Origin of the sequence: Alkalibacterium putridalgicola, assembly GCF_040959045.1 — a bacterium.
GTDB classification, from domain to species: domain Bacteria; phylum Bacillota; class Bacilli; order Lactobacillales; family Carnobacteriaceae_A; genus Alkalibacterium; species Alkalibacterium putridalgicola.
Genome location: NZ_CP162615.1, coordinates 1,845,078 through 1,902,748, shown reverse-complemented (window position 1 = coordinate 1,902,748; position 57,671 = coordinate 1,845,078). Strand labels below are relative to the sequence as shown.

At 41.0% G+C, this 57,671-nt stretch carries 55 protein-coding genes, 1 pseudogene and 1 other annotated feature (1 of these 57 only partly in view); of the genes and pseudogenes, 48 read left to right on the top strand and 8 right to left on the bottom strand.

The features are described from left to right. From AB4027_RS09100 to AB4027_RS09075, 6 genes are all read left to right on the top strand, one after another. On the top strand, positions 1-780 hold the 3' portion of the coding sequence (locus AB4027_RS09100; protein WP_368645090.1) for a tRNA dihydrouridine synthase. Its footprint begins 231 nt before the window's first position; only the last 780 of its 1,011 coding nucleotides appear in the window; the start codon falls outside the window, past its left edge; its stop codon occupies positions 778-780. 190 nt (positions 781-970) lie between these two features. Continuing rightward, a complete protein-coding gene (locus tag AB4027_RS09095; RefSeq protein WP_368645089.1) occupies positions 971-2,215 on the top strand; it encodes a hypothetical protein in 1,245 nt (414 codons plus the stop codon). Between the two features lie 149 nt (positions 2,216-2,364). Then, positions 2,365-2,787, top strand: coding sequence for a MarR family winged helix-turn-helix transcriptional regulator (locus tag AB4027_RS09090; protein ID WP_368645088.1), 423 nt, complete (start codon positions 2,365-2,367; stop codon positions 2,785-2,787). Between the two features lies 1 nt (position 2,788). Then, entirely contained in the window at positions 2,789-3,643 is an 855-nt protein-coding gene (locus AB4027_RS09085; protein WP_368645087.1) for an SDR family oxidoreductase, read from the top strand. Positions 3,644-3,772: 129 nt separating this feature from the next. After that, the gene (locus AB4027_RS09080) at positions 3,773-4,294 is read left to right on the top strand and encodes a GNAT family N-acetyltransferase (protein WP_368645086.1); all 522 of its coding nucleotides are present in this window, start codon (positions 3,773-3,775) and stop codon (positions 4,292-4,294) included. Positions 4,295-4,351: 57 nt separating this feature from the next. Further along, a complete protein-coding gene (locus tag AB4027_RS09075; protein ID WP_368645085.1) occupies positions 4,352-4,531 on the top strand; it encodes a hypothetical protein in 180 nt (59 codons plus the stop codon). A gap of 797 nt (positions 4,532-5,328) precedes the next feature. On the opposite strand, the gene AB4027_RS09070 is transcribed toward AB4027_RS09075, so the two are convergent. Further along, positions 5,329-6,435 carry an IS4 family transposase gene (locus AB4027_RS09070; protein ID WP_368645084.1) on the bottom strand — a complete coding sequence of 369 codons (1,107 nt, stop codon included), beginning with the start codon at positions 6,433-6,435 and terminating at the stop codon, positions 5,329-5,331. Positions 6,436-6,574: 139 nt separating this feature from the next. On the opposite strand from AB4027_RS09070, the gene AB4027_RS09065 reads away from it, so the two are divergent. The 5 genes from AB4027_RS09065 (at position 6,575) to lpdA (ending at position 12,610) form a co-directional block, all read left to right on the top strand. Next, complete coding sequence (locus tag AB4027_RS09065; RefSeq protein ID WP_368645083.1) at positions 6,575-7,072, top strand: GNAT family N-acetyltransferase; 498 nt, start codon at positions 6,575-6,577, stop codon at positions 7,070-7,072. Positions 7,073-7,107: 35 nt separating this feature from the next. Next, positions 7,108-9,297, top strand: a complete 2,190-nt coding sequence (recQ, locus tag AB4027_RS09060) for a DNA helicase RecQ (RefSeq protein ID WP_368645082.1) — start codon at positions 7,108-7,110, stop codon at positions 9,295-9,297. Between the two features lie 224 nt (positions 9,298-9,521). Beyond that, entirely contained in the window at positions 9,522-10,373 is an 852-nt protein-coding gene (locus AB4027_RS09055; RefSeq protein WP_091487948.1) for an aldo/keto reductase, read from the top strand. Positions 10,374-10,688: 315 nt separating this feature from the next. Further along, the gene (locus AB4027_RS09050; protein ID WP_368645081.1) at positions 10,689-10,889 is read left to right on the top strand and encodes a cold-shock protein; all 201 of its coding nucleotides are present in this window, start codon (positions 10,689-10,691) and stop codon (positions 10,887-10,889) included. Between the two features lie 326 nt (positions 10,890-11,215). After that, a complete protein-coding gene (lpdA, locus tag AB4027_RS09045; RefSeq protein ID WP_368645080.1) occupies positions 11,216-12,610 on the top strand; it encodes a dihydrolipoyl dehydrogenase in 1,395 nt (464 codons plus the stop codon). 1,233 nt (positions 12,611-13,843) lie between these two features. Here the strand turns inward: lpdA and AB4027_RS09040 are convergent. The 3 genes from AB4027_RS09040 to AB4027_RS09030 all read right to left on the bottom strand — a co-directional run bounded on the left by AB4027_RS09040 (position 13,844) and on the right by AB4027_RS09030 (position 18,659). Next, a complete protein-coding gene (locus AB4027_RS09040; protein WP_368645079.1) occupies positions 13,844-15,667 on the bottom strand; it encodes an ABC transporter substrate-binding protein in 1,824 nt (607 codons plus the stop codon). A gap of 67 nt (positions 15,668-15,734) precedes the next feature. Then, positions 15,735-17,198 carry an ABC transporter permease gene (locus tag AB4027_RS09035; protein WP_368645078.1) on the bottom strand — a complete coding sequence of 488 codons (1,464 nt, stop codon included), beginning with the start codon at positions 17,196-17,198 and terminating at the stop codon, positions 15,735-15,737. A gap of 15 nt (positions 17,199-17,213) precedes the next feature. Continuing rightward, positions 17,214-18,659 carry an ABC transporter permease gene (locus tag AB4027_RS09030; protein WP_368645077.1) on the bottom strand — a complete coding sequence of 482 codons (1,446 nt, stop codon included), beginning with the start codon at positions 18,657-18,659 and terminating at the stop codon, positions 17,214-17,216. Positions 18,660-18,776: 117 nt separating this feature from the next. After that, positions 18,777-19,057 (bottom strand) — a binding site (T-box leader). A 258-nt stretch (positions 19,058-19,315) separates the two neighbouring features. Between AB4027_RS09030 and AB4027_RS09025 the strand changes: the two are divergent. From AB4027_RS09025 to thpR, 7 genes and pseudogenes are all read left to right on the top strand, one after another. Further along, positions 19,316-20,125 (top strand): annotated as a pseudogene (locus tag AB4027_RS09025) (ABC transporter ATP-binding protein); the annotation flags it as partial. Between the two features lie 18 nt (positions 20,126-20,143). Next, positions 20,144-21,046, top strand: coding sequence for an ABC transporter ATP-binding protein (locus AB4027_RS09020; RefSeq protein WP_368646422.1), 903 nt, complete (start codon positions 20,144-20,146; stop codon positions 21,044-21,046). Positions 21,047-21,273: 227 nt separating this feature from the next. Then, the gene (locus AB4027_RS09015) at positions 21,274-22,128 is read left to right on the top strand and encodes an ADP-ribosylglycohydrolase family protein (protein ID WP_368645076.1); all 855 of its coding nucleotides are present in this window, start codon (positions 21,274-21,276) and stop codon (positions 22,126-22,128) included. 136 nt (positions 22,129-22,264) lie between these two features. After that, positions 22,265-23,620, top strand: coding sequence for a YjiH family protein (locus AB4027_RS09010; protein ID WP_368645075.1), 1,356 nt, complete (start codon positions 22,265-22,267; stop codon positions 23,618-23,620). A 146-nt stretch (positions 23,621-23,766) separates the two neighbouring features. Then, positions 23,767-24,144 carry a hypothetical protein gene (locus AB4027_RS09005; RefSeq protein ID WP_368645074.1) on the top strand — a complete coding sequence of 126 codons (378 nt, stop codon included), beginning with the start codon at positions 23,767-23,769 and terminating at the stop codon, positions 24,142-24,144. Beyond that, positions 24,071-24,520 (top strand): CPBP family glutamic-type intramembrane protease, encoded by a 450-nt coding sequence (locus AB4027_RS09000; protein WP_368645073.1) that lies wholly within the window; start codon positions 24,071-24,073, stop codon positions 24,518-24,520. The genes AB4027_RS09005 and AB4027_RS09000 overlap by 74 nt, the downstream gene beginning before the upstream one ends. A gap of 264 nt (positions 24,521-24,784) precedes the next feature. Then, a complete protein-coding gene (thpR, locus tag AB4027_RS08995) occupies positions 24,785-25,330 on the top strand; it encodes an RNA 2',3'-cyclic phosphodiesterase (protein WP_368645072.1) in 546 nt (181 codons plus the stop codon). An 81-nt stretch (positions 25,331-25,411) separates the two neighbouring features. Here thpR and heR read toward each other — a convergent pair whose 3' ends face one another. Then, the gene (gene heR, locus AB4027_RS08990; protein WP_368645071.1) at positions 25,412-26,197 is read right to left on the bottom strand and encodes a heliorhodopsin HeR; all 786 of its coding nucleotides are present in this window, start codon (positions 26,195-26,197) and stop codon (positions 25,412-25,414) included. Positions 26,198-26,412: 215 nt separating this feature from the next. On the opposite strand from heR, the gene AB4027_RS08985 reads away from it, so the two are divergent. The 25 genes from AB4027_RS08985 to AB4027_RS08865 all read left to right on the top strand — a co-directional run bounded on the left by AB4027_RS08985 (position 26,413) and on the right by AB4027_RS08865 (position 48,938). Then, positions 26,413-27,636, top strand: coding sequence for an NADH:flavin oxidoreductase/NADH oxidase family protein (locus AB4027_RS08985; protein ID WP_368645070.1), 1,224 nt, complete (start codon positions 26,413-26,415; stop codon positions 27,634-27,636). Positions 27,637-27,764: 128 nt separating this feature from the next. Next, the gene (locus AB4027_RS08980; RefSeq protein WP_368645069.1) at positions 27,765-29,114 is read left to right on the top strand and encodes a hemolysin family protein; all 1,350 of its coding nucleotides are present in this window, start codon (positions 27,765-27,767) and stop codon (positions 29,112-29,114) included. A 151-nt stretch (positions 29,115-29,265) separates the two neighbouring features. After that, a complete protein-coding gene (locus AB4027_RS08975; RefSeq protein ID WP_368645068.1) occupies positions 29,266-29,499 on the top strand; it encodes a hypothetical protein in 234 nt (77 codons plus the stop codon). A gap of 21 nt (positions 29,500-29,520) precedes the next feature. Next, the gene (locus AB4027_RS08970) at positions 29,521-30,372 is read left to right on the top strand and encodes a DUF6544 family protein (protein WP_368645067.1); all 852 of its coding nucleotides are present in this window, start codon (positions 29,521-29,523) and stop codon (positions 30,370-30,372) included. A 150-nt stretch (positions 30,373-30,522) separates the two neighbouring features. Continuing rightward, complete coding sequence (locus AB4027_RS08965; protein WP_368645066.1) at positions 30,523-30,717, top strand: YwbE family protein; 195 nt, start codon at positions 30,523-30,525, stop codon at positions 30,715-30,717. Between the two features lie 145 nt (positions 30,718-30,862). Next, positions 30,863-31,825 (top strand): hypothetical protein, encoded by a 963-nt coding sequence (locus AB4027_RS08960; protein WP_368645065.1) that lies wholly within the window; start codon positions 30,863-30,865, stop codon positions 31,823-31,825. Positions 31,826-31,868: 43 nt separating this feature from the next. Further along, complete coding sequence (locus AB4027_RS08955; protein WP_368645064.1) at positions 31,869-32,372, top strand: YcxB family protein; 504 nt, start codon at positions 31,869-31,871, stop codon at positions 32,370-32,372. Between the two features lie 69 nt (positions 32,373-32,441). Continuing rightward, positions 32,442-33,194, top strand: coding sequence for an alpha/beta hydrolase (locus AB4027_RS08950; RefSeq protein ID WP_368645063.1), 753 nt, complete (start codon positions 32,442-32,444; stop codon positions 33,192-33,194). A 342-nt stretch (positions 33,195-33,536) separates the two neighbouring features. Further along, positions 33,537-33,848, top strand: a complete 312-nt coding sequence (locus tag AB4027_RS08945) for a hypothetical protein (protein ID WP_368645062.1) — start codon at positions 33,537-33,539, stop codon at positions 33,846-33,848. 1 nt (position 33,849) lies between these two features. Beyond that, a complete protein-coding gene (locus tag AB4027_RS08940) occupies positions 33,850-34,902 on the top strand; it encodes a V-type ATPase subunit (RefSeq protein ID WP_368645061.1) in 1,053 nt (350 codons plus the stop codon). A 33-nt stretch (positions 34,903-34,935) separates the two neighbouring features. Next, positions 34,936-36,876 carry a V-type ATP synthase subunit I gene (locus AB4027_RS08935; protein WP_368645060.1) on the top strand — a complete coding sequence of 647 codons (1,941 nt, stop codon included), beginning with the start codon at positions 34,936-34,938 and terminating at the stop codon, positions 36,874-36,876. 56 nt (positions 36,877-36,932) lie between these two features. Next, positions 36,933-37,391, top strand: a complete 459-nt coding sequence (locus tag AB4027_RS08930) for an ATP synthase subunit C (protein ID WP_368645059.1) — start codon at positions 36,933-36,935, stop codon at positions 37,389-37,391. A gap of 1 nt (position 37,392) precedes the next feature. After that, the gene (locus tag AB4027_RS08925; RefSeq protein WP_091487995.1) at positions 37,393-37,701 is read left to right on the top strand and encodes a V-type ATP synthase subunit F; all 309 of its coding nucleotides are present in this window, start codon (positions 37,393-37,395) and stop codon (positions 37,699-37,701) included. Positions 37,702-37,718: 17 nt separating this feature from the next. After that, positions 37,719-38,312, top strand: coding sequence for a hypothetical protein (locus AB4027_RS08920; RefSeq protein ID WP_368645058.1), 594 nt, complete (start codon positions 37,719-37,721; stop codon positions 38,310-38,312). After that, positions 38,309-40,075, top strand: a complete 1,767-nt coding sequence (locus AB4027_RS08915; RefSeq protein WP_368645057.1) for a V-type ATP synthase subunit A — start codon at positions 38,309-38,311, stop codon at positions 40,073-40,075. The genes AB4027_RS08920 and AB4027_RS08915 overlap by 4 nt, the downstream gene beginning before the upstream one ends. An 11-nt stretch (positions 40,076-40,086) precedes the next feature. Next, positions 40,087-41,466 carry a V-type ATP synthase subunit B gene (locus AB4027_RS08910; protein WP_091487998.1) on the top strand — a complete coding sequence of 460 codons (1,380 nt, stop codon included), beginning with the start codon at positions 40,087-40,089 and terminating at the stop codon, positions 41,464-41,466. Between the two features lie 5 nt (positions 41,467-41,471). Beyond that, entirely contained in the window at positions 41,472-42,089 is a 618-nt protein-coding gene (locus AB4027_RS08905; protein WP_091487999.1) for a V-type ATP synthase subunit D, read from the top strand. 149 nt (positions 42,090-42,238) lie between these two features. Then, positions 42,239-42,835, top strand: a complete 597-nt coding sequence (locus AB4027_RS08900; RefSeq protein WP_091488000.1) for a nitroreductase family protein — start codon at positions 42,239-42,241, stop codon at positions 42,833-42,835. A gap of 307 nt (positions 42,836-43,142) precedes the next feature. Continuing rightward, complete coding sequence (locus AB4027_RS08895; RefSeq protein ID WP_368645056.1) at positions 43,143-43,718, top strand: DUF4256 domain-containing protein; 576 nt, start codon at positions 43,143-43,145, stop codon at positions 43,716-43,718. Between the two features lie 114 nt (positions 43,719-43,832). Beyond that, a complete protein-coding gene (locus AB4027_RS08890) occupies positions 43,833-44,768 on the top strand; it encodes a D-alanyl-D-alanine carboxypeptidase family protein (protein ID WP_368645055.1) in 936 nt (311 codons plus the stop codon). Continuing rightward, the gene (locus tag AB4027_RS08885; protein WP_368645054.1) at positions 44,755-46,077 is read left to right on the top strand and encodes a CapA family protein; all 1,323 of its coding nucleotides are present in this window, start codon (positions 44,755-44,757) and stop codon (positions 46,075-46,077) included. The genes AB4027_RS08890 and AB4027_RS08885 overlap by 14 nt, the downstream gene beginning before the upstream one ends. A gap of 248 nt (positions 46,078-46,325) precedes the next feature. Further along, positions 46,326-46,805 carry a DUF2975 domain-containing protein gene (locus AB4027_RS08880; protein ID WP_368645053.1) on the top strand — a complete coding sequence of 160 codons (480 nt, stop codon included), beginning with the start codon at positions 46,326-46,328 and terminating at the stop codon, positions 46,803-46,805. 10 nt (positions 46,806-46,815) lie between these two features. Further along, positions 46,816-47,031: a helix-turn-helix transcriptional regulator gene (locus AB4027_RS08875; protein ID WP_091488004.1), complete on the top strand. Its 216-nt coding sequence runs from the start codon at positions 46,816-46,818 to the stop codon at positions 47,029-47,031. Positions 47,032-47,185: 154 nt separating this feature from the next. Beyond that, on the top strand, positions 47,186-48,634 hold the full coding sequence (locus tag AB4027_RS08870) for a bifunctional UDP-sugar hydrolase/5'-nucleotidase (RefSeq protein ID WP_368645052.1): 1,449 nt from the start codon (positions 47,186-47,188) through the stop codon (positions 48,632-48,634). Between the two features lie 70 nt (positions 48,635-48,704). Further along, positions 48,705-48,938 (top strand): DUF1294 domain-containing protein, encoded by a 234-nt coding sequence (locus tag AB4027_RS08865; RefSeq protein WP_368645051.1) that lies wholly within the window; start codon positions 48,705-48,707, stop codon positions 48,936-48,938. A 153-nt stretch (positions 48,939-49,091) separates the two neighbouring features. Here the strand turns inward: AB4027_RS08865 and AB4027_RS08860 are convergent, their stop codons facing one another. Continuing rightward, a complete protein-coding gene (locus AB4027_RS08860; RefSeq protein WP_368645050.1) occupies positions 49,092-50,096 on the bottom strand; it encodes an EAL domain-containing protein in 1,005 nt (334 codons plus the stop codon). Positions 50,097-50,219: 123 nt separating this feature from the next. Continuing rightward, on the bottom strand, positions 50,220-50,366 hold the full coding sequence (locus AB4027_RS08855) for a lmo0937 family membrane protein (RefSeq protein ID WP_143058675.1): 147 nt from the start codon (positions 50,364-50,366) through the stop codon (positions 50,220-50,222). A 154-nt stretch (positions 50,367-50,520) separates the two neighbouring features. Between AB4027_RS08855 and uvsE the strand changes: the two genes are divergently transcribed. From uvsE to AB4027_RS08830, 5 genes are all read left to right on the top strand, one after another. Next, positions 50,521-51,780 (top strand): UV DNA damage repair endonuclease UvsE, encoded by a 1,260-nt coding sequence (uvsE, locus tag AB4027_RS08850; RefSeq protein ID WP_368645049.1) that lies wholly within the window; start codon positions 50,521-50,523, stop codon positions 51,778-51,780. Positions 51,781-51,802: 22 nt separating this feature from the next. Next, positions 51,803-52,528 carry a tryptophan-rich sensory protein gene (locus tag AB4027_RS08845; RefSeq protein ID WP_368645048.1) on the top strand — a complete coding sequence of 242 codons (726 nt, stop codon included), beginning with the start codon at positions 51,803-51,805 and terminating at the stop codon, positions 52,526-52,528. Positions 52,529-52,683: 155 nt separating this feature from the next. Next, positions 52,684-53,682 carry a YeiH family protein gene (locus tag AB4027_RS08840; RefSeq protein WP_368646421.1) on the top strand — a complete coding sequence of 333 codons (999 nt, stop codon included), beginning with the start codon at positions 52,684-52,686 and terminating at the stop codon, positions 53,680-53,682. 27 nt (positions 53,683-53,709) lie between these two features. Further along, the gene (locus tag AB4027_RS08835) at positions 53,710-54,609 is read left to right on the top strand and encodes a glycerophosphodiester phosphodiesterase (protein ID WP_368645047.1); all 900 of its coding nucleotides are present in this window, start codon (positions 53,710-53,712) and stop codon (positions 54,607-54,609) included. A gap of 41 nt (positions 54,610-54,650) precedes the next feature. Then, positions 54,651-56,210 carry a bifunctional UDP-sugar hydrolase/5'-nucleotidase gene (locus AB4027_RS08830; protein ID WP_368645046.1) on the top strand — a complete coding sequence of 520 codons (1,560 nt, stop codon included), beginning with the start codon at positions 54,651-54,653 and terminating at the stop codon, positions 56,208-56,210. Between the two features lie 535 nt (positions 56,211-56,745). Here the strand turns inward: AB4027_RS08830 and AB4027_RS08825 are convergent. After that, a complete protein-coding gene (locus tag AB4027_RS08825; protein ID WP_368645045.1) occupies positions 56,746-57,645 on the bottom strand; it encodes a cation diffusion facilitator family transporter in 900 nt (299 codons plus the stop codon). Between the last annotated feature and the right edge of the window lie 26 nt (positions 57,646-57,671).

Sequence of the window (57,671 nt, the reverse complement as noted above, 5' to 3'; positions counted from 1 at the left end):
GGAGACCAGCCGGAATACTTCCGTGAGATGAGTACCGATATGGCTAAAGCCGGATTTGCCGGTATCGACATCAATATGGGCTGCCCGGTTCCCAACGTCGCCGGAAAAGGGAAGGGATCCGGTCTGATCCGTCGTCCGGAAGTCGCAGCTGAACTGATCGAAGCAGCTAAAGCTGGCGGCTTACCGGTCAGTGTGAAAACGAGACTGGGTTATACGAAACTGGATGAATGGCGTGACTGGATCACGCACTTGCTGAAGCAGGATATCGTGAACCTGTCGATCCATCTGCGTACGAGAAAAGAAATGAGCAAGTACGACGCACACTGGGAAATGATCCCGGATATCGTCAAAGTAAGAGACGAAGTGGCACCTGATACCTTGATCACCATTAATGGCGATATCCCAGACCGTCAAACAGGACTGGAACTCGTTGAAAAATATGGTGTTGACGGTGTTATGATCGGTCGCGGTGTCTTTACGAACCCCTTTGCTTTCGAAACAGAAGCAAGAGAACACAGTGCCGAGGAAATGCTGGGACTGTTAAGACTGCATCTCGATCTGTTTGACGAATATGAATTCTCGTCAGAAATGCAGCAGTCATTCAAGCCGCTGCGTCGCTTCTTTAAGATCTATGTCCGCGGGATCCGTGGGGCAAGTGGCTTAAGAAGTGCCTTGATGGAAACGAAAACAACAAATCAGGTACGTGCGTTGCTGGATGATTTTGAGAAAAATCTGGATGAAGAGACAGACGAGATCGTCAGTGTTTCTGTAGAAAACTAACTGAATAATCAATAGAGGCGTCGCTCATTTAGGAGCGGCGCCTCTTTTTATAAGTTTTCATTAAATTATTAATTATCATCAGTTATTTATTGTTTATCAATAAATATCCTGCTACTATTAGGGTATCAAAATACTCCGTGAATGGTACATATATTTATCAGAACGGATAATAACAGGAGGAGGTTCAATTATGAGTAATAGGAATCTGGTCATTTCCAATATCGATGACCCGCATGAACTGGAGAAGCTTTTTCGGGAAGATCCGGATGCGTTTAAACGATCATTCGAGGAAGCTTGGGAAAGGAATGCGCAATCCCAGGTCCTTGCGGTATGGCACGAACGGTTGAATTATCAGGAAGAAACTGGATCAGAAAAGTCCGGGTTCATGAACAAGGATTTTCTTTTCATGGGATTCATGGCATTACTTGCCGGGCTGACTTCACGCGGGTTGTTTCACCTTGCGCTGGAAGAAGTGATCACACCGATCAACCTGATCTTTGGAGTCGTGCCTTTTATTGCCGGGTACTTTATCTTTAGGGATCCTCCAAAGAAACCAATTCTTTATACAGTCATCGGCGCTTTTTTTGTATCGCTTATCTATCTTAATTTATTGCCGATGGAAGAAACCGACAGCATCATCCTGGTGTATCTGCATCTGCCTATATTCTTGTGGGTGGTCACGGGACTGGCATTTACAGGGAACGCTTATAACGAAGGACGAGAACGACTGACTTATCTTAAGTTTAACGGAGAATTTGCCGTGATCTATGCCAGCATGGCGATCAGCGGCGTGATACTCACAGGCTTGACGATGCAGCTGTTTTACTTTGCCGGTCTGGACATCGCGGACTTTTACTTTAGGAACGTCGTCTTGTTCGGTGCAACGGGACTTACGGTCGTTGCTTCTTACCTTGCCATCAAGAATATAGAGATCGGTAAGCTTATTGCTTCATATTTGGCTAAAATTTTCAGTCCGCTCGTTCTCGTCACTTTGCTCGCCTATTTGATCATGGTCGTGTCGATTGGAGAAAATCCATTTTTGGATCGCGATTTCTTATTATCCTTTAATGGGGTGCTGTTGCTTGTCCTGGCTCTCACTATTTTTACCATTACGGGAAGTGCTTCAGATGAAAAACGAACCGTTTCGGATGTTGTGAACAGCGCTCTGATTTTTCTTGCACTGATCATCGACACAGTGGCTTTATCCGCGATAGTATTCAGACTGACATCTTATGGTATCACACCAAATAGACTGGCTGTTTTAGGTGTGAACGTTCTGATCTGGGCCAATCTTATCTGGATAGGGATAGCGTATAGCCGGTTCCTGGCCAATAAAACTGGTTTGACGCCTGTTCAGAATGCTGTGACTAAGTACTTACCGGTTTACGGCTTATGGGCAGCCATTGTCGCCTTTACCTTTCCTTGGATATTTTAAAGCACTTTACTAAAACAAGCGCTGGTGAATGATGTATACGCTCATTCATCAGCGCTTTTTCTATTAATGAGAAGCCGCAGATTGACATTCAAGTAGTGGGGATTTTAAATATAGTTAGCCAAGCTAACTAAAATGCTAAGGAGTATATTATGAATGATGAGTTGCTTTACAGCGCAGACATCATCGGGATGTTTTGCCGATTGAAAATGAATACAAAATCAGATAGTTCTATAAGAGCAAGTGAAATGGGGGTGTTGATCTTCATTCAAAAACAGAATGCTTCTGTCACACCATCTATGGTCAGCGATTTTTTTAAGATCGCCAAACCTTCTGTCACGTCGATGGTCAATGTTTTAGTCGACAAAGGATACCTTGAGAAAAGAAAGTCAGAAGCAGACAAGCGCAGTTACATTCTCGAAGTAACTGAAGCTGGTCAAAAACTTCTGGACACAACCTTCGATGATTACATAAAAACAGTAGAAACACTTAAAAATGAAATGGGTGCGGATGATTTCTGTACATTTATTGGTTTGATGGAAAAAGCAAACACGATATTAGAAGAGGCGGATTAATATGAAAACACTTGTCACAGGAGCATCTGGAACCGTAGGAAAATATGCTGCAAATGAATTGCTGAAAATGAACGCCCCAGTTGTGGTTGCAGGCACTGATACACAGAAGCTCCTTAAGATATATGGAAAAGATGTTGAGCGAGTCAAACTGGATTTCACGAAAGAGGAAACTTTTGATGCTGCACTGAAGGATATAGATAGAGTATTTCTGATGAGACCGCCTCATATGGGTAAAGCAGAAGGTCTCTATCCGTTTATAGATAGTATGAAGGACCATGACATAAAGCTTGTATCTTTTCTATCCTTAATGGGCGTTGAAAAGAATCCTTTTCCTCCGCATCATAAAATCGAAAAATATATCGCTGAACTGGGTATTCCCTTTGCCCATATCCGACCGGGCTTTTTCATGCAGAACTTATCAGGGATACATGCTGAAGAGATAAAAAATAACAACGAGATCCTTGTGCCGGCCGGTAAAAGTAAAACCAGCTTTATCGATGCCGCAGACATTGGACTGGCTGTAGCAACAGTACTTAAAGATCCGGAAAAATTTAAAAATACGGCACATACATTAACGGGTCCCGAGTCACTGGACTACCTTGAAGTGGCAGAGATATTGAGTCAGGTGACAAAGAAGAACATATCCTATGCAGACCCGGGATTCCTGGCATACCGCAGACACTATGTAAATAACCGAGGCTTTGACAAGAAATATGTCAACGTGACCATGGCACTCTATTTAATGACCCGATTAGGGACAGCAGAAAAAGTGACAGATGAATTTGAAAAAATGACTGGTAAAAAGCCAAACAATTTCCGGGATTTTGTTGAAAGGAACATAGACTGTTTTATGTAGAGTTTTGGGTAACAGGAAGAAGCGGTGTTTATATTTAGAGTCGTGTCTTATATAATGAATGAGAAGCAGCTTGAACCACCTATTTTATATAGGTGGATAAGCATGTATAAAGCAACTGGAGGGGTTATAATGAGTGACCTGATAATCAAAGAGGTTGATCTGGATTATATAGACAAAATCAAAGCCATCAGTGAAAAAACATTTGTTGAAACATTCGGCTCTGATAACACAGCAGAAGATATTGAAAATTACCTTATGGAAAATATCAATACTGAGCAAGTAAGCCAGGAGCTTGCCAACCCTGCTTCACTCTTTTATGCTGTTGAAGTGGATGGAAATCTTGCAGCTTATATGAAACTGAATCTTGATGATGCTCAGACAGAACAAGGGTACAGTAATTCTCTGGAGATTCAGCGGCTCTACGTATTGAAAGAGTATAAAAAGCAGGGCATCGGCCGCCAGCTGATGGATAAGGCTATCGAAGAGGCGGAAAGCAGGCAGATGGACTTTGTCTGGCTGGGAGTCTGGGAAAAGAATACGAAAGCTATAAACTTTTACGAAAAAAGCGGATTTGTCATATTCGATAAACATGTCTTTAAACTAGGCGATGATGAACAAACTGATTATTTGATGAAATATGAGTTAGTTTGATCTATGGATTGATTATAAGGAAGACGTCGGAAACAGGTTCAAAGAGGAGGAATGCAATTGGGTATTTTTATAGGCCTTGTTTTTATATTAGTTGTAATGGTCACCGCCTATGAGCGTATGACCGCAGGCAAAGACGTCAATAAGCATGAGAGAAAAGTAAACTGGACAGTATGGATCGTGATCGGCGCAATAGTCATTGGGTTGATTGGCTGGTATTTATTGGGCTGGCGATTTTGATCAGGAATCAAAATAATATGTTGATCTGTGGTCAGTATTATAATGACCTGAAAAGCATTTTCAAAGTATTCACCTTAATAGTCGGCTTTTAAAATGTGGAAGTGACAAGTTATACTGAGATCTATGAAAAACCTGTTCCAAAACAGATACTGGAACAAGTTTTTGAGGTAAGTAGATGAAAAACCTGTCCTAAAACGGATATTGGAACAAGTTTTTGAGGTAAGTAGATGAAAAACCTGTCCCAAAACAGATATTGGAACAAGTTTCTGAGGTAAGTAGATGAAAAACCTGTTCCAAAACAGATATTGGAACAAGTTTTGAGACATGCAGATGAAAAAGCTGTCCCTAAACGGATATTGGAACAAGTTTCTGGGACAAGTAGTGGAGGAAATAGTCTTATTAACAATTAGGCCCTCGTTTATCTAAGAATATGCCCATAGTTAGTTCAGATTTCATGGAAGACTGATTCAGCAATTGAAAATATAATTTATCTCGCATTTCTTTTGGTGTTATGTGCCCATTAAGCTTTAGGAAGCTGTGTGTTCATGCATAAAACGTGTTTTTCTATTAAAATGTACGTCAAGATATTCATACGAAATAAAAGCCATTAAGAATATTAATAATCACTAGTGTTGCATAAAACTATATTCTTAACGAATTGCACCATTGTTAAATAAATCACAAGTGGTTTTCATTAAAATTTCCAAAAAAGTCAATTGCTGGCGCAAGGGATGACTTTTTCCAGAAATTTTTAGGGTTATTCAGTTGTCGCTTAGTCTATTTGCACTTTCTTTCACTTAACCAGGTGCGAACGATGCTTTGAAACACTCAAACGGTTCATACTGTAACGCTCTGATTTGTCTCAAAATTGTGAAGAGGCTTGATTTCAACCTTAATTCAAGTTTCATCAGTAACGTCAATAAGTAGACTATCATCGCAAGAATCACCTGATTCTCTACACCTTGTTCAGACTGTGAATAGTACGTTTTAATGGTCAAATGTTGTTTGATATGCTTGAAAAACAACTCGATCTGCCATCTTGATTGATACATTTTTCCGATGTCCTCTGCTGAAAGATCCATTCGGTTCGTCAGGATACGCAGATTCGATCGATGCTTACGTTCAATCGTTATTAAACGAAACAACCCCGTCAGGTAGGTCGATTTGCCCAGCTGAACCAATTGGTCACTGATAATCCCTGATTCATGAGACACTTCCAAGTGCGCTTGAACATGAACGGCTGTATTCTTTTTAATGCGGGAGACGAAAAAGTAGCCCTCCCAGTTCATTTGATCAAACTGAGTGAAATCCAGATACCCGCGGTCAAAAATATAGGTCGCCCGTTTCTCATTAATAAAGACGTTCAAGTGATCATGGTCGTGTTCAGATGCATTGGACAGTTCGAATTGTTCAGGGTGCACCCATCCTTCTTTCATATGACAGACCTTTAAGTGCAGTTTGATTCCCGACTTAGTCGGGCGAAACGTGCCCCAGGGATACCGCGTTTTATTCAGTGAAAAAGTGGACGAATCAATTAGAAACACTCTTTCTTTTGATTGCACCGCTGTTTTTTCATGAAGCAGTGTAAGTAATTGCGTGAAAATATCCATCAATACAGAGGGTTCAATCTTTCGCAGGGCACGTGACAATTGAGAATAGCTAATAGACTCAATACCCATCACTTTTTTTAATTTTGGGTTGACCAACTGTTGATCCAAATGCCGTAGGCTATCGGTTTCATCATTAATTGCATAAAGAAAGAGTTTCAGCACTTTCTTAAACGTTAATTTTTTTGAATAGCGATCAAACTGACTGATAACCTTTCGAGATGTTTCGCTTAATTTTTCTAAAGAAATATACGAAAGCCATTTATTTATGGTCATTTTTGTTTTATACTTATCCATGCTATAAGTCCTTTGTTTTGGTCTTGGATAAGTCATCCAACCCCATTATAAAGGACTTTTTTATGTGTTGAAACAGTTAAATTATTTAATGCAACACTAGTGATTAATAATGTAAGATAATAAAGGAGAGAACCGCTATATGGTCGATGATAATTTTTCCATTCGTTTTGCAGCATCTGAAGATGTTTCATTGATTTTAGACTTGATCAAAGAGCTGGCCGTCTATGAAAAGATGTTGGATGAAGTGGTTGCGACAGAAGAGAGCTTAAGAGAGTATGTGTTTGAGAAAAAAATGGTCGAAGTGATCATTGGCGAATATCAGGGTGAACCTGTGGCCTTTGCTTTGTTCTTTCCAAACTTTTCTACGTTTCTCGGGAAACCAGGTCTTTACTTAGAGGACTTGTACATAAAACCAGAGATGCGAGGCAAAGGCTTCGGACGGAAGATCTTTACCTTTCTGGCTAATCTGACGAAAGAGAGAGGTTACGGGCGTCTTGAATGGGTCTGTCTGGACTGGAATGAACCGTCGATCTGTTTCTATAAGAAAATGGGGGCTGTCCCAATGGAAGACTGGACGACTTATCGGATGCAGGGCACAGCGCTGGAAGATTTGGCCGATAAGTATAAAGAGACATAAACCGTTCGTTGCAATAAACGATAGATGGAGGAAGTATGAAAAATATTTTTGAGACACTGAAACATTATTACGGCTATGACGCCTTCAGACCCGGTCAGCAGGAACTTATCGAAGCCATATTGAAAGGTGAAGATGTTCTCGGGGTCATGCCGACAGGCGGGGGTAAATCCCTGTGTTACCAGATTCCTGCCATAGCTATGGACGGTCTGACACTGGTCATTTCTCCGCTTATTTCATTGATGAAGGATCAGGTGGATGGCCTGCAGACAATGGGGGTAAGAGCAGCTTACATAAACAGCCAGCTATCTTATATGGAACAGCAGATGACCATGGAAGAGGCGTCAAGAGGAGAGCTGGACCTGCTTTATGTTTCTCCCGAGCGCCTCGGGAATCATCAGTTCATGTCTTACGCCAGCGGGTGGAATCTCGACTTGATCGCTGTGGATGAAGCCCACTGTGTGTCGCAGTGGGGGCACGATTTCAGACCGAGTTACCAGCGGATACCGGAATTGATGGCTGTTTTGCCTTCCCGTCCGGTCTTTGCGGCTTTCACGGCTACGGCGACGAAAATCGTTCAGGAAGATATGATCGACCAGTTGAGACTGAATGATCCGTTTAGGCATATAGCAAGCTTTGACCGGCCGAATTTATACTTTTCAGTAGTCAAACCGAAAAAGAAAGCAGCCGAGTTACTAAAAATCATCGATAAAAAAGAATCGAGCATCATTTACTGCAACACACGGAAAAACGTGGATAAAGTTTACAGCACGTTATTGAAAAAAGATTATCCCGTAACCTACTATCATGCCGGGATCAGTTCAGACGAGAGGACCCGCCACCAGGAAGAATTCCTCTATGACCGGAAGCCGATCATGGTCGCCACGAATGCCTTTGGGATGGGTATCGACAAATCAAACGTCCGAAACGTTATACATTATAACATGCCGCTTGATATGGAAAGCTATTATCAGGAAGCAGGGCGTGCCGGAAGAGACGGGGCTCCGTCAGAAGCCATCCTGTTCTATTCAGCTCAGGATATCATCACCAACACCATGCTGATCGAACAGGGAAACTCCCCTCATGCACGGCAGAATCTGAATGCCATGATCACCTACTGCAAAACCGGCAATTGTCTGAGGAAGAGTATACTGAAGTACTTTGATCAGGAAGTGGAGTGGCAGGCGTGTGATTACTGTTCGAATTGTGACGGAGAATCGGTCATAACAGATATCACAGTCGAGAGCCAGAAGATACTGTCCTGCATTTACCGGATGAAACAGGCTTACGGAACGGGACTGATCACAGATGTCCTTCGAGGAAAGAATACCAAACGCATACAGCAGTTAGGGTTCGATGAATTAAGCACGCATGGACTCATGTCAGAGTATACCGATGGTGACATAAAGGATATGATATCCATCATGCTGAGTGAAGGATATCTGCAGTTAAGCGGAGACAGTTACCCAATCATCAAGTTTACCCAGCAGACGAACGATCTGCTTCAGGCAAAAGTGACGTTGTCTATACGAAAACAGTTGAAGCAGGAATCTGCGCCTAAACAAAAAACTGTTGAGAATATCGAACATTATGATGAAGACCTGTACGAAGAACTTAGAACGCTTCGTAAAGAAATCGCCCAGGAAGCCGGAAAGCCGCCGTTTATCGTCTTCACGGACCGAAGCCTGATCGACATGTCAGCGAAGTATCCTTTAACTGAAGCAGCCTTTCTAGATATTAACGGCGTTGGAGATGTGAAGCTACAGGCATACGGAGAAGCGTTTCTGGCGCAGATCAATGAGTATGTAGAGAGTCATGCCCTAGATGTTGAAGCATTGAAGCAGAAAAATGTAAAAACTGAAGAGGTGGTCGAACCGGTAAAAACATCTTCCTCAAGAAATTTTAACAATACAGTGGAGGAAACGGTCACTTACTTCAACGAAGGCCAGTCGATCGATGAGATAGCTGACATGAGAAATCTATCTCCGATGACCATAGTGAATCATATCTGTAAGTGGATCGAAAACGGCAAGGACATCGATCTGGAACGCTTAGTTTCTCCAGAAGCAGAACGTGAAGTAAGAAACGCCATATCAGAAGTCGGCCGTGACTTCTTAAAACCTATCAAAGAAGCGGTGGATGATGCCGTAACTTATGATGAAATCAAAGTCGTCCTGGCTAAAATAAAGGCAGAAGAAAAATCACAGGAAAAACTAATGAAACACTAAGAGTATAATTAAATGGAAAAAACCAGAGTCTCTATTACTCTGGTTTTTTCCATTTAAAGTTGTTTCTGTAAATGTGCATTGGAAATGGGAAGCAAAGTATCAGAATGTCTTTTTTAGAAGTTTTTAATCACTTTAAATCAAATCGTTTATTTTCAAATCTAGTTTCCGTTATACTAAAAGAGGAAACGTTTTCTTTAAAACTATATAAACAGGGGGAAATAAACATGGTAAGTTTACAAGATACATACACCTTATCAAATGGTGTGAAAATCCCTATTCTGGGATACGGAACATGGCAGGTCACTGACCCGCAGGAAGCCGTTGATGGCGTGGTAAATGCAGTCAAAGAAGGCTACCGTCATATCGATACGGCTCAAATGTACGGAAATGAAGAGTATGTAGGAAAAGGCATCAAAGAGTGTGGTGTGCCTCGTGAAGAATTGTTTGTGACAAGTAAACTGAACAATAATAATCACGGCTACGACAGAGCTAAAAAGACCATTGAAGAGTCACTGAAGAGACTGGATTTGGATTATCTTGATTTGTTTCTGATTCACTGGCCAGTCGTGAAAGACAATGGTGGAGACTGGAAACAGGATAATATCGATACTTGGCGTGCGCTTGAAGATTTATATGACGAAGGTAAGCTGAAAGCAATAGGCCTGAGTAATTTTGCTGTGCCGCATCTGGAAAACATTGAGGAAAACTGCCGGATCAAGCCTATGGTCAACCAGATCCGTCTGCACCCTGGTGTCCTTCAGGAAGATACAGTCGAGTTGAGCCGTAAGCAGAATATGGTCATTGAAGCCTGGTCACCTCTATCTCCAATGAAATATATGGAAGAGAATACAAAAGTACAGGCCATGTGCTCTGAATACGGTAAATCGATCGCTCAAATTCTATTAAGATGGAGTCTACAGCACGGTTTCGTGACGTTGACAAAATCTGTACATGAAGAACGTATCAGACAAAATGCCGATATCTTTGATTTTGAGCTTTCTCAAGGGGATATGGAATATTTGGACAGTCTGAAATTTGACGAATTAAGTAAACCTGATGACTTTCAGGAAAGATAAATACCTGGAATTAAATCATTTAATTGATAATGAGAACCCATATGTTAGAAACTTTTGAATTTATTTTCTACGATCAACGGCAAGAAAATCGTTGTTGGTAAAGGAATGATAGGAAAAACCGATTAGTTCTGAACCGAGGATCGAGTTGGAATTGTGTGAAATACCAAAAAAGGTTTGCATTTCCCTGTGCGTGTGTTATACTAGGTTTAACATATTGTAAGAGACAAACAACGAACTGTGTAATGCATTCCGAATTGGCCTTTAAGCAATAATGTAAATAATTTGTGCTGAATGGCACGAGGAGGAATTTTTAAAATGGAAACAGGTACAGTAAAATGGTTTAACGCAGAAAAAGGTTTTGGATTTATCGAACGTGAAGGCGGAGAAGACGTATTCGTACATTTCTCAGCAATCCAAGAAGACGGATTCAAATCTTTAGACGAAGGACAAGCAGTTAACTTCGACATCGAAGAAGGTAACCGTGGACTTCAAGCAGCAAACGTAACTAAAGCTTAATTAACTTAAACTTTAATTCAAGGCAAGGACATGAGAATTCATGTCCTTGTTTTTTTTTTGAAAAGATATATCGGGTAACTGTTTAATATTTTCCTTTGCTTTTTGTGCAGGCTTTTGAAAGAATTAATGATCGAGGCTTTCTGTATAAGGGGTCAACCTGTCTAACTGATTTATGAATCTAAGTTTCTTTGTTAAGAACTTAAGTCAAAATACTTGTAAAATTTTATAATAGTATTAAAATGTTAATGATAGATAAAAAATTTAATAGTGCTTTTCTCGATTGTTATTTGAAAAAAGTACTATAAACCTATTAAGGAGAAATATGTATGACAGATAAAAAACAAACAGTAGTGGTAGGAGCGGGCCCTGGCGGCTATGTTTCAGCTATACGAGCGGCACAGCTAGGACAAAAAGTGACGATTATTGAAAAACAATATTTTGGAGGAACATGTTTAAATATCGGCTGTATTCCTTCAAAAGCACTTATTACAGCAGCCCACCGATATCATGATACAGCACATTCAGAAACCTTCGGTATCACTGCAGAGGATGTCAAAGTTGATCTAGAGAAAACACAGGACTGGAAAGAAAATCAGGTTGTTAAGACCCTTACTACCGGTGTCAAAGGATTATTGAAAAAAAATAAAGTGGAAATGATGACCGGGACGGCCTCTTTTAAAGACAAAAATCATCTAATCGTTGAAACAGATAAAGGATCACAGGAAATTGAGTTTGAAAATGTTATTCTTGCCACGGGGACAAATCGTATCGAGCTAGAAGAAGTACCGTTTGGCGAACGGGTACTTGATACGACGGGTGGTCTCAATATCAAAAAGGCACCGAAGTCTATTGTGATTATCGGAGGCGGCTATGTGGGTTCTCAACTAGCTGCAGCATATAGTAATTTCGGTGTGCATGTAACAGTGTTAGAGAAAGAAGCGCATATGATGCCATTTTTTGATGAAGATATGGCAAAAATCGTTGAAAAGAATTACCGAAACAAAGGTATGGATATTATCACAGGAGTCAACGTTAAAAGTTCGAAGACCACTGAAGAAGATATCACGATCACCTATGAAAAAGCTGGAGAAGAAAAAACGGTCACTGCTGAAGTAGCGTTAATCTCAGTCGGTAGAAAACCCAATACAGATAACCTTAATCTGGAAGCAGCTGGGATAGAAGCTACAGACGAGGGCTATCTGCAAGTCTCTGATACATTACAAACAAATGTCGAAGGGATCTATGCTGTCGGCGACATCGTTCCTGGAGTAACATTGGCAAACAAAGCCTCTCATGAAGCTAAACTTGTCGCGAGTGTGATAGCTGGGGAAGAAGTTGATACCAAATATAAACAGATGCCTATTGCCGTCTACACAGAACCTGCACTGGCAACGGCGGGGGTATCGTTTGCTGAAGCAAAAGCTTCTGATGGAAAATATAAGATAAGCAAATTTTCTCTAGCAGGTAATGGACGTGCTCTGTCGCTGAATCAGACAGAAGGCTTTGTTCGTATGATTACTGACTCTGATAATCATAATACTATCGTCGGTGCACAAATCGTTGGAGCAGGAGCGCCGGATATTATAAGTGAACTGAGTCTGGCCATTGAGACTGGTATGAATGCTGAAGATATTTCTTTAACCATCCATAGCCATCCATCTGTTGCCGAAGCAATTATGGATACTGCTGAATTAGCTTTAGACATGCCTATCCATGTCTAAGTAAAAGTCGGCTAGAAACACCGTAAAATGAATCAATGAAAATATAATAGTTTTGTGTGTTAGAAGCCTGCATAGCATCTCTCAAAGTAGAGTGATATGCAGGCTTCTTTGATTGAAACCAAAGGAACTTTAAGAGTACAAGACATATATAAAATGAAATTAGGCGAGAAGAAGCTGATATACTGTTTCAGAGTAAATTATAGAATGGAACCTCGTCACAAAGCTATTGTTTCTTATCAAAATTCAATCCAAAGCCTAGGCAGCTATGGTTTTTTGTCAGTTATTTGATGTTTCCAAAATCCCCGGCAGCTATATCCTTAAAGATACCATCCAGTGAGGTTATATCCGTTAATTTTTAATGATGCTGGATAAATTTTCTTTGCAACCATCAGTGTAGATTCTTATTTAACCTTTAATCCGTGGTTGTCCACTATGGTGCAATGCACATCGGAAGTAGAAGTAACTTGCTTAGATCGAATGATACTATATGGAGGCAGGTGGTAATACCTATAAAAGAGTGTTTATACAGTTAAGCATACAGATTTCTGGAGGATCGATATGGAATGTTTGACGGCTTTAGTAAATCAACTGTATCCCAGAATCTCGTGTTTCAGATTTTGTTTTCCATTGAAGTCAATGGCGAGTAGAGTAAGTAGAAAATGACTGAACTGGACTATTTCCAGATAATTTTAAAGAAGAAACCCGCTGTTATTCACCTAAAATGATTGGAAATTTAAATGTTAAAATCATGTATTTCAATTTCATTCACTCTGGCATGCAGTTCAATTAAAGGGAGTGTGCTTTTGAATCAGACTGCACATTCAATTAGGCTATTTAACTGTAAATATTCTGAGAAACCAGGAGGAGATAAATTATTACTGGACGAATATAAAATAATCTGTATGCTTAACAGAGAACAGCTTGAAAAGGTAGGTTTGGTATATTCTATAGGGTCATACCGGAAATATTAGGAACCTTTTTACGATAGGCAGTCGACAGCAAATCAATCCCGCCACTCAGGCATTGCTTAAGATTAAAAAAGGCGACATGTGAGAACTTAAAAAAGCTAAACACGAAGAAGTATGAGAAATAGGATAATAAAAACTTTTTGCAGAAGAAAATACCGTCAAATCGAGGCAAGACACTCCTTGAATTGACGGTATTTTCTATTTTGTATATTCAAACTTTTATGAAAAAGTCTTCTGTTCTCGACCGTTGACTTTAAGAATCCTGTTATTTAGTAGAATTTGTGTAATTTTGATAGAATTCTTCTACTTTAGACTGATCTGGTATCAGTTCATTGTCAGTATCTACTAAAGGCGTAACCGTTGTATAAGTTTTTAATTTCAGTCCATCATAGGCTGCGCTGATTTCATCCTGATTGATGGAGTAGAGAATGGATTTACGCAAGTCGGCACTTTGAGCCACTTCACGGTCACTGTCTACATTGATCATCAGGTATTTAACGCCATTACTTTGTCTGCTCTGTAACGTCAGGTTTTCTTCAGCTTCAACAACTTCATATTTTGTTTCGCCTAAGCCGTACATCAAGTCGATTTCTTCTGAACGCAAGGCTGACAAGGCACTGTCTTCGTCACCAATGAAACGAACGGTAACATTGGCAATATTCGCTTCGTTTTCCGTACCATTCATATAAGCCGGATTTTTCTGGAACGTTGCTTCATAGTCGTTTTTCTGGATCATGATGTAAGGTCCGCTGGCATACAGGTGATTGTCATAGGTGTCGCCTTCAGTTACCGCACGCTGATCGCCATAAGGCACATCAGTTGTGATGTCGAAATTATCGATATCATAGGTATTGATGCTTTCCACCTGCTCTTGTGAAACGATACCGGCAGACTGGTGAGCCAGGTAGTTCAAGACTTGTGGGAAAGGTTCAGTCGTTGTCAGTTTAATGACCTGATAGTTTCCGGCTTCATTATTTACGTCATCTGCTGATTCGACAACAGAAGAGATCGGTGCATCCAGTTCGGTTTCCAGGGCTTCAAGAACAGATCCGCTACCGTCAGTCAGTTGTGTTTCTTCTAATTCTGAAAGGTCAGAAAGCAGGCTGACAGTATCAATGTGTTCATGAAGACTGTACGTACGGTGATCAGGTACAGCATCCGAATTTTTTGCACGATTTAATGAATAGATCACATCAGAGCCGCTGACCATGTTACCAGTATCTACAGCTTCCATGTCTTCTACTGCAGCAAAGTTGATATCATCACGTAAAACGAAATAGTAATCGGAGTTACCTTCCGCTATCGCATGACTGTAGCTTAATGAACCGTCTGAAACGACCTCATCGTCATCAGTCAAGTTGACAAGACGGACATACATATTCGTATTCAACTGATTGATGGAACCGTCATTCCCTTTGATAGGGTCTAAAGAAGTCAAGTCACTCATGGTTTGAGTCAGCATCAGCGATTCCGATTCGTTCATAGACGCATCGTTATATGAAACAGGTTCCCATGCAAAGGCACGTGATTTTGAAAGACGGATCGTATCCGGATCAAGCAGATCATGATTGAATGCCTGAGCTTTCAATGAGTTATAAAGAGGCACGATATAAGCTTCTTCATCAACCAGTTCATGTTCCAGTTCATCGTACGTTTCAGTATATTCATCCGGGGTCTGCAGAGCAGCTTCGTTGATCAGCGCATCGACTTCTTCATCATCGATGATACTGTTGTCACCGTTGCTGGTGAAGAGTGAACGTACAGCATAGTCCGGATTACCTGTTACAGTTGTCCAGCTGGCGATAGATAGATCATAGTTACCCGCATCTCTTAACGAGCGGTAGCTCGCATAATCCGGTTGAGTATTCAAGGTGACATCAAAACCATTTCGGTTCAACTGGTCACGGACGATATTCAGATCCGTCTCGTCAGCAGCAGAACCTAAAAGTTCAAGGGATATTTTTTCCGACGTCTCAACTGACTCGGAATCTTCAGGGACAGTGTTCGCTTCGTCTTCAGTCTGAATATCGCAGGCTGCCAGAGAAAGGCTCGCAGCGATCGTCAGGAAAGGTAATAGTTTTCTTTTCATTTTATAAATCCTCCTATAATATAATGTTTCTTTTTTAAAAATAATTGTTACCAAAAATTAGAAAGTACTAGTTCAATCGTGGGTCCGTTGCATCACGTATACCATCTCCAAGGAAATTAAAGGATAAAACCAGAAGTATGATTGCCAGGCCGGGATAAATCGCCAGATAAGGATACGTTTCAAGGTATTGACTGCCGATACGTAATATGTTGCCCCATTCCGGCACATGAGCTTCCACACCTAACCCTAGATAACTCAAACTGCTTGTCGCTATGACGGCTGTTCCTATAGTCAAAGTGGAGCGAACGATCATAGGGGCCATCGAATTTGGAATGACATGCTTCAAAATGATCTGCTTATTGTTCTGCCCAAGTGCACGGGCGGCTTCAATATATTCCAGGTTGGTGACCTGAAGGACGTTGGCCCGCATGGTTCGTGCATAAGAAGGGATATAACCCAGACTCAATGCGATGATCAGATTAGTCGTGGATGCCCCAAAAGCGGCAACGATCGTAATGGCTAGCAGCAGACCAGGAATGGCATAAAGGATATCCAGAAGTCGCATGATGATATTGTCTGTCTGCCGACCGTAAAATCCTGAAACGGATCCGAGTGCACCGCCGATAAGTAGTGGGATAGCTGTAGCGAGAACACCGACAGAAAGAGAGATTTGAGCTCCGTATACGATTCGGGTAAAGACGTCGCGTCCAAAATTATCTGTTCCAAAAGGATACTGGATACTTGGATCCTGTAGGATGTTAGCATAATCATTTTGCACAGCAAATGAATAACTGAAAGTAAAATTGCTGGTCACCGCTAATGTCAAAAGGAACGAGATAAATAATAGACCAAGCAGTGCTGCATGATTTCTGATCAATTTTTCCCGAATACTGGTCTGACGTTTTCCTTTTAATGTGGATGGATCGTCAACGTAATAAGAAGCAGCAACCAAAAAGACGAGTATATTACCAGTGATTCCAGATAAGAGAAGAATCCCAAATGCTGTTTTCTGAAAACCAGGATTCCAGCTGTAAGCTTTCTGACCCAATACTAAAATCAGGATGTGAAAGATCAAAGTAATAATCAGTACAGATAAACCAGGCAGATAAAAATTTGTAACAAAAGGCTTAAAGAGGTTCAAGCTAGTCACGCCAATGATCATAATATCGACCAGGACCATATAAATAGAATAAACGAGACCGGTACTCAAAGATTTCTTGAATGCTATGATACCTGAAATGAAAGTGAATATATTACCGGTCACTATACCAAGAATCAGCAGGGCGGCAAGCGAACGTTCAAATGTCCTTTTGCTTTCTGCCCTGAATGTTTTCTGTTTGACACGATAGAGTAAAAGCTGATGAATGAAACTGAACCCTGTATTCACCATGCCGATCAGTAAGAGTGGCAGCGAAAGGCTGATCGGCTGGAGTTCGATACTCAATATCAGCCATAATATTGAATAAGCCCATGTCAGGCCATTATTAAACTTTAATTGTTCAATGATTTGATTCGTTTGATAGGATCTCATTATTTACACCTGCTTTCATTGGCCGTTTTTTATTCGGGATCTAATGCGGGGATCAAGGAAACTGTACATTAAGTCGACGATAAGATTGACGATCGATAGAGCGATGGCGATATAGATGACGCCGCCCATGACACTAGGAATATCGGGAACGAATTGCTTGTTGACGATATAATTACCCAATCCTCTGATATTGAAGACTTGTTCTGTCACAGCTGCACCTCCAAGCATGGCACCGAATTGAAGGCCGATGATCGTAATCACAGGAATCAACGCGTTAGGTACCGCATGTCTTAAAATGACATGTTTGTTGGATAAGCCTTTTGCCCGTGCAGTCAGAATATAGTCTTCGTTGATCACTTCCAGTGTAGATGAACGTGTCATCCTTGCAACGGAGGCCATTAGCGCTGTTCCCAAAACGACAGCCGGCATGATGAGCGACGATAGATCTGAAGCACTGTAAGTGGCTGGAAGCCATCCTAAGTTTATGGAAAAAGTCAGAATGAAGATCAGACCTTGCCAGAAGCTGGGAATAGAAATGCCGATCAGGGCGATCAACATAAACAAATGATCAAAAGTCGTATTGGCTTTTACAGCGGCATATATCCCTGAAGGCAGTGCCACAGTAACTGAAAATATCAACGCAAAAAATGCGAGCTGCAGGGTGACCGGGAATCGTCTCATGATCGTGGCGACGACTTGTTCATTTCCTTCAAATGAGGTCCCTAAATCAAAGGTGAAAATACCTCTTACTGTTCGCCACAGCTGTACGATATACGGATCATCCAATCCATGTACCTGCTTGAAATTTTCGATCTGCTGGGGAGTCGCTTGTTCTCCCAGGATATTCAAGGCTGCATCAGATGGCGAAAGATGAAGCAGTGTGAATACGATAACTGTGACGCCGATGATCACAAACAGCATGGCCACAAGACGATTGGCAATATAACGGACCATAGGGACGGATACGATCCATAAAAGCAGGTACATTGGGAAGCCAAGAACTAGAGACAACAGAAAGCCCAGTGGTTCTCGCATCCAGCTCGTCGTTTCATGAAGAAAATCTTGTGGTCGGGTATCTGATTTTCCGTAGTGGTCATTGATCCGTTTAGTTATTTCCCGTTGTCTGGCTCTCTGAAAATGATGCTCCGCATTCTTTTCGATATCGGATCGGGATAAAGACTGATCAAGAAAAGCTGCTTTTCTTTCTTCCTGTCGTAAAAGTTCTTTTTTTAATTCAGCTGATTCACCACTTTCTTCGAATTCATGTTCCACGTTTGTAATGAGAAATTCCGACTCGTCCTTACGTTTGTTAAAGAGGTAGCGGATCAGGACAAGAAGTTGAAAGGGAAAACTCAACAGTTTTAGTCCCCAAGCGACATGACGTTCTTGAGACGCCGTGTCGTAGGTTTCACTTATTCTATGCCTGTAGTTGATCGATTTATCTGTTTCTTCTTTTTTCATGAACATGTCCTCCTTTCATTCAGTTATTCAAAAGCTCTTACTTAAATCAAAATCTATAGGTTACATAACTATAATAAAAATACCCTTAAGCAACTGATCTTCTGTTACGAAGGATTGCTTAAGGGCAAAATATGAAATTTTACGGTTCCACCTTAAAAATACATAAAGAGACCACAAATAAGTTGTGGGAGACTTTATGAATCTCGATTCGGTACGGCGTCAAAAAAGACGGATATACCGACATGCTGTAACGGGCAAACCCGATATGATCTAAGGATTCAATCGTTCGATCATATAACTCCAAGATGCACTTCCAGGTTTTCATCCAGGTCCCCTTTCACTATCCGGGACTCGCTTTACTTTCATTCAACCTGTACTTTTCTTTTTATCGTTTTTTTGATTGTGTACAACTGAATGTAAATATATCAAAAGTATTATGACGCGTCAAGTCTTATTGAGAAAAATACTAATTATTTGTAAGAAGTCCTTGGAAAGGCTAGTGAAATCTGGCAATGATATGAGAGGGGAATAATGGCATCAAGTGCGGGAAAGAGAAAAAAGGTTTCTTTTTGTGACAAATAGTGTTACATTTCTAAAAAAGCACGAGAAGAAGAGCGGCTCCCTATTATAGAGGCCTGAAAATGAAGGAGTAGACAATGGAAACATTATTAACTGTAAAAAATCTATCAGTATCTTTTTCAACGGGAGATACCATGCAGCAAGTGACGTCAAATGTATCGTTTGATGTCCAAAAAGGGGAAACGGTCGGTATCGTGGGTGAATCCGGAAGCGGAAAAAGTGTCACTGCACGATCCATCATGCAGCTCTTGGCTCCCAATGCGCACATCCATCCGGAAAGTTCCATCGCCTTTATGGGCAAGGAACTATTCAGCTTAACAGAAAAAGAGATGCGGGACATAAGAGGGAATGACATCGGAATGATCTTTCAGGATCCTATGACCTCATTGAATCCTACCATGACTATCGGTGCTCAGATCACAGAAACGCTGCGCTACCACGAGAAACTGTCGAAAAAAAAGGCTGAAATCAGAGCAAAAGAAATGATGCAGCAAGTAGGGATATCAAATGTCGAAGAACGTTACAGTCAGTACGCCCATGAATTTTCGGGGGGGATGCGTCAGCGTATGATGATCGCGTTGGCTCTGGCATGTAACCCGGCCCTGCTTATTGCCGATGAACCCACTACCGCCTTGGATGTGACCATTCAAGCTCAGATCCTGAACTTACTGAAGGATATCCAGAAGAAGTTTGGTACCTCGATCATAGTGATCACACACGATTTTGGTGTCGTTGCCAATATGTGCGACCGGGTGATAGTAATGAAAGAAGGTCAAGTCGTTGAATCAGGAGAAACGAAGAGTGTCTTTGTAAATCCCAAAGAAGATTATACGAAAATGCTTCTAAATGCCATCCCTAATTTGCACAAGGAAAAATCAGAGGCACATAAGAAGAAACTGGCTGAAATACGCTCGGGTCAGCGAAAGAAACTTCTGGAAGTCTCACGTTTAAATAAATTTTTCTCGCTGGGGAAAAGGGAAACGTTAAAAGCTGTAAATGATATCAGTTTCTCGATTTATGAAGGGGAGACGCTTGGACTTGTGGGTGAGTCGGGTTCAGGTAAATCAACAACCGGACGGACTCTTCTGCGCCTGCATGCACCGACCAGTGGGGAAACCATTTACGAAGGCTTTGATTTGAATAACTTATCCCTGGAAGAAATGAAAACGATGCGTAAACATATCCAGATGATTTTCCAGGATCCCTATGCTTCCTTGAATCCGCGTATGAAAATAATGGAAATTATTGGAGAAGCAATTGATGTTCACGGCCTGGCCGAAAATAAAAATGAACGGACAAAACGTATCCTGGAACTGCTTGATCTGGTAGGTCTGGACGAAAGTTTTGCACAGCGCTATCCTCATGAATTTTCAGGCGGACAGCGTCAGAGGATAGGGATCGCTCGCGCTTTGGCAGTCAACCCGGAATTTATTGTTCTTGATGAGCCTTTGTCAGCTCTTGATGCTTCCATCCAGATTCAAATCGTCGACTTACTGGAAGAGCTTCAGACAAAGTTTAATTTGACTTATCTATTCATCGCTCACGATCTGGCAATGGTCAAACAGATCTCTGATCGGGTCGCCGTGATGTATAGCGGTCAGATCGTTGAACTCGCTGACGCGGAAGAACTGTTTGATAATCCCATACACCCATATACACAAAAATTATTATCTGCTATCCCTGTACCGGACCCCGTATATGAAGCAACACGCGAATCGGTCGAGCAACTGGATGAAGAAGGGTTCGATCTCGAAAAAAGCAGCTTTATTGAAATCAAACCCCATCACTGGGTGGCCAAAGAGGAATAACCGTTTAAACTCATATAGTCGAAAAAGACTCGATCCGAAAGAAAGGGATCGAGTCTTTTTACTGCATTAAAAGCCAAAGAAATATTTTGGACGAACGGGTAAACGATTTCCCGGTCACAAATACAGAGTGGTGAGACTTGAAGCACAAAGTTTAAAAGTCTAAATAGATGATTTCTTAATATATATCCAAGTATAATAAAGTATGTGACATGAAAGGTGGAAGTTTGATGATTGGAGCTATTGTTGGAGATATAGTGGGGTCAAGGTTTGAACATGCTGATCATAAAAGCAAGGCATTCGATCTGTTCACTTCGGACTGCCGACCAACAGATGACAGCATAATGACACTGGCCATAGGAAAGGCTATCATGGAGGTAGAAAAAAATAAGGATCCGGCGTTACAGGAAAACCCATTTGACGTTATAGACTATACTCAGCTGGAAAGTTTAGCTGTAAAGTTTATGCAAAAAATCGGTCGGAATCATCCCGATTGTGGTTTCGGTGGGCATTTCATCAACTGGATTTTCAGCGACGATCCTAAACCTTACAAAAGTTACGGAAATGGTGCAGTTATGCGGGTCAGCGCTGCCGGCCACGCGGGCAGGAATGAGATGGATGCACTGGAAATAGCTACACGAGTCACGAGGGTTTCGCATGATCATAAAGAAGGATTAAAAGCGGCTGAAGCGGTCACACTGGCAATATATATGGCGAGAAAAGGATTATCAAAAAGTACGATTTTCTCGAGAATTAATGCAGATTACTACGCGCTGGATTTCAGTCTAGATGACATCAGGGAGTCTTATCAGTTCGATGTCTCATGTCAAGGATCGGTTCCTCAAGCAATCAGGGCATTTATTGAAGCGACATCATTTGAGGATGCCATTCGTTTGGCAGTTTCCACCGGAGGAGACAGTGACACGATTGCAGCCATTACCGGGTCGATAGCTGAAGCATACTATGGGGTCCCGGATAGTATAAAGGAAAAGGCCTTAAGTTATCTGGACGATGATCTTCTTAATATATATGAAGAATGGCAGGAATTTCTCACATCCAGATCAGTTAAGAAGAACGCATACTAATAGTTGATTTTTAATCTATTTTATGTGTTTTTATGCATATAATAACCTTTAAATGTATGTTTATATTATAAATTTATAATTGTAATGTAATCTAGTGTGTGCTATTCTAAAAAACGACAACAATGGAGGTTACTATATGATAAACAAGTTGAAATTTATATTTCTATCGCTTTTCGGTTTTGTTTTTTTTCTCGTTCCTTTTACAATTGGTGGCGAGAGCAAGATCATGCTCTCTCACATCATTGACTTTGTAAAAAATAACATACTGGATGAATTCCTTGCATTTACAGCTGCAAGTGCCTGGATCGTATTGATCGGAACTGTGGTCTTTATGTTCTATACATCCAAAAGTAAGACCATCAATAACATGTTTAAAGCATCACCGTTAAACGTTGTATTGAGGATCACAGGATCTTTCCTGTATCTGATGGTGCTGAATAACTGGTTTGCAAGCTATGATTTCGCAAGCGTCATACTGGATCCGAATACGGGTGGTCTGATGGCGGGTGAAGGCGGGTTGCTCACGACACTTTACATAACATTCTTTGTGGGGATACTGGCACTTCCTTTACTCACTCATTTTGGTATTGTTGAGTTTATTGGTATCCTGCTGGGGCCAGTAGTTGAAAAACTATTTAGAGTTCCCGGCTATTCAATGATCGACGCCATCGCCTCATTTGTTGGCGACGGAACGATCGGTATTGTCGTCACAGATAAGCAATATCAGCGTGGTTACTATAATAAAAGAGAAGCCTACATTATTGCCACTAGTTTCTCGGTGGTAGGTATTGCCTTTGCTGCAGCGGTCGCTGACGAATTAGGGTTTGGCAGTATCTTCCCTGTTTTTTACGGGTCCATTTTATTAGTCACACTGATCATTGCCTTTATTACAGCACGTTTGCCGCTGAAGAAATTCGAACCTGAATATTATGAAGGAAAAACACCAAAAACTGTGGAAGTTCCTGAAGATGAAACAGTCGTTGAATACGCCTATGATTCTGCTGTGGAACAGGCCAAGGATACGAAAGTTTTAGATGCGTTTATTGAAGCGATCAAAAACATCATCCATATATACATTGGATTTTTACCTATCATTATGGCTGTCGGTACGATTTCCCTTATCATTGCCGAGTTCACCCCATTCTTCGATATCATCAGTGCACCGCTGGTCCCTCTGTATGAGTTCATAGGATACAGCACGGATGTTGCTGCTCAGATGGCACCGGCATCTCTTGCCGGTTTCGCTGACATGTATCTGCCGGCACTGTTTATAAGCGGTGCTGAGAGTGAAGCTGCCCGTTTCTTTATTGGTGTTCTGGCCTTTACACAACTGGTATTTATGTCAGAAACCGGAATGATCCTGGTAGAGACAAAAATTGGTCTGAACTTCTGGGATGTCATTAAAGTGTTCCTCTTCAGAACGATTCTTTCCATACCGCTATTGTATATTATTACAAATATTCTGGTTGCTATGAATGTTCTTTCATTCTAACTGAATTATTAAATAGAATAGAGAAAAAGCTTCAACTTAATTGAATGTTAAGTTGAAGCTTTTTTACATTTTATTATTTTATTGTCTTATTGTTAGTGATAAGGAGCTAGCTGCCATATAATAAGATATAAAGAAGGAGGGAGGCAATGATTAAAGATAAAATGGTTCAACCCATGCCATTCTGGCAGTCACTATTATATTTCGGCATACCAGCAGCTATATTTATAATAAGTATCTATGTGATCATGCCGTTGTTAGGTGAGGGCGGAGTCGATCCAGTGTTGAATTACACGTTGACCTTGATGGGGCCTGTCATCCTTCTTTTTGGTGCATCGTTTGTTGCCTTGAAATTTGACGGATACGAATTGAGATGGAAAGTGATCAAACGTAGATTCCGGTTGAAACCGATCAAAAAAAGAGTGGCTTTGGACTTTAGGATTGTCTTTATTTATGATATCAGGGAATTTTCTTTTACTACCTACACAATCGTGGCTGCTCGATGTTGTTGGCTTCGCTCCGCCTGAATATTTACCTACAACATTGGATCCGCGAATGACAGTATCTGGGATACCACCTGAATTTGAAACAACGCCAATTGCACTGCTTATCACCTTTCAGTTATTCTTCTTGTTTTTTAATATCCTTGGGGAAGAGTTCTGGTGGAGGGGATATATACTTCCAAGGCAGGAAATAGTGCACGGTCAATATACTTGGATTCTTCACGGACTTCTCTGGACACTCTTTCATATTTTCTGGTGGTGGAACCTTATTTTTCTACTGCGGGGGGCACTGGCTGCGTCATTTGTAGCACAAAAATCTCAAAACACGACGATAATCATTATTGCTCACCTTTTGGTCAATACTTTAGGGGGAACAATCATATTATTCTTAACTGGATAGAAGATCAGCTGAGAAGCTTACTAATGATTAAAACAGAGGTATTTTAGATAAACCTCATAGGCATTCTTTTGGACACGGTTCTTCTTCCTATCGTTCATAGATTAGAGTATCTCTGCGCTGAAATAACTGGGAGAAACCTTTTCTATAAGATTAACAAAAATGTGTTCTATACAGTTTCCTTTACTGCACGGGAGGGACCTTATCATTAATTTTTTCTGACTTCATTGATAAGAATTCAACTTTAGACATTGAGGGAGTGAAGATATGAGACTTTTTATAGCGATTGAACTGGATAGTCAGGTTAAAAGAGTTTTGACTGACATTCAGCTGAACTTGAAAGACAGCATCAGTAAAGGAAATTACACATCATCTGATAATTTCCATATCACCTTACGCTTCATAGGAGAAGTGAATGAGGACGAAGCAGAGAAACTAAAAAAAGCTATAGACGATACTGTTCAGCAGATACAGCCGTTTACTTTATACTTAGGTGGTTTAGGACATTTCCCAAGGAAAAACAAAGAAATCATCTGGGTCGGCGTAAAGGGGAAGGCGGAGAAGCTGTTTAAGTTGAAAGAACAGCTGGAAACTGAACTCGAAGTTTCAGGATTTTCGAAAGAAGAACAGGACTACATTCCCCATATTACTATGGTCAGACAAGCCTTACTGGAAAAAGGATTTGATGAAATCAAAGCAGACTTGAGGGTGCCGGAGGAAAAAATTGCGGTAAAAAGTCTATCATTAATGGAAAGCAAACGAGTAGAGGGTGATCTGGTTTACACGGCGATCCACAAACGAGATTTTCACTAACTGAGGCATACTGTCTGTATAGTGAGATAGACATATAAAAACGAGATCCCTATATTACCAGGATCTCGTTTTGATTATTCTCTATTGAGGCTGCATGACTCCGGCGAAAGCGAGCCAGGCCAAAATAGACTTAGCCACCAGACTCAGGACGATATAGCCTTTTTCACCATACAAGTAGTTGTCCCACTTTCCGATTTTCTTGTACTGCAGGATCATATTGATTGGAAACAAATTGAAGAAGACAAAATAACTGCCGACAATGGCATAAACAAACCAGGGGACTTCTGCGGGATTTGAGTTTCCGAATGCATACAAAAGAATAACGATCCAGGGCGCTGCGCCAGCAATGCTGCCAAAGACAAAGGGTTTCCAGTTGGTTTTTTCTGTATATTGATTTATTTCTTCCATATCTAAACCGAATAGATTCATAGAAGCGTTAGCGGCAATGATCAGGATAAGAGCACCGATGTCATAGACACCGAATAAGAGAGCGATCAGTACGATCATAAGTGACGAACTGAGAGCATATTCATACCAACGGAAAGGGTTCATACCTTTTTTTAAATTTTTATTATAGATAGGATTGCCCCAGGGACTGACAATGATAAAATGCGCAGCGGCCGATATAAATAAAAATAAGGAGACCATGATACCAAACGGCACGTCAAACAATTGATTGGTTTCAGTGACAAGACGCATTTGAGTCTGATCGAATGTGAGGAAATTGGACATGACAGGCACAGTGAAATCAGAGATCCGTTCAATGAAAAGCGCAAAACCCAGCATGAGTAATCCTTGAACAAGATGCAGAAAACCCATCACTGTATTGAATTTTTTCAGTGATTCAGTAGTGATTTTCTTTGACATGATACACACCTTCTTTTCCATATTTTTGAAAAGTGGAGCTGGCTTTTTATTGGCAGTATCACTTCCTCTTTACTAGGGATTATATAGATTTATTATAATAAGATTATATCACACGCGTTATGTATAAGTTCGAAAGACACTCTTTGATCGATTACGATCTCAACATGTTACACTTAATCGGAATGGGAAAAATTTAAATTGAGGAGAATAAACGAATGAATTCGCTAAAATTATTAGAACCACTGATACTGCCTAATGGTAAAGAAATCAAAAACCGTTTCCTGAAGTCTGCAATGAGTGAAACCTTGGCAAACCGGGATCATCAACCCACTGAGAATCATATGAAATTGTATGAAAGATGGGCAGAAGGTGGCTCAGGTATTGTCGTTACTGGGAATGTCATGATCGACAGAAATGCTCTAGGGGAACCGGGCAATGTGGTGGTTGAAGATGAAAGAGATCTTGACCTACTAAAAAAATGGGCGGAAGCCGGGAGCAGGCAGGGGGCGCAGCTGTGGATGCAGATCAACCATCCGGGCAAACAGTCTCCCCGTTCATTATCCAAAGAGCCAGTTGCTCCCAGCGCCATTCCGTTACAGAATTACTCCAGTCAGTTATTCAGCCAGCCCAGAGCGCTGACGACAGAAGAGGTCAAAGGACTTGTTCAAAAGTACATAAAAACCGCCTCTGTCGCAAAAAGGGCTGGATTCAAAGGGGTCCAGATTCATGGGGCCCATGGCTACCTCGTCAGTCAGTTTCTTTCGGCACAGCATAATCAGCGCAGCGACCAGTACGGTGGCTCACTTGAAAATCGGATGCGATTTTTAATGGAAATCTATACAGGAATGAGAAAAGAACTGGGTCCGGACTTTTCTATAAGCGTAAAGCTCAATGCTTCTGATTTCAGTTCAGGTGGATTCAGCGAAAAGGAATCACTTCGTGTAGCACAGACCCTGGCCGGTTCGGGTATCGATCTGATCGAGATCTCAGGTGGCAATTATGAGAATCCACGAATGTTCAAAGAAACTGAAAAAGACAGTGAAGACATCTTCTTCATCGATTATGCCGAAAGATTAAAAGCTTCGGTCGATGTTCCGGTAGTAGTGACGGGTGGTTTCCGATCAGTTGACAGCATGGAGAAAGCGCTCCGACAAGGTAAAACTTCGATGATCGGTCTGGCACGCCCTTTAGTTTTGTATTCTGATTTACCTAGTCAGATCATCAAAGGGAAAAGCCCGCAGATAAATACGCCACGACTCACCACCGGGAGTAGCTATCTGGACGGGAAAGTGGGTTCATTGATGGGGATCAGTTACTATGAACACCAGATCGCCCGCCTTTCTGAAGGAAAAGAACCCAGGATCACCCGTAATGGATGGAGACCCTTGTGGCATACATTAAAGTCTCATGGTTTGACTGGACTATTGCCCAGACGATAAGGGTATGTGATCTGAAGACAGAATCAAGCTATCTCGAGGAGTCCGACGCGGTCAACTTTGATTGACAATAAACCCCAGTGTGATAGACTTATTTTAACTAAAAGGTAACACTGTATGGAGGAAATCCAATGGCGATAGCAATCGTAACACTCATTATTCTGATCCTTTTAAATGGTTTTTTTGCAGCATCTGAACTGGCTTTTGTGAACCTGAATGACAATAAAGTCAAGCGCATGGCAGATAACGGAGACAAAAAAGCCCAGAAACTATATGATCTTATATCGAAACCGAGTTTATTCTTGAGTACCATTCAGATCGGCATTACTCTCGCAGGCTTTCTCTCCAGTGCTTTCGCTGCAGATTTCTTTGCCGACCCAATGGCACAGGCACTGTACGATTTAGGTGTCCCTATTTCTCTAAGTGCCTTGAATTCGATTTCAGTTGTGGTGATAACTGTCGTATTGTCGTATTTCACCTTAGTTTTTGGTGAACTGGTCCCTAAACAGCTGGCGATGCAGAAAGCTGAAGCCATTGCCAATATTGCTGTAGGGCCTGTGTCCCTGCTGGCAAAAGTCAGTGCACCGATCGTGAAATTTTTGAGTTTTTCTATCAGGGTCATATTTAAATTATTCGGTGCGGATCCTAATGCTGAAAGTGAAGAAGCGACAGAAGAAGATATTCGTTTGCTTGTTGATTTAGGGCGTGAAAGAGGGACCATTCATCCGGTCGAAAGAGTGATGATCGAGAACATATTCGAATTCAATGATACGACTGCTTCCAACATATTAACTCACCGGACGGATATGATCGCCTTATCTTCGGATTCGGATTTGAATACTGTATTGGAAACAGTGAATAAATATCAGTACACCCGTTTTCCTGTATATGAAAACAATATAGATAATATCGTAGGCGTCCTGCATGTAAAGGATCTGTTTATGTATATGAAAAAAGATAATGGCTCTACCTTTATACTAAAACAAGCTATGCGAGCACCGCATTATGTTCAGGACTCTCAAACTATTGATAAGCTGTTTGCTAAAATGAGACAGGAAAAAACGCATATGGCTATCGTGCTCGATGAATTCGGCGGCACCCAGGGAATGATCACTATTGAAGATGTCATAGAAGAAATCGTTGGAGAAATCACTAGCGAAAGTATGGAACCGGGTGTTTACGATGATGAGATCAGGAAGCTTTCTTCCAATCAGTACAGTGTGATCGGGACGTATCGTCTGCGTGATTTGGAACATACACTTAACGTTAGTTTCCCAACGGATGAATTTGATACTGTCAGAGGTTTTCTGATCAATGAACTGGGACACGTGCCATCCAAAAATGACCACGCAAGAGTAGAATACAAACACCTGACGTTTGAAGTGGAAGATATGAAGGAAAACCGTATAGAAACGGTCCTGATCACAATAAATAAACAAACGGATGAGGATTCAAAGGAGACGTCTAATCAGACCACGTAATATCCTTATAACAAAAGAGCTGACCAGAAACCTGGTCAGCTCTTTTGTGCGTAAATATTGAATTATTTATACTTTTATGTTAATCTTTTCACAAATAGACCAGACTGTCTTTATACATGGTGAATTCCCACCTAAAGACTGGAGGACAGATATGGAAAATACAAAGAAAATCAGTATATTTTTATTCGCAGCTGCTTTTCTGCTCGTTCTAGGCTTTGCTATCCGTCTGGGTGCTGACTACTTTCAGTATGTAGAAGGATTGAAAAACCACCCATTTTATTTCTATATCCTGGGCAGGGGGGCCACATTCATAGCGCCCGCTGTATTGTGCACTATTGGTGGAAGAAAGCTGCGACCTGCCCATGTGAAAAAGGATAAAAAGTAACGGAAACGGAGGACAGAAATAATGTCGCTGACCAAACGACTAGTCATTAGCTTACTGGTGCTTTCAGGAGTAGGTTTATCAGGATCACTTTTAGCTCAAACTCTTTTTAAAAGAAATGTTAAAGCTGAAGTAGAGGAACTTTTCAGTACGGTAGAAAATGAGGGAGAAAGGATATCTGAAGAAGATTTGAAAGGATTGCCGGAAAATGTACAGAGATGGTTTAAGTATAGCGGGATTATAGGCAAAAAAAGTGTAGTGTCTGTTCGTTTAAGACAGCAGGCAGAAATGAGACTGGGACCAGACAGCAGATGGATGCCGGTCGAGGCTGAACAATACTTCACTTCAGTAGAGCCCGGTTTCATCTGGGATGCAACAATTAAGGCTGCACCATTCATTCATATCTCCGGACGCGACAAATATCAAAACGGCAGAGGCAGCATGCTGATAAAACCTTTGTCTCTCTTTACCTTGGCTGACTCGCAAGGCCAAGAAATCGACCAGGGGACATTGTTAAGATACCTTGCAGAGACGATGTGGTTCCCGTCTGCTTTATTGAATGACTATATAGAATGGAAAGAAATAGATAGTCACAAGGCAAAAGCTGTCATGACGTATAAAGGAGTCTCGGCTTCAGGAATATTTACAATAAATGACAAGGGAGAAGTTACACGGTTCGAAGCCGAGCGGTATGGCGATTTCGATGGTGAATTCAGAATGGAAACGTGGTCGATACCAGTCAGTACCTATAAGTCATTTGAAGGAATAAATGTACCGACCAAAGGAGAGATCACCTGGAAACTGGATGAAGGGGATTACAACTGGTTTAATTTTGAAGTAATGGACATTGAATATAATAATCCGCATGTCTATTGAATTTTTACTTAAAGTCAAATATGAGGATGTACATTTTAAATCATTAAGGCGTGTGACTGTACCAGCTGATTACTATCACTGATTTGTGTTACTATGTAAAAGAACATCGAGAAAGAAATAAAAACCAATTTTATTAAGGAGCACATAAACATGGAGGGTACAAAACGCGCAGATATCGAACCAGGTAAAAAGGTGAAAGTCGTACAAAAACAGGATCAGCGTTCGGGCAAGCTGACAGAAGGTGTAGTGAAAGACATCTTAACTAACTCAAAATCGCATCATCATGGGATTAAAGTGAGACTGGAAAGCGGTATTGTCGGACGAGTGAAAGAAATAGAAAATTAATTAAAGAAAAGCAGCAGCTGTTGTTAATAACAGTTGCTGTTTTAGTGTAGAATAGAACTATCAAATGATAGATGTATGGGTTAACTAACAGACTAAATGCACTTTTCGAGGAGAGGTTGTCATGTCTGAATATAATCATTCCTGATTGAAGCAGTTGAACTATGATCCCATTGCCCCCTTACTCGAAAAGAGTGATGATGCCTTCAAGCTTAAAGTGTTTAAAGATTTATGTGACCGGGAAGTTCCTTTTGAATCAGGGGGAACATCCGAAGAAGTCTTGCGCTTAGTAAGAATGCAGGAGCCCCAAGGCTTCTGGAAATATCCCAAAACACGTAACACCATGGATTTGTCTAACTTGAATCAGTATCAGTCATTCAGAAATCTAGGAAAGCTAGTTGAAATGTATAATCTTGATCGCTCTCATTCATCAGTTCAAAACGCAGCAGATTATTTCTTTTCTGTTCAGACTGATCAGGGAGATTTTCGTGGCATTTATGATAAACAGTATACGCCGAACTATACAGCAGGTATCACAGAACTTCTTATTAAAGCAGGTTATCCAGATGATAAAAGAATTTTAGCGGCTCTGGACTGGTTAATAAATAACCGACAGAACGATGGAGGCTGGGCACTTGCGTTCAGGACAAAAAATTATAACATTGATGTGACTTATGATTATCACAAAACAATCGAACCAGACTTCACTCAGCCCTCTTCGTACATGATCACGGCGGTAGTGCTGCGCGCCTTTTGTATACACCCACACTATAAGAAATGGCAGGAAATCATAGAAGCCGGGGAACTGGTCAGTCGGTATATATTCAAACGAGACATTTATCCTGACAGACAGGACAAAAAGTACTGGAAACAGTTTGTCTACCCATTTTGTTATGCCGACTTGATATCCGTTCTGGATTCTCTGTCGCTTCTTGGTTTCCCGCCATCTCATCCTGACATTAAAAGGGGATTGCAGTGGCTGGTTGATGAACAGCTGGAGTCAGGGGCTTGGCAGTTGAAAATCACTTCAGGTCGAGACAAAGCACAGATACAATGTTATCTGAACTTAGCTGTCTGTAAAATTTTTAATCAGTTTTATGGAAATCAGTAACTGTTTGTTGAAAGGTAAAACATATAAGAGAGCGGGGGATTGAATGATCATTAATTATGAATTAAATGAAGAAGATTTTGTGCGATTCAACCTTCATTATATAGAAGACTCGCCTGCCCAAAGAAAAACGTACTGGTTTTTACGTCTGTTGATTCCCCTGTTTTTTTCTGGATCGATCTTTTTAATGGGCACTGTTCTGTTCAGACAGCCAGCTATTTATTGGGTCATCACTGCTACAGGCTTTTTCGGGTTATGGGTTCTTTATTTCCCGGAACAGTACAGAAAAACGATCCTGAAACAAACCAGAAAGATGTTGTCAAAAGGAGAAAAAGACTATCTGTTTGGAGAAAAAAGCCTGACCATCAGTGAATATACGATAACGGTAACAGGTGAAAATGCTCAGGAAGAACTGAAACTGAAAGATATAAAAAGGATCGAACAGTATGACGATATGATTCTGATATATGATAGTAACCGGTCTGCGATCATTGTTCCAACGAGAGAATTAAGCTGGGATGAGGTAAAAATAGTGGCTACTCTAAAGTGATTATAAGACCATTAATGTGAAAACAATGATGATTTTGAGAAAAAACTGTTTCAAGGAGAGTGTGGAAAGATGAAATCAAACCATAGATCGTGGAAGAAATGGCTTTTAGGTATAGGTATCGTCATATTGCTGATCCTATCTTCTGCCTATATTTTTCTGCAGCTCAACACGTATGAGGCTTTGCCGGAAGCGACAGATTTGTTTCAAGAAGAAACAGTAAGTCAGGAGGAAGGGTGGATCAAAGTAACCCCCTCTGTCTCATCTGATGATATTAAAGGACAGATCGTTATATATCAGGGAGGGCTGGTTGAAGAAGCTGCATACCTTCCATTGGCTATGGATCTTAGCGAAGAAGGGTACCAAGTCTTTATTCCTGATATGCCGCTTGAGCTTGCTATCCTGAATACAAATGCCATAGAAGAAATAAAAAAAGAATACGTAACAGATAAAGACTGGTGGCTGGCGGGACATTCTTTAGGAGGTACAAGCGCCACAATCTATGCTAAAGAAAATCCTGATGACATCGAAGGAATTATCTTACTGGCAGGGTATCCAAATGAGAATAGTGACTTGTCTGATTTGAACTTTCCTATCCTTTCCATAACAAGCACGAATGATAAAGTAATCAACGATGAAAATTATGAAAAGTCAAAGTCACTGCTGCCTGAGAAAACGTCATATAAGGAAATAGAAGGAGGCAATCACTCCAATTTCGGATATTACGGACTTCAGGATGGTGATGGCCGGAGTATTCTTTCCCGTACCGAACAGCAAGATTTGGTTGTTCACTATATAAAAACATTTATTGACCACAGTAGATAATAAAGTGATTATTTCCTGGAAATCACGTTTAGAGAATAACGATTAGAAAAACACTAGTTTAGGCGTATTGACACTCTTTAACTAGTGTTTTTCTGTTTTTCCTTACATAAATAGTATACGATGAGTAAAAATGAAATCGTAGAAATCTGATGATTTAACCTGCTTTCTCGCTTTCCAATCAGCAGGTTAGTGGAGTATACTAGAATCAGTGACTTGGCATTGCAGTTTTCTTCAGCAGGACTCTGTGTAAAAAGTGTTGTTTAATGCAGTTCTTGATTTTTGCGTAAAAAAATGTAGACTGCTTAGATTAGAAGAAGTAAAGATGAAATGGAGGAACTCGTAATGAATGATATCGTTGATCAGCTCTTTAAGATTGAACAAACTGCGCAGGATATGCAAAGCAGTATAGACGAGAAAAAGAAAGATTTACGAACAGTTTACGAAAGAAAGCAGCAAGAGTTTGATAGTGAAATAAATCAGCAGACACAACAACAGCTGAAAGAAATACAGTTTGAAATAAACCAGAAAGAAGAAGCAAACAAAAAGGAATTGTACAGTCTTTACGAAAATGAAATTAAACGTTTTGAGAAAGAATATAGGCAGAAAAAAGATGATATCGTTCAGGAAATCGTAGGGAATATACTGAGAACTTGAGGTGAGCAGCTTGCTGAATCAATATACAGCCATAACCACTAAAATCCGTGGGATGCATGGAAAACTTCTTTCGACAGAAGACTATATTGAAATTTCCCATCTCGATTCTATCGAAGCTTTTCTTGCATATTTACAAAGGAAACCTGGCTATAGCGAAGTGTTAAAAGATGTAGATAAAACTAAAATTTACCGGAGTTATCTTGAAGGTCTTTTAAATTCTTCAATCTATGAAGATTTTAACAAATTGTTTCATTTTGCGAATTTTAAACAACGTGATTTTTTAAAGATATACGGTATTATGTATGAAATCACTGTCTTGAAGAAAATTTTGCGTCGGGCTTTTGATATTTCTGAAATTTATGAAGAAGTTAGTTATGAATATCTTCAGTATCTCAATCGTCATTCCCATCTCGACTTTGAAGCGTTGAAGAGTGTCAATACTTTGGAGGGCTTTAAGGAAGCACTTCAGGGGAGCATGTATTATCAGCCCATCAAACTACTTGATACAGTAGAAGAACCGTCATTATTTGACTATGAAACTGCACTTGATACATTTGCGTTCACAACGATCTGGCAGGAGAAAAATAAGATTTTAGGAAAAAAAGAACAGGCTATATTTGAAGAGATATATGGAACTAAGCTTGACCTGTTGAATATTATTTTTATTTATCGCTATAAAAAGTACTATGACCTTCCGGCCGAACAAATCAGCACATTACTGATACCAGTGAATTATCGGTTAAGACAGCCGGAAGTTTCAGCACTGCTTTCAGCTGATAATATTGACGGTTTCTGGCGTGTACTGGAAACAACGAAATATGGCAGATATGTTGAAAACATTGAAAATGGCGTCCAGCTTGAAAATTTATACGATACTCTAATGGAAGATATAATCCATAATAATGCAAAAAAAGACCCCTATTCCATTGCTTCCATTTATAATTATCTGCATGATAAAGAAGAAGAGGTGGAAATGCTGACTACCCTTTTAGAAGCCATCCATTATGACCGGGGTCCCCGAGAAATTCAAAGGATCATCGGAGTGAAAGAGTAGTCAATTAAAATATTTAATGAAGGAGGATAAGTTTTGATAACTAAAATGAAATTTCTGACAATCTCTGGTCCGAAAGATGACATTGATCGAATGGTAGACCAATATCTTTCGCATCATGAAATTCATTTGGAAAATGCTTTGACAGAACTTTATGGAGCCAAGACACTGCGTCCATACACAAGTTCCAGTCCTTTCAAAGATTATCTTGAACGGATCAATACGTTACTGGATTATTTAGGAGCGAAAGACAGTGAACCTCCATTAACGAAAGATAAAACTTCATTGGAAACTATCCGGCATTTAATCGAACAGCTGGAACAGGATACTGACCCTTATCATCAAAAGGTCCTACAATATACGAGTCTGAGAGATAAAGAACAAGAGTCGTTGAATTTGATCGCACCCTTTGTTAATTTGGATTATCCAATAGAAAAGATCGTTCATATGGAGAATATACGCTTCAGGTTTGGTCGATTCACTCGGTCTAACTATAATAAATTTACTAAGTATGTGTATGACATTACACCGTCGATTTTTATTGAATGTGTCCAGGATGAGAATTATACCTATGGAGTCTATTTCACTCCACTGAAAAGTTTGGCTCGCGTTGATGCAATGTTTGCCTCAATGAACTGGGAACGCATCTTTATACCGGATGAATATGAAGGTACACCGCAAGAAATAGTCCTTCAGCTGAGAAGTGAATTGAAGGTCCTGAATAAACATATTTCAGATAATGAGCGGATCATCAAGACTTTGCTGACCCCTTACAAAAATGCTTTATTGAAGACAAAGCAGCGTTTGGAAAACTTGGCTCATAACTTTAATATACGAAAATACGCAGCGCTGACTCATGATGAATTTGTTCAGAAAGAAACCCGTTATTTACTGAGAGGGTGGATGACCGAAAAAGCGGCCATCGAATTCGAACAGGAGACAGAAGGAGATCCAAATGTCATTGTGATCGTGGAGGATGAAGAAGACACACAGGAAGTGACACCACCAACAAAAATCCATAATTTCAGCTTTTTCCGACCCTACGAATTATTCGTAAAGATGTATGGGGTGCCGAACTACAGAGAGTTTGATCCCACATCACTTGTTGCTCTGACTTATTCACTGCTCTTTGGAGCGATGTTCGGTGATGTAGGCCAGGGCAGTATATTGGCTGTCGGTGGATTTCTACTATATAAGTTGAAGGATATAGACTTAGGCGGCATAGTAGCGTTGGCTGGTGTATTCTCTACGATCTTCGGTTTCTTATATGGAAGTCTTTTTGGTTTTGAAGACATCATAGAACCGCTTTGGCTACATCCCTTGACCGCCATGACAGATTTACCATTTATCGGAATGATCAATACAGTTTTTGTAGCGGCCATTGCTTTTGGTATGTTTATGATAACAACCACACTAGTACTGAGTGTGGTCATTAAATGGAAGAACCATCAGAATGTTAGAGCACTGTTTGACCGTAATGGTCTGGCAGGATTAGTTTTTTATCTCTCGCTGATTACAGTTGTCCTTGTTTTCTTGAGTGGCAATCCGATTCCAGCCACACTGATTCTGCTGGTCATGTTCGGACTCCCGCTTCTCTTAATTGCTTTTGAGGAGCCTATCATTAATAAACTGGAACATCATAAAGCAGAGTCGGATAGTGGCATGGTCATGTTTATTGTGCAGGCATTCTTTGAACTATTCGAAGTACTATTGAGTTACTTTTCCAACACTATTTCTTTTGTCCGTGTTGGGGCTTTTGCAGTAAGCCACGCAGCGATGATGCAGGTCGTACTCATGCTTGCCGGTGCAGTTGAGGGAGGCGATATCAACTGGCTGGTAATCATAATGGGAAATGTTTTTGTTGCCGGACTGGAAGGTCTTGTGGTCGGTATACAGGTATTGAGATTAGAATTTTATGAAATATTCAGTCATTTTTATAAAGGTGACGGCAAACCCTTCATCAGCATTCTTAGATAAATATCTGACTTAGTTAATACTAAAATTATTATGAATTGAAAGCGAGGAAATTAAACATGAGCATGCTCATTAAACTGACATTAATTACAACTTTCGTATTAGGGTTTATATTGCCTTACTCTTACTATTTTGCAGGAAAGAAAACGCGGGGCCGCTTTAAAAAATCTCTCACGGTCAATGTACTCTCCGTTTTCAGCGGTATCGTTATTGCGACAATTCTAGCATACAACCCGGACTTATATGTATTGGGGTCTGAACTAATAGAAACACCTGGTGTTGCCGATACCGCAAATTATGGTCTGGCAACTGGTTTAGGATACATTGCTGCCGCTTTGGTTACAGGTCTCTCCTGCATCGGTGGAGGGGTTGCGGTGGCCAGCGCTGCTTCCGCTGCCTTAGGTGCAATCAGTGAAGACAGTTCGATCTTCGGTCGTTCTCTTATCTTTGTGGGATTGGCCGAAGGCATCGCGCTATATGGATTGATTATTTCTTTTATGATACTGGGACAGTTATAAAATGAAGATGTTTTTGATCAGTGACAACATCAACACCACTACAGGTATGAGGTTGGCTGGCGTCGAAGGTGTTGTTGTACATGAAAAGGCAGAAGTTCGGCAAGCGTTAGAGAAGGCGGTTCAGGACAAAGATAATGCCATCATTTTACTGACTGAAAAGCTCGGGAACGATTTTCCGGAAATTATTTCTGATATACGACTGAAAAATCAGCAGCCTTTACTTGTGGAAATTCCTGACCGATATGGTACAGGACGCCGGTCAGATTTTATTACTTCTTATATAAATGAAGCGATCGGTGTAAAACTATAGTTTAAAGAGGTGAAAAGATGGATATAGAAGAAAAAATCGACTTTTTTCGAGAAATGACTCTAAAAACTGCTGATGAGAAAGTTACGGATCAGCTGGAGTCCTTTGAAGATACTTTAAAGGAAGCTCTGGAAGATCATAAAGCCGAGCAGAGGAATAAGGCTGCAATCGAATTGGATGCAGAAAAAGATAATTTAAGAAAAGAGAGCAATAAACATCTTGCCCAGCTGCAGTTACAACAGCAAAGAGACCTGCATAAAAAACAGCAGCAGCTAAAAGAAGAAGTGTTTGTATTGGCTAAGGAACGCGTGAGTGAATTCATGCAGACAAATGACTATATTGAACTTTTAAAAAAGCAGCTGCAGGAGGCTCTGAATCTCGCCAAAGGAGAAGACATCACCTTATATATCGATTCGGTGGATTCAGACAAGAAAAATATGCTGGAAAAACATCTTGATCATGATATTACTCTTTCTGAACGTCCATTTATCGGTGGCAGTAGAGGGGTCATTCAGTCGCGAAAATTATTGATCGACAATTCATTCCTTAAGAGATTCGAAGAAGAAAAGGCGAACTTCTCTTTTGATAAAGCAGAGGAGGAGAATGCTAAGTGAAACAGTTAGGTACGATATATGGAATTAACGGACCTATAGTTTATGTCAAAGGACGAACGCTTTTTCAGATGTCTGAGAAAGTATTTGTGGGGACAGAAAAACTGATCGGTGAAGTCATTGCCTTGACGAATGAGCGCACGACTATTCAGGTTTACGAGGAAACTTCCGGCATGAAACCTGGAGAACCGGTTTTTTCTACTGGTAAACCAGTGAGTGTAACTTTGGGTCCAGGTATTTTGAATAATATTTTTGACGGTATAGAAAGACCTTTAAAGAAAATAGCAGAACAATCCGACGAATATATTCGCCGGGGGGCCAATGTACAGCTCCTTGATACAGAAAGAAAGTGGCCGGTACATGTGACTGTTGAAGTCGGTCAGGAAGTTATTGGTGGCACGATTATAGCAGAAGTACCAGAAACAAAAACGATTCTCCATAAGTCTATGGTCCCACCGAATATAGAAGGTAGAGTCGTTGAGGTCGCTGCAGATGGAGACTATACTATTACAGACCCGATCGTAAAAATCCAGCAGCTGGATGATTCAGTCGTGGAGGTTAAATTGGCGCAGGAATGGCCGATCCGAAATCCACGACCAACCAGGAGCAGGTATGAAAGTTCTATTCCTCTTGTCACTGGACAAAGAGTGGTGGATTCTCTCTTTCCTATAGCTAAAGGTGGAACGGCAGCTATTCCGGGTGGATTCGGGACAGGTAAAACGATGATGCAGCACCAGATCGCTAAATACTCAGATGCCGACATCATTATTTATATCGGCTGCGGTGAGCGAGGAAACGAAATGACAGAAGTACTGGAGGATTTTTCAGAATTGATTGATCCAAAGTCCGGGAATTCACTAATGGAAAGAACTTCTCTTATAGCAAATACGTCAAACATGCCGGTTGCGGCACGAGAAGCTTCGATCTATACAGGGACGACACTGGCAGAGTATTACAGAGATATGGGATATGATGTCGCCATCATGGCAGATTCAACATCCAGATGGGCAGAAGCCTTAAGGGAACTGTCCGGTCGCCTGGAAGAAATGCCGGCCGAGGAAGGCTTTCCTGCTTATCTGGCAAGCCGGATCGCGACTTTTTATGAACGGGCAGGATTAATGCTTAATCTGAACGAGACAGAAGGATCTGTTTCCATTATCGGAGCTGTTTCCCCTCAAGGAGGGGATTTCTCAGAGCCCGTGACACAAAACACCAAGCGGTTCGTCCGTTGTTTCTGGGGACTGGATAAGGCATTGGCACATGAGCGCCATTACCCTGCTGTTAACTGGCTCGATAGTTACAGTGAATATGTAGGCGATCTATCTGCCTGGTATCGGGACAATGTTTCCTCCGACTTTGTGGATAATCGTCGTCAGATCGTTGAAATCCTCCATCAGGAAAGTACGTTGATGGATGTCGTTAAATTGATCGGGAGTGATGTATTACCTGATGATCAGAAACTGACGATCGAAATTGGACGAGTGATCCGTCTGGGATTCCTGCAGCAAAATGCTTTTCATCCGGAAGATACCTCTGTTCCCTTACTGAAACAGGAAAAAATGATGGAAATCATACTGTACTTACGGAAACGCTGTAAAACGTTGATTTCAATGGGAATGCCGATGTCTCTGCTCTTAAGAGAGGATATTTTTTCACGAATCATTGCTATCAAATACGATGTACCTAATGATAAGCTGGATTTGTTCGATAAGTACAAGAAGGATATCGATGATTTTTATACAAAAATCATGGATATAAATGCCTAAGGAGGGATCATATGTCAATTGAATATTTAGGACTCGACTCAATTAACGGCCCTCTTGTTGTGCTGGAAGGTGTGCAGGATGCTGCATATGATGAAATCGTTGAGTTTTCGGTTCAAAGAACAGAACATAAATTGGGACGTATCATTGAAGTGTACGAAGATAAAGCCATTATTCAGGTGTTTGAGTCTACGACTAATATGTCCCTGGAAAATACACATACAAAACTAACAGGACGGTCAATGGAACTGCCGCTGGCACCGGAAATGCTCGGACGGACGTTTGATGGGATAGGACGTCCAATAGACGGATTGGGAGAGTTGAATTATGTGAGTAAAAGGGATGTGAACGGAAACCCTTTAAACCCAGTTAGACGTGAATATCCACGAAACTTCATCCAAACCGGTCTTTCAGCCATTGATGCTTTGACTACGCTGATAAGAGGCCAAAAATTACCTATTTTTTCTGGAAATGGATTACCCCATGATAAACTGGCTGCACAAATTGTACGTCAGGCCAATTTAGGTAAAGCTAATGATGAAGAGTTCGGCATCGTTTTTGCTGCAATGGGAGTCAAACATGATGTGGCTGATTTTTTCCGTCGTACTTTTGAAGAAAGCGGAGTTATAGACCATGTGACTATGTTTCTGAATTTGGCTGATGATCCGGTCGTAGAGCGTCTTATAACACCGAAAGTTGCTCTTACAGCTGCAGAATTCCTGGCATATGATCAGGGGATGCATATTCTGGTTATTTTAACAGATATGACATCTTACTGTGAGGCTTTGCGGGAAGTCTCTTCTTCCAAACAGGAAATCCCTTCAAGAAAAGGTTATCCTGGGTATCTCTATAGTGACTTGGCTTCTCTGTACGAACGTGCCGGGATTGTAGCCGGCAAGCCGGGATCCGTTACACAGATACCGATTTTGACCATGCCTAATGATGACATCACTCATCCTATCCCCGATTTAACTGGGTACATCACTGAAGGCCAAATCGTTCTGGATAGGTCGCTGGAAGGGAAGTCGATTTATCCGCCTATCAATATCCTGCCCTCCCTATCACGATTAATGAAAGGCGGGATAGGAGAAAATTATACGCGTGAAGACCATCAGTCAGTGGCCGATCAGCTGTTTGCTTCGTATTCAAAAGTAAATGATGCCCGTTCTTTGGCGTCTGTTATAGGAGAAGATGAACTTTCAGAGACGGATAAAAAGTACCTGAAGTTTGGAGAAAGATTTGAGAACCACTTCATTGGTCAAGAAGACGACGAGGATCGTACAATTATTGAAACCTTGGATCTTGCCTGGGATCTACTTCATATATTGCCACGGAATGAATTGAATCGTATTGATACCGGAATGCTGGATAACTATTTCAATAAGGGAAGGTGATTGAAATGGCAGAGGAAACGACCCCTACACGAGGAAACCTGATGCAGATTTCAAAAACCCTTGAATTATCCAACCAGGGGTATAGTTTGATGGACCGCAAACGAGTGATCCTTGTAAACGAAATAATGTCTCTTGTGGATGAAGCAAACGAGGTGCAAAAAAAGATAGATGAAACTTTCCGTGAAGCCTATGCCGCTCTTGAACGAGCAAATATAGAATCAGGGATTCACTATGTTCAGGAAATCGCCGCTACTGTCCCTGTAGAACGTTCGATTCGCATGAAAGTGCGAAGTATTATGGGCACAGAAATACCATTAGTCGAATTTGACAGACAGAAAACAAAACCGGCATATGCTTTTTACAGTACCAGTTCTTCTCTAGATGAGGCACGGATTGCGTTTGAAAAGGTGAAAGAATTAACTATTAAACTTTCAGTCATTGAAAATTCAGCCTACCGACTGGCGAATAATATTAAAAAAACTCAAAAACGAGCAAATGCACTGGAAAACATTTCTATCCCGAAACTAAAATCTGCAAAAAAATCAATTGAGAATGCTTTGGAAGAAAAAGAACGGGAAGAGTTCACTAGACTTAAAGTGGTAAAAGAGAATATTAAAGACTAGTGCATCGACGTATCGTACCACAATGGGCCCGTTTTTTTCTTCAAGGGTTTTAAAGTTTTAAACTAAAAAGAGAAATACTTTTACTAACATTAAATAAGTGTTATGATAGTAAGTGATAAAAATTACAGAAATATAAAGGAGAATGTTATTTGTCTAGTTTTGTAGATGCACTAAAGGCGCGCCGTTCGATTTATTCTTTAGGAAATGAAGTCCCCCTTTCTGAAGATGAACTTGTATCATTAGTCAAAGAAGTGGTTAGAGAAAGCCCAACATCATTCAATTCTCAAACTCAACGTGTTGTGATTCTTTTTGATGATGCACATAAAAAACTATGGGACTTTACAGAGGAATTACTCAAGCCGCTTACTCCGGAAGCCGCTTTTCCAAACACTCAAGCTAAACTGCAGAGCTTTGCAGCTGGTAAAGGGACGATCTTGTTTTTTGAAGATCAGGACGTTGTCAAACATTTGCAGGATCAGTTTGAACTATATGCAGATAATTTTCCGATCTGGTCAGATCAGTCAAGTGGCTTGACTCAGACGAATGTATGGACAGCTTTGGCTCAATATGAGATTGGAGCAAGTCTGCAGCATTATAATCCCGTGATCGATGATAAAGTAGCACAAGAATGGAATATTCCTGAAAACTGGAAACTGCGCGCTCAGCTGGTATTTGGTTCTCCTCAAGAAGAACCTGGAGAAAAAGAATATATGGCTGATGAAGATCGTTTTCGTGTTTATAAATAATAAATAGATTTCAAAAAGAACGGACACTATTACTTTGAATAGTGTCCGTTCTTTTTGAAATCACAGACTTTTTATAAGCATAATCTTTGCAGAGATTCAAACTTTCCCATACATAGTAACGTATCTCTATAGTCAATGATCCATAGAAAATGGTAAACTGTATTTAGTTAATAATAGGATCGATCCATTGCTCACAGGATTTTTATATAAATAAAACAACAGCTGGAACAATGAAATGAATGGGCTCGTTTACCAGTCCACCATCTTGATGTATGGAGTTAAAATATGATCACTAGAGGGGAATATGATGACTGAAAATAAAATCAGGAAGAATAACCTGGAAACTGAAGCTAAACAGACACTTCTATCTACATTGGAAAAACGGTTTAAAGATCATATGTACAGACATGAGGATATAATGTGGGATGAGGTTATAAACAGATTGGAAAATAACGACAGTGCGCTAGTGATACTTCAGGCTATGGAACAGACAAAGGGGGAACCTGATGTTGTAGGAAGGGATGAATCATCTGGAGAACTGCTTTTTTTTGATTGTTCCAAAGAATCGCCTAAGGGTCGCAGCAAAGTATGTTATGATGATGCTGCATTGAAAGCCAGAAAAAAATTCCCGCCAGAAACAAGTGCATTAAAAATGGCAGAGAAATTGGGGATAGAACTTCTGGATGAAACTCAGTACAGATATCTTCAGCAGCTTGAAGAATGCGATAATAAAACATCGAGCTGGATCAAGACACCTGAGAAAATAAGAGCACTGGGCGGTGCGCTGTTCTGTGATCGCCGATACGATACTGTGTTCGTATATCATAACGGGGCAGACTCTTACTACAGCTCGAGAGGTTTTAGGGGATACTTGAAAGTCTAGCTTGGAAATTAAGAGAACAATGATAAATTTGTTGAAATTAAACAGAAATGATAAAAATGTGTTAAAATATAGATGATATTTGACTTGGGAAGATTATTCAAAGGAGATTAATAAATGCTTATGAAGAAATGGTTATTGACGACAGGGACGCTCATGACCCTGATGATACTTGGAGCATGTGCTCAGACTGAAGAGGATCCAGCTAATGAACCGGGTCAGGCAGAGGTCGACCAATCTGAGGATACATTATCAGATGAGAAGGAAAATCAGCCTGAAGAAAGTAATGACGAAACAGAAAACCCATCAAATGAAGATAACGGCAATCCCGAAACAGAGGAAGATGTCGAAGAAACGAACGAAACTGATTCAGGGGATACAGGTAAAGCGAACAAGGATGAAGAAGAGCAGACAGACGTTTCAGAGAACGAGGGACCTAAACTTGATCTAGAAGAGGACATTCTGAACCCTGACAGTTTAGCAGTACTGGTGAATAAGAAATATAGCCTGCCTGAAGATTATGTACCAGAAAACTTGGTGACAGTTGAAGTACCTACTGTCCTGCCGAATCCAGAAATCAAGCAGATGAGAGAAGCTGCCGCAGATGCATTGAAAGAAATGTTTGATGCGGCTGAAGAAGAAGGAGTGATCCTTCATGCACGATCAGGTTATCGCTCTTATAATACTCAGGTCCAGCTGTTTCGAAATTATGCATCCAATCATGGAGAGGAAGCCGCAAACAAATACAGTGCCAGAGCTGGAGAGAGTGAACACCAAACGGGACTGGTCATGGATGTCACCAGTGAAAGTGTGAACCTGCAGATCACATCAGATTTCGGTGAAACAGAAGAAGGCAAATGGGTAAAAGAGAATGCACATGAATATGGCTTCATCATAAGATACCCGAAAGGAAAATCTGATATCACTGGTTATGTTTATGAACCCTGGCATCTGCGCTATTTGGGGGAAGAACTGGCCACTGATGTCTATGCAAGCGGCCTGACCTATGAAGAATACTTAGTTGAGAGGGGGTTAGACATTGAGATCCAATAATAGAAGAAGCAGTAAACGCACGGGCATCATACTGGCCATCGTTGGTCTGATCATTGTCCTCCTTGGGGCTGGTATTTTTATTTATGCCAATCCGTTTGAAACTAACGAGAATACAGCCGAGACCACAGAAGAAGTCGAAGAAACACCGGAGAATTCCGGTGACGATCAGACAAGTGAAAATGGCGAAAATGATGAAACAGACGAAGGGGATGCAACGGCCCAGGAGCCCGAAGAACCTGAGGAAACATTCATCGATATCCAGATTTCCGCCGTAGGTGACGTCATGGCTCACGGCAATCAGTTGATCGCGGCAAAAAATAACCCGGAAGGTGTCTATAACTTCAACTCGGTTTTTGAAGATATCAAGCCGTTTATCGAAGAAGCGGATCTGGCACTGGCTAATCTGGAAACGACGCTGGCAGGAGATTCTAGAGAGTACAGCGGCTATCCTCTATTCAATGCACCGGATGCACTGGCTGATGCTCTTTTATATGCCGGTTTCGACACGATCGTCACAGCGAATAATCACAGTCTGGATACACGGGCAGAAGGCTTGAGACGAACGGCTGAAGTGATCGAAGAAAAAGGAATGGATGCCATAGGTACATTCAGTTCCCCTCCTGACCCGGATGAACGTTATTTGATCAAAGATGTTGAAGGAATCAAGGTAGCAATAATCGGCTATACAGAACATTTGAATGGACTTGATTCTCAGTATTCTGCTGAAGAAGTCGACGCAATGGTCAATACGATAGATGAAGCGCAAATGGTTGCTGATATTGAGAATGTCAAAACACATGATCCGGATATCATTGTAGCTTATATGCACTGGGGCAGTGAATATTCCCGAGATCCCAATTCAATACAGACAACCAATGCTGAAATTCTGGCTCGTGAAGGTGTAGATATTATTTTCGGCAGTCACCCGCATGTGGTCCATGAAGCAGAATTCATTGAAGTCGATGGCAACGAAGCCTTTGTCACTTATTCGCTGGGGAACTTTGTATCCAATCAGCGTAGAGAAACACTGGGCGAAGGAATGGAGCCGACAGAAGACGGAACTATTGTAAATGTTGATATTCAGAAAAATGAACAGACTGGGGAAACAACGATCGAAAGTGTAGACTTTATACCGACCTGGGTCTACCGTCACAGTGATACAGGAAGCGCACCGTATACGTATCGTATCCTTCCGATTGAATCTGCGCTGGAGGACTCAAACATGTCTGAAAGCTACAAAGAACGTATGAGAGGGTCTTATGAAAGAACAAGGGATAGAATCAACATGGATGAGCCGGATACAGAATAAGTATGATCTGAGTATATATCTTGATAGCTTAAAAAGCGGATGCCGGGGAGACCTGGATCCGCTTTTTTGTGACTTATCGATGCGCCGACTTTGATAAATTTAGAGGACGTAGTATGATTTTCTCCTGTGAACGATTTATTTATCGTTTAACATTCATTAACTTTTATTTAAGTTCAACAATTATTTATTGATATTCGATAAATATAGAGATAAAATGAAGGAAATGACTTAAATAGGAGTGTATGTATATGAAGAAAGAAACATGGGTATTAAAGATTGCTGTCATATTTATTATGTTACCGGTCTTAGCTATTATAGTTTTCGGTTTTCCGGCAATCATCCGTGATGCGGCAGAGAGCAGTATGCAGATGGCGATCGTACTGTATGGCATTCTTGCAGCATTATCACTCAGTATTTTCCCATTCGCAGCGGCTTTATTTCAATCATTTAAACTGCTGAATTATATTGACCACAATGAAGCCTTTTCAGATAAATCAGTCGATGCATTGAGAAAAATCAAGCGTTACGCCTTTTCCATTGCTGCTGTTCATGTATTGAGCTTTCCACTCTACTTCATTGTAGGTGAAGTGGACGATGCACCTGGAGTTATTCTGATTGGGCTCACGTTTGTTTCAGCACCGGCAGTCATCGCTGTTTTTGCAGCAGTTCTGGAAAAACTACTGGAAAATGCTTTAGATATAAAAAGAGACAACGAGTTAACGATATGAGGGGGTTCCTATGGCTATACAAGTAAACTTAGATGTTATGCTGGCAAAACGAAAGATGAGTGTCACAGAACTCTCAGAAGAAGTGGGTATCACACTTTCAAATATTTCCATTTTAAAAACGGGAAAGGCAAAAGCAATACGGTTCTCAACACTCAATAAAATCTGTCAGGTTCTTGAGTGTCAGCCGGGAGATATCCTTGAGTATATAGATGAAGAAGATCAGTAACTTCAAGAGGTATAAGTTTTATATCGATTTCCTTTAAAAAGGATTCTAAAAAGAGAGAACGAGCAAGTTAATAGTCTAGGCTGAATATTCCCTATATAATAGATTTAATCGAAAACATCTGATATGTACCACTAACCTATATGGAGGGAATTTCATGTCTACCAACACTAAAAATCTAACGATCGTTCAAATGAACGATACTCATGCTTATTTTGACTTGCATCCGGAATGGTTTTTTGAAAATGATCAGTTTGTTTACCGTAAAGCAGGCGGTTATGCCCGAATTGCTACTCTTTTAAAAGAAATACGAGAAAATTCCAACGATGTTCTTTTTTGTGATAACGGAGACACACTGAATGGAACGATGCCGGCAGTACGGTCGGAAGGTGAAGCTGTCATCCCAGTTTTAAATGAACTGGGCATCGATGCGATGACACTGCATTGGGAATTTGGTCACGGCCCGGAAACGCTTATCGAAAAATCAAAGAAACTGAAGGTTCCCATGCTCGCCGACAATGTGTACAAACTGGACGACGATAAGCGTCTCTTCCCGGCAAGCATTGTAAAGGAATATGGTGACTTGAGCGTTGGTATCATTGGTATTGCGTCCAACATCGTTGACAAGACCATGCCTGATTCTTTCAGCAAAGGGCTCAGGTTCACACTAGGTAAAGATGAACTGACTGAAATCATTCGTGACCTTAAAGAAAATAAAAAAGCTGACCTGATCGTGCTGCTCTCTCATCTGGGCTTTCCTCAGGATATCAAGCTAGTCAATGAAATTGAGGGGATCGATGTATGCCTGAGCGGTCATACGCATAACCGCCTTTTTGAACCAGTTATTGAAAACGACACGATAGTGATCCAGTCAGGCTGTCATGGCTCATTCCTCGGTCAGCTGGACTTGGAGGTAACGGACGGACGGATCACGGATTTCAGTCATCAGCTGATCGAAGTGTCCGAAGACATCGAGCCCGATCCAAAAATTTCGAAAATTATTGAACAGTCCCTCTCTCCATACAAAGATGAGCTCGCTGCCGTTGTCGGAGAAACAAAATCAGCTTTGAATCGTGCAACGATGCTTGAATCGACGATGGATAACTTTCTTTTATCCGCGATAAAAGAAAGTACAGGAGCTCAGATGGCCTTTTCTAATGGCTGGCGATATGGAGCCCCGATCGTTCCGGGACCAGTAACGATGAACGATTTGTATAATATCACACCTATGGATCCGCCTATCATGACGGCTGATCTAACCGGACAAGAACTACTTGATATGATCGAACAGAATCTGGAACGTTCATTTGCCTCTGATCCCTATGAGCAGATGGGTGGTTTCGTCAAACGTTCTTTAGGATTGAAAGTTTATATAAAGATCGAGAATCCAAAAGGGCATCGTATCCAGGCTCTATATGTAGGGGATGAGCCGGTCAAAAAGACCGAAACATATAAGGTCGCCTACATTACGAAACAAGGCGTTGGCGATGATTTCGGCAGCAATAAAGAAAGATTTAACAGGCATGCAATTGAGAGCATGAAAGCATATCTTGAAAAGCATAGTCCAGTGACTATTGATTATCTCGACACTTACAAACCTGTATAAGAAAGATAGGTGAACGTTCATTTTAGACCTTACTTTATTCCAATCACTCCTGCTTGCAGCGATAGGGGCAGTGAATCTATTTACCCTTGCTCTGTTCTATGTCGATAAGCAGCGCGCGATAAAAAGAAAGTATCGTATTCCTGAGAAGAAACTTCTAGTTTTTTCATTTGCCTTCGGGGGGCTCGGGGCATGGTGCGGTATGGTCTTGTTCAGGCATAAAACCAAACATCTGTTATTTAGAATCAGTCTCCCTGCAGCGGCACTGATCACGGTTTTAACAATCATCTTTGTATTGAACAAGTAAAAAACCCCCAACCTGCGGAAGGATTTCTCAGGTTGGGTCTTTTTTGTAATCATTTATTGGACAGTCTGAAATTGTCTCATTGAGGATTGGATCATTTCTTTCAGGTTTACCCATATGCCTGTCTTTCCGTTTCGGAACTGAGTCTTTTTGCTGTTAGAACTGATTTAAATCAATGACCTTTTCTTCGAGCGGATCTGGAAGAGGCTTTCCGAATAAATAGCCCTGAAATAAATCATAACCTTTTTCTTTCAGCCACTTAAAGTCCTTTATATCTTCAATGCCTTCAGCTAAACACAAGGCACCGTACTTTTTGGCAGTACTTAAAAATGCACTGGCTATAGCCTGTTTTTTTGTAGAGCGACTCACACCTTGAGTAACAGTCATATCGAGTTTTATATAAGGAGGCTTTAACTCGTCAAGTAACCCAAGGGTATTATAGCCTGATCCCACATCATCAAGAGCATAGTTAAATCCATTGTTCCGATAGTATGTCAGTATGGATTTCAAGTGTTCTACATCATCGACTTTCTCAGTCTCAACGACTTCAAAAATGAAACGACTACTCTCGATAGACAAACTTTCTGCTAGGGCAGTCGTTGTTCTCAAACAATACTCTGGCTCATAAATGGCCGTGGGGATGAAATTGATAAAGGCTTTTTGATGGTCGTACAATCGCTTGACCTGTCTGACTCCCTGCATCCGGCACAGACGGTCGAGTGCGAAAGTCCGGCCCCGCAATTTTGCGGCAGGGAAGACTTTATCCGGATAAATGATCGTCCCCTCATCGTCAAAAAATCTCGCCAGCATTTCATAAGCGTAGATTTTGCCATTACTAGCAATGATCGGCTGGAAATACATCTGAATATTTTTAGATTCTATAAGATCATCAAGCCAAGAAGAATGACGGTATTCGTCGAAGCGGTCCAGAGACAACCAGTCTTTGTAAGGTGCTTTGAAGAAAACCTTGGAATCGAGGTTCATTTCTCTTAAAAAATCCACTAAATCATTGCTGGCTGGTTCAGTAGTATGTAAGATATTTTTATTCCAGGTGTAGGAGGAGTTATGGTGAATGAAATCTCGGATGATTATATCTTGCAAGTGTCGCGGCAATTTAAACGATAAGCCGCTCTCAGTTGACTGACAGTTGGGGCATTGCATAATTATTCTCCTTTTTATACTATTTTATCATCAATAGAGATAAAAAGGTATGATGAAATCAAAAAGGCAGTCCAGGTAGATCTACCCACCTGGACTGCTTTAAGTTAGTCATATATCACTCTGTCACGGTTTTCTTCTGCCAGAAATCATGTTCCAGATAAAGACCAGTAAGGCAATGACAAGAAGAATATGGATTATTCCGCCTCCAATTTCAAAAATCAGTCCTAATAGCCAGAACAGGATCAATAACCCAATCAGTGTCCACAACATTGTATGACCTCCTCATTTTTTGATAATTTTATTATACCAAATAACTTTTATATTTATGAATAATAAGCCTCGTCTATTCAGTTCTTATTATTCGTTTCAAGTGATTGTGAATGGTAAACTTATAGTAGATAACTATTGAGAGAAGGAGAGGCACATGAGTATAGGCTATGCATGTTTGACGAAGGGCGTACCGGAAGCCAATTACAAAACCTGTCGAAAAAGTAATGCGACAAACGAAAATCTGATATCTCTGATCGAACATAACCTCAATGTTTTAGAAAGGATGATCGATTATAATCACCAGGAGGGGATCAGGCTATTTCGTATCAGTTCGGATATCATCCCCTTCGGTTCGGACTTCCTTGTCAATGATTTGGACTGGACAAAATTATTTGAAGCTTCATTTACCCAGATCGGTGAGAAGATAAAACGCTACAGTATTCGGGTATCGATGCATCCCGGCCAGTATACCGTTTTGAACTCACCCAGAAAAGAAGTAGTCGACCGGGCGATCGATGACCTTACATACCACACACTTTTTCTGAATGCTCTGGGCGTGGATGCAGAGAGTAAACTCATTCTGCATGTTGGCGGTGTCTATGGTGACAAATCAAGTGCGATGGACCGATTTGCGGTTGTCTATGAACAATTGGATAACCGCATAAAAGAGCGGCTCATCATTGAAAATGATGACCGGTCTTATACGATCGAAGATGTATTGTCTCTAAGCCGGCGGACTGGCGCCCCTGTCGTGTATGATAATCTTCATCACAGGTTGAATAACGATGGCGAGCTCTACTCGGATGCTTATTGGATAAATAAAGCAAAAAAGACCTGGCACAAAAAAGACGGCCGTCCCAAAGTACATTATTCCCAGCAGCAGCTGAATGGAAGAGAAGGGGCCCATTCCCAATTTATACGCATCGATGAGTTTATGGCTTTCTATGAAGAGGTCAAACCGAGTGATGTGGATATTATGCTGGAAGTAAAAGACAAGAACCTTTCCGCAGTCAAGTGCCATTTAGCCACAACGACTGAACCTAAAATAAAGGATCTGGAAAAAGAATGGTCACGCTATAAGTACACAGTACTGGAACGCTCCCCTGAGATTTATGCAAGTATAAGAAATCTATTAAAAGATAAGTCTTCCTATCCCGTGATTCAGTTTTATCGTCTGATCGAAGCAGCGCTCAGTCAGGATATCGATATGAATAAAGCGATAAACAGTCTGGATCATGTATGGGGCTATCTGAATAAACAAGCCACAGCGAAAGAGAAAGAGCGGTATCGGAAATATAAAGCTGATATTTTGGAAGAACCGAAGAATCTCGACAGAGTCAAACGCTTTTTATATAAACTGGCATTAAAGTATAACGAGGCTTATCTGCTTGGATCCTTATATTTCGAATTATAGGACTTTAGAGGAGGGTATAACAATGACAATCAAAAAGAGACTAGGCATTATTTACAGTGTTACGTTCATCCTTATGCTGGCTGTCAATTACTTGACAGCTACAGATGTGGGGATGGTTGCTGACGAAAATCCGGCGATCATTCAACCCGCCGGTTACGTCTTTTCGATCTGGGGAGTGATATACTTATTACTGTTTGTCTGGATCGTCCGGATGTTCTTTAAACATAATGATAGTGATCGTGTTTATGAAAGCATTCATTACTGGCTCGTGGCCAATTTTATTCTGAACGGATTATGGATCATTGCATTTACACAGCTTTGGTATCTAACTTCGGTCATCATAATAATCGGATTGCTCGTTACATTGTTCGTTATCTATAAAAAAATATCACATGTTTCGACAAACTGGTTTGACCGGGTACCCTTCTCCATCTACTTTGGATGGGGAACAGTCGCAACGATCGTAAATATCGTGACCTGGGTCAAAGAGATGGGCGTAGAAGAGGTAGTCGGATTTAACGAATACCAGTGGACTCTGGCTCTCCTTATTATCGGAACCGGCATCGCCGTTTTTGTTTCTCTGGTACATCATGACTGGCTTTATCCATTAGTTTTTGCCTGGGCTTTTGCTGGAATCATAGTGAGAAATGATTATGAAATGTTCTGGCTGACAGTCGTCTGTGGCGTAAGTATCCTGATCCACCTGGGTATCTCCTTGTATACGGGGATCAAACGGGCAAGAAGATAGGCAGTAAATCATCCTTCACTTCAAGGGAAGTACAGTTATTTGTACATTTCCTTGGGGGAAGGTTTTTTGTTTGCACACAAGTTTCCCTTAAGAATAGTCAAAAAAATGGTATAATAATTCAAGACTTATATGGAAGGATGACAGATGTGCAGCAAATGTTAAAAGTATTACCAGGGATCATCTTATCCTTAATGATCGCCATACTGGCTGTTTACATAGAAAGTATTTTGCCGGGACACTATATAGGATCCACGGTAATTGCCATGTTTCTGGGGATTCTTTTCCGTACCGTTTATTATGACGAGGACCGGCTCCAGGAAGGTGTCCAGTACGCTTCCAAAAAAATCCTAAAAGGAGCGATCATTTTATTAGGGGCTTCTTTGAATTTTTCTATTATATTGGAAGTAGGGAGCCAGACTCTACTTGTGCTGGTCTTTACACTTCTGACAGCATTCGGTGGAGGATATCTCTTAGGCAGATTATTCAATATCAACTGGAAATTGAGTAACATGATAGCTGCCGGGACAGCTATCTGTGGAGGCTCAGCCATCGCTGCACTGGCTCCGGTCATCGAAGCGGAAGACAGCGATGTATCCTATGCTATTTCGTCCACGTTTTTATTTGACGTCTTGATGATCGTTTTATATCCGATCATTGGGACTCTGCTTTCATTAAGTGACACCTTTTTCGGTTATTGGGCCGGGACATCGATCAATGATACATCAAGTGTCGTTGCAGCAAGTTTTGCTTTTTCTGAAGTTGCCGGAGAAGTGGCAACGATGGTCAAGCTGACACGTACGTTAGCGATCATCCCGACTGTTCTGATATTCTCGACTATTTATTACAGAAAAAAACGGGAACAGCCGCACTTGAGAAAAGCAAGAGTCTCATTATCTGGTCTGGTTCCATGGTTTATCATTATATTTGTCCTGATGGCCCTTTTCAATTCAGTAGGGGTGATCAGTCCGGAAGTATCTGGTGGAATGAAAACGGTCAGCCGCTTTTTGATGGTTGTGGCTCTAGCAGCCATTGGACTTAAAACGAATATTTCTGTCTTCATTAAAACGGGGTTCAAGCCCTTTATCCATGGGTTTATCTTGTCGTCTCTGGTAGTTGTCGTGTCATATATCGTCGTTTTTTTCGTCATTGGCTGATTTTTATTGTTTTGGAGAGTGAGAAACATGAAAAAAATGTTGAAAGTTTTCGGAATCATATTGATAAGTGTATGCATGCTCTGGTTCCTGCTCTTTTTATTTCCGCTGTCTTCAAAGACTGATCATGCTTATTTTGAAGTCGAAGAAGAACCACTTGTCATCGCCCATCGGGGAGGAAAGGCCCTGGCACCTGAAAACACACTGGAAGCATTTAGAAATGCATCCGAAATCGGTGCTGATGTACTGGAGTATGATGTGCATATCACAGCAGATGGTCACCTGGTCGTCAACCATGATGATACGGTGGACCGCACGACAAACGGTTCCGGGAACATCAATAAAATGACCCTGAAAGAAGTGAAAGCATTGGATGCCGGTTACCATTTCGAAGATGAAACCGGTGACTATCCCTATAGAGGGACCGGTGTACAGATCCCTACAGTGGAAGAGGTCTTTTCGGAATTCGGCGACAAGAAACACCTGATCGAACTCAAAGATACCAATATGCCTGTTATGTATGGTGCACTGGTCGATGAGATGTGGAATCATATTCAAGACTATGACATGAAAGAGAATGTTTTGATTGCCAGTTTCGATCACGATATCAACCTCAGATTTGAAGATGTATCAAACGGTGAAGTGGCCATTGGGGCAGGCGAGGAAGAAACACGTCATTTCGTCATGATGCACAAAGCGTTTCTCAACGCTCTTTACCAGCCCAAGGCTTCTGCCTTCCAGTTGCCCACTGAAAGAGAAGGATATGATCTGGCAGACTGGAAACTGATTCGTGGGGCAAATAATCGGGGCATGCATGTTTATTACTGGACGATCAATGAGGAAGAGACAATGAAAGAGCTCATAGAACTGGGTGCCCACGGTATTATGACAGATGATCCGCGTCTACTATTGAATGTGTTGTCAGAGTGAGAGAATTAGTTGAAAAAATTACAGACAGAGAGGGACATTGGATGAAGCTGACTTTATTTGAAGCAAGTGATATTCATGGTTATGTCTATCCCACAGACTATCAGTCTCGTATCCAGGATGCGGAATATGGCTTACTGAAACTTGCTTCTTTATTGAAAAAGGAAAGAAAGGCAGCGACAGGAGCAAGCCTGGCGATTGAAAATGGAGACATCATTCAGGGATCTCCCTTCACGCATTATCTCGTCAAGCACAAACATTCTGCCGGACTTTTAATGGAAATCGTCAATGATCTTAAGTTCGATGCCGGAATCATTGGCAACCATGAGTTTAATTATGGTCTGGAATACCTGGAATCTGCAGTATCATCAGCAGATCACCCTGTTTTATGTGCCAATATCCTGACGGGTGAAGGAAACACAGCTTTCGGTGAACCGTATAAAATTTTTGAGTTAGAAGGCATAAGTGTGGCGGTTCTGGGGTTGACTACGCAATACATACCGCACTGGGAACATCCCGAAAACTATTCGGGACTGACTTTTGAGTCAGCTTTAAAAACAGCAAAAACCTATGTCCCTCTGTTGAAAGAAAAAGCAGATATCGTCGTGGTCAGTTACCATGGCGGATTTGAAAAAGACCTCCATACGGGTCAGCCGACTGAAACACTCACAGGAGAAAATGAAGGATATGCTATATTAAGTGAAGTTCCCGGCATCGATGTTCTTCTTGCCGGACACCAGCATCGGCTCATTGCAGAAGTGGTCAATGGTACAGCTGTTATAATGCCGGGCAGTAAAGGTGAATATCTTGGGAAAGTCGTACTCGACCTGGAGAAAACTAAAGGGAAAGTAACGATCAAGTCGATGGAAGCTGAGCTGCTGTCTGTTAAAAATGAACAATTGGATGAACAGCTTGCTGCGGAATATCTTTGGGTGAATGATGAGGTGGAAGACTGGCTGGACCAGCCGATCGGACGTGTTGAAGGCGACATGACGATCGACGATGTTGAAACAGCGAGAAAAGAAGAACATCCTTATATCGAATTCATTCAGCGTGTTCAAATGTATTATTCAGACTGTGATATTTCAGGTACAGCTTTATTTAATAATAGGGTCAAAGGATTCTCTAATTCGGTCACGATGAGGGATGTCGTTTTAAATTATATTTACCCTAACACGCTGGCTGTGTTGAGTGTTTCAGGACAGGATCTGAAAGCAGCGCTTGAACGGTCTGCGTCCTACTTTACACTGAATAATGAAAACGAAATAGTTGTAAATCCGGAGTTCATGGATCCGAAACCGCAGATGTACAATTATGACATGTACGAAGGCATCGATTATGTCATAGATGTGGCTCAACCGGAGGGAGAACGTATTGTTTCGTTTATGTATCAGGGTAGAGAGATTCTGCCTGAAGACAGTCTTGATATCGTCATTAATCAGTACCGTGCCGTCGGTGGAGGCAACTACACTATGTTCGAGGCGGGTAAAATAATACGGGAAGTGACGATCCCCATGAATGAATTGATTGGCGATTATTTTGCAGCTTTTTCTCCAGTAAAAGCTGGAGTGAATAATAATTTCAAAGTCATATCTTCAAAATAAAGAGGATGGGAAGAATAACTCCCAGCCTTTTTGTTTTGTGAGGTCTTTTTTAGAAAGAAAAATAATCTCATGATTGATTATACTGTAGTGCGACCAGTTCCTGGAGAATCACAGCTTTAACTGGTTGCTAAACAGCTATTGTGACCACTTCTTGGAGAATCACAGCATAAACTAGTCACAAAACAGCTATTGTGACCACTTCCTAAAGGATTACAGGATTAACTGGTCTCAATAAGGATATTGCGACCAGTTCTTGAAAAATTTTTAGCGTAAACTCGTTACAATATTGTTAGATAAACATAGGAAGAAGCTGGGAGACATGTCCCAGATTCGTTTACGAGAAATCGTAACTATTTGCTGATAAGATAATCCATAATGCAGTTCGATATATGCGAGTCGTTAACAACTATCAGTAGAAATAGATTCTATATACTCTGACTATCTGAACACGTTCGGGAAAATCATTACACGTTTTAATGAAAAACAGCAGGTACAACCTCTATTAAAGGTTATACCTGCTGTTTTTAGTATGTTATCACATTTGTTCCCGATTGAACTGTTCTGTTAAATCAAAAGGTTCCACATGCACATCTGTATGCATCACATCGAATTCTTCATAAAGCAATTTTTCGATGATTTCGGTGATGTCATGACCTTCCTGCACGGTCATCTCGCCATCCACTAGAATAGTTACATCCACATAAGTATTCGCTCCGTACATCCGCGCTTTTATCGACGGCACGCTTTTTACTCTAGGGATCATGAGTATTTTGCTTTTATAAAGGTAAAGATGTTTATCTTTGAACCCATCGGATAATGAGAAGGTACTTTCCTTAAATACTTCCACACCCGTTTTGACAATGATAATAGCGACGATGGAGGCCATGATACTGTCCAGCCACACCCAGCCGATAGAGGCACCCAAAATAGCAGCAGCCGTCGCCAGACTCGTCAGACTGTCCGCCAGATTATCCTGAGAAACAGCCTTTAAACCAGTACTTTTTGCCTTTTTTGCTAAATTCAGATTGTAGCGATAGAGTATAAACAGTATTAAAGAACTGATCAGCGCAACGACAGCAGCCAGCCGGTTAGGCGGGATCAGTTCACCTCTATAGAGGCGTATGATACTGCTTTGGAATACCTGAAATCCCACAAAAAGCATAATAAAGGATGTGATCAGGCTGGCTATGGGTTCGGCCTTCCAATGGCCATAAGGGTGATTTTCATCAGCAGGTTTTCGTGCGGTTTTCAGTCCCACCAGAACGGTTACAGAGGAAAGGACATCGGTCAGATTATTAAACCCGTCGGCTGATAAAGAGGTCGAACGCATAAAGTAACCCACTGCCAACTTTACAACAGCAAGAAGAACATAAACAGCGATAGAAACTCTTGCACCTTGCTCGGCGATTTTGACACGTTTTATTTGGCTTTTCAAACTATCCCTACTTTTTCATTAGTTCA

Bases quoted from the DNA above. Each gene is read 5' to 3' on its own strand.
- AB4027_RS08890 (WP_368645055.1), top strand. From the start codon at position 43,833: ATGCTTATGAAGAAATGGTTATTGACGACAGGGACGCTCATGACCCTG.
- AB4027_RS08910 (WP_091487998.1), top strand. From the start codon at position 40,087: ATGTCAATTGAATATTTAGGACTCGACTCAATTAACGGCCCTCTTGTT.
- AB4027_RS08955 (WP_368645064.1), top strand. From the start codon at position 31,869: ATGATCATTAATTATGAATTAAATGAAGAAGATTTTGTGCGATTCAAC.
- AB4027_RS09010 (WP_368645075.1), top strand. From the start codon at position 22,265: ATGATAAACAAGTTGAAATTTATATTTCTATCGCTTTTCGGTTTTGTT.
- AB4027_RS08970 (WP_368645067.1), top strand. From the start codon at position 29,521: ATGTCGCTGACCAAACGACTAGTCATTAGCTTACTGGTGCTTTCAGGA.
- AB4027_RS08930 (WP_368645059.1), top strand. From the start codon at position 36,933: ATGAGCATGCTCATTAAACTGACATTAATTACAACTTTCGTATTAGGG.
- AB4027_RS08965 (WP_368645066.1), top strand. From the start codon at position 30,523: ATGGAGGGTACAAAACGCGCAGATATCGAACCAGGTAAAAAGGTGAAA.
- AB4027_RS08840 (WP_368646421.1), top strand. From the start codon at position 52,684: ATGTTAAAAGTATTACCAGGGATCATCTTATCCTTAATGATCGCCATA.
- AB4027_RS09015 (WP_368645076.1), top strand. From the start codon at position 21,274: ATGATTGGAGCTATTGTTGGAGATATAGTGGGGTCAAGGTTTGAACAT.
- AB4027_RS09085 (WP_368645087.1), top strand. From the start codon at position 2,789: ATGAAAACACTTGTCACAGGAGCATCTGGAACCGTAGGAAAATATGCT.
- AB4027_RS09035 (WP_368645078.1), bottom strand. From the start codon at position 17,198: ATGAGATCCTATCAAACGAATCAAATCATTGAACAATTAAAGTTTAAT.
- recQ (WP_368645082.1), top strand. From the start codon at position 7,108: ATGAAAAATATTTTTGAGACACTGAAACATTATTACGGCTATGACGCC.
- AB4027_RS09095 (WP_368645089.1), top strand. From the start codon at position 971: ATGAGTAATAGGAATCTGGTCATTTCCAATATCGATGACCCGCATGAA.
- AB4027_RS09000 (WP_368645073.1), top strand. From the start codon at position 24,071: ATGATATCAGGGAATTTTCTTTTACTACCTACACAATCGTGGCTGCTC.
- AB4027_RS09030 (WP_368645077.1), bottom strand. From the start codon at position 18,659: ATGAAAAAAGAAGAAACAGATAAATCGATCAACTACAGGCATAGAATA.
- AB4027_RS08860 (WP_368645050.1), bottom strand. From the start codon at position 50,096: ATGCAATGCCCCAACTGTCAGTCAACTGAGAGCGGCTTATCGTTTAAA.
- lpdA (WP_368645080.1), top strand. From the start codon at position 11,216: ATGACAGATAAAAAACAAACAGTAGTGGTAGGAGCGGGCCCTGGCGGC.
- AB4027_RS08830 (WP_368645046.1), top strand. From the start codon at position 54,651: ATGAAGCTGACTTTATTTGAAGCAAGTGATATTCATGGTTATGTCTAT.
- AB4027_RS08855 (WP_143058675.1), bottom strand. From the start codon at position 50,366: ATGTTGTGGACACTGATTGGGTTATTGATCCTGTTCTGGCTATTAGGA.
- AB4027_RS08975 (WP_368645068.1), top strand. From the start codon at position 29,266: ATGGAAAATACAAAGAAAATCAGTATATTTTTATTCGCAGCTGCTTTT.
- AB4027_RS08875 (WP_091488004.1), top strand. From the start codon at position 46,816: ATGGCTATACAAGTAAACTTAGATGTTATGCTGGCAAAACGAAAGATG.
- AB4027_RS08835 (WP_368645047.1), top strand. From the start codon at position 53,710: ATGAAAAAAATGTTGAAAGTTTTCGGAATCATATTGATAAGTGTATGC.
- AB4027_RS09055 (WP_091487948.1), top strand. From the start codon at position 9,522: ATGGTAAGTTTACAAGATACATACACCTTATCAAATGGTGTGAAAATC.
- AB4027_RS09065 (WP_368645083.1), top strand. From the start codon at position 6,575: ATGGTCGATGATAATTTTTCCATTCGTTTTGCAGCATCTGAAGATGTT.
- AB4027_RS08905 (WP_091487999.1), top strand. From the start codon at position 41,472: ATGGCAGAGGAAACGACCCCTACACGAGGAAACCTGATGCAGATTTCA.
- thpR (WP_368645072.1), top strand. From the start codon at position 24,785: ATGAGACTTTTTATAGCGATTGAACTGGATAGTCAGGTTAAAAGAGTT.
- AB4027_RS08985 (WP_368645070.1), top strand. From the start codon at position 26,413: ATGAATTCGCTAAAATTATTAGAACCACTGATACTGCCTAATGGTAAA.
- uvsE (WP_368645049.1), top strand. From the start codon at position 50,521: ATGAGTATAGGCTATGCATGTTTGACGAAGGGCGTACCGGAAGCCAAT.
- AB4027_RS08945 (WP_368645062.1), top strand. From the start codon at position 33,537: ATGAATGATATCGTTGATCAGCTCTTTAAGATTGAACAAACTGCGCAG.
- heR (WP_368645071.1), bottom strand. From the start codon at position 26,197: ATGTCAAAGAAAATCACTACTGAATCACTGAAAAAATTCAATACAGTG.
- AB4027_RS08870 (WP_368645052.1), top strand. From the start codon at position 47,186: ATGTCTACCAACACTAAAAATCTAACGATCGTTCAAATGAACGATACT.
- AB4027_RS09080 (WP_368645086.1), top strand. From the start codon at position 3,773: ATGAGTGACCTGATAATCAAAGAGGTTGATCTGGATTATATAGACAAA.
- AB4027_RS08925 (WP_091487995.1), top strand. From the start codon at position 37,393: ATGAAGATGTTTTTGATCAGTGACAACATCAACACCACTACAGGTATG.
- AB4027_RS09005 (WP_368645074.1), top strand. From the start codon at position 23,767: ATGATTAAAGATAAAATGGTTCAACCCATGCCATTCTGGCAGTCACTA.
- AB4027_RS08980 (WP_368645069.1), top strand. From the start codon at position 27,765: ATGGCGATAGCAATCGTAACACTCATTATTCTGATCCTTTTAAATGGT.
- AB4027_RS08880 (WP_368645053.1), top strand. From the start codon at position 46,326: ATGAAGAAAGAAACATGGGTATTAAAGATTGCTGTCATATTTATTATG.
- AB4027_RS08895 (WP_368645056.1), top strand. From the start codon at position 43,143: ATGACTGAAAATAAAATCAGGAAGAATAACCTGGAAACTGAAGCTAAA.
- AB4027_RS09050 (WP_368645081.1), top strand. From the start codon at position 10,689: ATGGAAACAGGTACAGTAAAATGGTTTAACGCAGAAAAAGGTTTTGGA.
- AB4027_RS09040 (WP_368645079.1), bottom strand. From the start codon at position 15,667: ATGAAAAGAAAACTATTACCTTTCCTGACGATCGCTGCGAGCCTTTCT.
- AB4027_RS08845 (WP_368645048.1), top strand. From the start codon at position 51,803: ATGACAATCAAAAAGAGACTAGGCATTATTTACAGTGTTACGTTCATC.
- AB4027_RS08920 (WP_368645058.1), top strand. From the start codon at position 37,719: ATGGATATAGAAGAAAAAATCGACTTTTTTCGAGAAATGACTCTAAAA.
- AB4027_RS09090 (WP_368645088.1), top strand. From the start codon at position 2,365: ATGAATGATGAGTTGCTTTACAGCGCAGACATCATCGGGATGTTTTGC.
- AB4027_RS09070 (WP_368645084.1), bottom strand. From the start codon at position 6,435: ATGGATAAGTATAAAACAAAAATGACCATAAATAAATGGCTTTCGTAT.
- AB4027_RS08950 (WP_368645063.1), top strand. From the start codon at position 32,442: ATGAAATCAAACCATAGATCGTGGAAGAAATGGCTTTTAGGTATAGGT.